Source organism: Bacillus luti, from assembly GCF_001884105.1.
GTDB classification, from domain to species: Bacteria; Bacillota; Bacilli; order Bacillales; family Bacillaceae_G; genus Bacillus_A; species Bacillus_A luti.
In genome coordinates this window covers 1-51,223 of sequence record NZ_MACI01000085.1, presented here as the reverse complement: position 1 = coordinate 51,223, position 51,223 = coordinate 1, and the positions used below count along the sequence as shown (strand labels likewise).

Genomic DNA, 51,223 nt, shown 5'->3' with positions numbered 1-51,223 from the left:
CTCTCTCGCTCGAAGCAAAAAGCGCTTCAAGGTCGAGAGCTCCAATGTCCTGCGATTCTGAACGAGCCGCTTCCGCTTTTAATTATTAAACAGCCTTTTGTTTTTCTTCTACATCTTGTCCATCCCAGCACTCTGTATTCTGTAAGCCAGGGATAGAACTTGCAACGAAAACAGGGTCTTTACCTTGTTTCCTTTGTTTCAAATAGTCTACTAAAGCTGAGTAGGCGAATTTGCTAAGGAATGAGATAGCAATTAAGTTTGTGAATACCATTAATCCCATGAATAAATCAGCTAGGCTCCAAACAGTTTGAAGGGCAGCGATAGATCCGAAGAATACCATTCCGACAACTGCAACGCGATAGATCATTAACCATGTCTTACTTTCTTTAATGAATGCGATATTTGTTTCGCCATAATAGTAGTTTCCTAGTAAGGAACTGAAAGCGAATAGGAAAATAATAATCGCTAAGAAAGTGCTTGCCCACGATCCGATTTGTGAACTTAGTGCTTGTTGTGTTAATTCAATTCCTTGTAAGTTTGATCCTTTGTAAAGTCCAGAACACAATACGATAAATGCTGTTGATGTACATACTAAGAATGTATCTACGAAAACACCTAATGCTTGAACAAGTCCTTGTTTTACAGGGTGAGATACATCTGATGTTGCAGCTGCGTTAGGAGAGCTACCCATACCTGCTTCTGTTGCGAATAAACCGCGCTGAATTCCGAACTTGATTGCTGCACCAATACCACCAGCGATTGCTTGGTCTAAACCGAATGCGCCATTAAATATTTCCATGAAAATGCTTGGTAACATATTGAAGTTTTTAATAACGACAAAAACAGCCACACCAATATAAACAATTGCCATTGGAGGAACAATCATTTCTGTAATACGTGAAATGCTTTTAATACCTCCAAAAATAATAACTGCAACTAATACAGCTAATAGAGCTCCTACGATCGTTCGCTCTAGTCCAAATGCGTTTTCAAACGCTATTGTTACTGTATTTGCTTGCACTGAATTGAAAATTAATCCGTACGTAACTGTAATAAGGAGGGAGAACCAAACACCCATCCAGCGTTTGTTTAATCCTTTTTCCATGTAATATGCTGGACCGCCACGGAACCTGTTTCCATCTTTTACTTTATAAATTTGCGCAAGTGTACATTCTACGAAACTAGTAGCTGCGCCAATAATTGCGATAAACCACATCCAAAATATTGCGCCAGGTCCACCCATTGAAATTGCTAAAGCGACACCAGCTAAGTTCCCGATACCGATACGTGCTGCTGCACTTAAGCAAAATGCTTGGAACGGGGAGATGCTATCTTTTTTCTTTTCTTTTCGATTAAACCCTTTACTAATTAAACTGACCATCTCACCGAAATGAGTAATTTGGACAAATTTTAATTTGAAAGAGAAATAAAGACCGAAGCCGATTAGCATTGCAATAAGAATATATGACCATAAAATATTATTCGTTACCTCAAGGAATCTGCTAAAGATATCAACCATATAATACACTTCCTTTTTTTCGTAATAAGAAAATTATATGCAAAAAATATACTGGAATCAATTTTTCTAAAAAATTATGTTACTTAAATGTATTTTGTGTTATGATTATGTTACATCGTAATATTTTTAGAATTATTTACATTTTAAAAAACTAAATTTAAAGCGAGAAAGAGGGGATAATTTGAAAGAAGAAACTTTATTGAAAGTAAGCCTTAAAAGTTTGAAGATGAGAAGTAATATATTTTTTATCATTACATCTTTAAGTATCTTTTTAGGAGCCACTTATTATTACAATAAAAGATTTCCAAATCACAGGTATCCTGAATGGTTAGAGTTTCTAAAGTTGATTGGATGAACAAAAGACAGACAAACAGAAAATTCAAATAAAAATAGTTGTGGAGGAGCCAAATATGAATATTAGAGAAAGTGAACTTCCGGGTATTGGTTATAAATTTCAAGTTGTTACGAAAGGTAATGAAAAAATGGTGATTGTGATTCATGATGATGGGCGTAGAGAAATGTATCATTTTGATTCAGACCATGAAGAAAGTATTTCTAGTATTTCACTGCGTGATTCAGAGGCAAGACAAATTGCAGCGATATTAGGTGGAATGGTATATAAGCCTAGAGCGTTAGAAAATGTTGAGATGGTCTTTGAAGGTTTAGCGATTGAGTGGTTCAAAGTGGAGAATGCAGCTCCAGCAATTGGAAAAACAATTGGTAATCTTGAAATAAGAAAGACATATAGCGTAACGATAATAGCTGTTATGAAAAAGAATATGAAAAAGCTATTTAACCCAGGTCCAGAAACGGTAATTGAAGAAGGCGATATGCTCGTAGTTTCTGGTGAAAGAGAAGAAATTAAAAAAATTATTAATGAGTTACTTTCGAATAGGGGGACTGACTAGATGGATACGTTAATTTTTGAAGTTGGTACAGCTTTAGTTTTAGTAGCAATTGCAGCGGTGATTGCTGGAAAATTTAAATTCTCAGTAATTCCTTTTCTCATTGTTCTTGGCATGTTAGTAGGACCGCATGCACCGACAATAGGTGTTATCGATCTCAAATTTATTGAAAGTGCAAGTGTGATATCCTTCCTTGGACGGATTGGGGTTTTATTCCTTCTATTCTATCTAGGATTAGAATTTTCGATGAAAAAACTAATTAAATCTGGACGTTCTATTGCGATTGGCGGAACGATATATATTTTGATTAACTTTTCACTTGGATTATTATACGGATTTATAATGGGCTTCCCGTTACTTGAAATCTTAATTATTGCGGGTATTATTACGATTTCTTCTAGCGCTATTGTTGCTAAAGTATTAGTGGATTTAAGAAGAACTGGTAATAATGAAACCGAATTAATTTTAGGAATTATTATGTTTGAAGATATATTCCTTGCTGTGTATTTATCAGTAGTTTCGGGCCTAGTACTTGGGGATCATGCTTCGTTCTTAGGTGCCCTTACTTCAATTGGAATCGCTTTAGGATACATGCTTCTATTCTTTATTGTGGCTAGAAAAGCTACTCCATTATTAAATAAATTACTCAACATTAGTTCAGATGAAATCTTTATTATTGTAGTATTTGCTTCATTATTCTTTATTGCAGGTTTCTCAGAAACGATTCACGTTGCAGAAGCAATCGGAGCACTTCTTTTAGGATTAGTTTTCTCTGAGACAGAGCATAGTGATCGAATTGAGCATCTTGTTGTTCCATTTAGAGATTTCTTCGGAGCTATTTTCTTCTTCAGTTTCGGATTAAGTATTGATCCGTTCTCATTAGGTGGGGCAATATGGCTAACATTAGGTGCTGTCCTTCTTACGATAATCGGTAACTTTGTAGCGGGGATGATTGCAGGAAGGCAAGCTGGATTATCTCATAAAGCTTCAACAAATATTGGATTAACAATCGTTTCAAGAGGAGAGTTCTCTATTATTATGGCCAATATTGGAATAGCGGGTGGTTTAATGTCAGTACTAAAACCATTCTCAGCGCTATACGTGCTTATACTATCCATCTTAGGTCCACTTCTGACGAAAGAGTCAAAGAATGTATATAAATTCTTAAATAAAATATTTAAGTGGGATACGAAGACTAACTAAATTAAAAAAATAAAAGTACAAGATATTTCCTGCTTGTACTTTTATTTTTGCAATGAAAACAGTAAAGAGAGGTATATGATGTTAGGAGAGTTGATTCATTCCGTTTTAGTTTTTCTAGAAGGACTTGGTTATTGGGGAATTATGCTTGGATTAATGCTAGAGGTTATCCCGAGTGAAATCGTATTGTCTTATGCAGGTTATTTAGTATCAACAGGAAGCATTACGTTTTGGGGCGCTGTCGCGTTCGGTACAATTGGTGGTGTAATCGCACAATTATTCATTTATTGGATCGGTCGATACGGAGGAAGACCTGTTCTTGAGCGATATGGAAAATATATTTTGATCCAGAAGAAACATATTGATTATGCTGAAGATTGGTTTAATCGTTACGGAACTGGCGTTATCTTTACCGCACGTTTTATTCCAGTTGTGCGTCATGCCATTTCCATACCAGCAGGTATTGCGAAAATGTCACATGCAAAGTTTATTACGTTAACCACACTAGCTGTTATTCCTTGGTCAATTGTGTTTGTATATTTAGGATTTAAGTTAGGATCAGAGTGGGAAAGTATTAATAAAGTAGCTGGTCCTTATGTTAAATATTTTGCAATTGCTGCTATTGTTTGCGCAATCGGTTATTTTGTACTAAAAAAAATGATGAAAAAAAAGTAATTATGGAAAAGAACCTATACTGATATAGGTTCTTTTTATTGGCGTTTCTCAAAGTATGACAGAGTATGTTTAATATTCACCATATTGTGGCATATATATAGAAAAAGAAGGCTTGGAAAGGGGAATAAAGAGAAATGGAACTCCAGTTTCAAAATGTATATCAACAGGCGGAGAATTGGTATGTGTTGGATTCGGAGCTTCCTTGGGATGTCAAAAAGCTAAGAGAGGATTTGTTTTCTCTTATTGAAACATGTAAAACGCCAGTTATTTTTTGTGATACGTGTGAGGCAAATGATGTACTTCTATCATTAGGAGAAGAGGAAGAAGAGTTTCTATTCCCGGTAGGTGGTTTTTATCATAAAGAAAAACAATTAATTTTCGTTTGTATGTGGGAAGGATATGAGCAAGTGCTTAAGACACTACTGCATGAATTTCGCCATGCGATGCAGCATAAGAGAGAAGTATTGTATGTGGGAAGTGAATCGTACGAAGAGAGATGGATCGAGAAAGATGCGAGGGCATTCGCGGAGAGGAAATTAGATGAGTATAAAAATAGAAAAATGATGTAAAGCATAGTGGAGAATTAGCGCTGTGCTTTCTTTAGTGCTTACTAAAAATAAGTATTTGACTTTTATGAAGTTTAGTCCTAAACTAATATTACGAAACGAGCGAGGTGATGGAATGAAAACAGAAGATAGACTAGGGCTACTATTATGGTTTCGTTTATCACGCTTTTATAATAAGAGCATTCGTGAGACGAATCAGCACTTGAAAGAATGGGATGTATCTGCCGCTCAGTTTGATGTGCTAGCTCAAGTTGGAGGACATGATCGTTTAACACAGCAAGAGCTGGGAAATAAGCTGTTTGTTACGAAAGGAAATGTCACGCAACTTTTAAATAAGATGGAGCAGCTGGAGTGGATTCATCGTGAACAAGAAGGTACTACGAAATATATTTCGCTAACAGAAAAGGGACGAGCTTTATATGGGGAAATCGTACCCCCTCAAGAAACGTTCCAAGCGGGGCAATTTCAAAATTTGAATATAGAAGAACAACATCAATTACTACAATTACTAAAAAAATTACAGTGATAAAAATTTTGAAATAAGTCTCGATTTCGAGATAATATGGGGTGAAGGATATGTTTAGAAAAGTTGATCATAAAAATATGGGAAGAGCAAATCACGGTTGGTTAAATACACATTTTCATTTTTCCTTTGCTAATTACTATAATCCGGATAACATGAATTTTGGAGCGTTACGTGTAATTAATGATGATTTAGTAGCAACGCAAACTGGTTTTGATATGCATCCGCACCGCGATATGGAGATTATTTCTTATGTTGTAGATGGTGCTTTAACACATGAAGATAGCATGGGGAACCGCGGAACAATTGAGCGTGGACATGTTCAATATATGAGTGCTGGTACAGGTGTATTTCATAGTGAGCATAATTTAGGAAATGACACACTACGTTTATTACAAATTTGGATTCTACCAGACCGTGCGGATCATAAACCAAACTATGGTGAGTTTAAATTTGATTGGAGCAAGCGTGAAAACGAATGGTTTCACATGGTATCGCCATTAGAAGGAGATGCACCAATTCGAATTCACCAAGATGCGAATTTGTACTCTTTATCATTAGAGGCAGGAAAAGAAATTCATTTTCCTGTGAAAGAAGGTCGTCAATTGTACCTTGTACAAATTGAAGGAAGTAGTGTTATAAATGGTGAGATACTTGTTATGCGTGATGCGGCAGAAGCAGTAGAAGAAGATATTCATATTCAAGCGAAAGAGCAATCGCACTACTTAGCAATTGAATTGAAAAAGTAATAAAACGTTTATAGAAAAGAGGACATCCGATAGATGTCCTCTTTTTTTGAGTGGAATTGTCAGAAAAAACTTTCTCAATTTTTCGAAAGAGGTATCAACTTGAAAAACAAGAATTGTATAAAAGTGTCAAAAATCTTTATGGGAATGGGGAATGTTATAGTGAAAAAGCAAGTCATTTCATCAGCATTAGCGTTAACTGTTATAGCCGGGGGATTTGGAACATTTGGAGCAACGACAACGAAAGCGGAAGAACAAAAAATTCAATATCATCAAGAGTTTAAAACACCTGCATACATAGGTGAAGAATGGAAAGCACCGGAAGGACTAGATAAAAAAGAGACGGTCTTTCAATATTTAGAGAGTAAGAAAGATATGTTTAAATTAGCAGGAAACATTGATAAACACTTCAATGTTGTTGGGGAAGAAAAAGATGCTGAATCTGGTACAACACATGTGAAGTTAGTTGAGAAACATAATAACATTCCTGTGTATGGTTCAGATCAAACTGTTACGCTAGATAAAGAGAATAATGTAAAAGCATTCTTCGGACAAGTTATTCCGAATTTAGAGGATAAAAATATTCCTGCATTTGCAAAGATTAGTGCAGAACAAGCAGAAACAATTGCAAAGGCAGATATTGAAAAAGAAGTTGGTAAAGTAAAGAATTATGATGGTGTGAAAAAAGATTTATTTGTGTATGAAAAAGATGGAAATTATTATCTTGCATATTTAGTGAAAGCGTCGATTTCAAAGCCAGCTCCAGGATATTGGCATTATTTTGTTGATGCGACAAATGGAAATGTGATTGAGAAATATAATGCTGTAGATAACATTACAGGATTTGGTTACGGAGTATTAGGAAATAGACAATCATTTGAAGTTGCTCAAAATGAGAAAACAGGTGCATTCCATTTATTCGATGGGAAGCGTGGACAAGGTGTTCATACATTTGATGCAGAAAATATGGATGAAAACTGGTTTAATATATTCTCACAATGGTTCGGATATACAGGTGTCGAAGTAGAAAGTAAAAATAAGTTCTTTGATGACAAAGCAGCGGTTGATGCACATGTAAATGCAGGGAAAGTATACGATTATTATAAAAAGACGTTTAATCGTAACTCTTTCGATGATAAAGGTGCGAAACTTATTTCCTCTGTTCACGTAGGTGAAAACTGGAATAACGCAGCTTGGAACGGTATTCAGATGATGTATGGTGATGGAGATGGTACAACATTTATTCCATTATCTGCTGGCCTAGATGTTATTGGTCACGAATTAACGCATGCTGTAACTGAGCATACAGCAAATCTTGTTTATCAAAATGAGTCAGGTGCGTTAAATGAATCGTTATCTGATATTATGGGTGTCATGGTTGAGAAGAAGAGCTGGGATTTAGGTGCTGACATTTATACACCTGGAAAACCTGGTGATGCACTTCGTTCTCTGAAAGATCCAGCATCTATTCCAAATCCATTAAAACCAGGTGAAGGTTACCCAGATCACTACAATAAGCGCTACACTGGAACAGCTGATAATGGCGGCGTTCATATTAACAGTAGTATTAACAATAAAGCTGCATATTTAGTATCTGATGGCGGAGAGCATTACGGCGTGAAAGTAACTGGAGTAGGCCGTGAAGCGACAGAAAAAATTTATTACCGTGCTCTTACGAAATATTTAACTGCAAACTCTGACTTTAAGATGATGCGTCAAGCGGCACTTCAGTCAGCTGAAGATTTATATGGTAAAAACTCTAAAGCTGTACAAGCTGTAACGAAAGCTTATGACGCTGTAGGCGTAAAATAATAAGAGAAAAAGACCTGACTAGGTTGTCAGGTCTTTTCTTTATCCCGTTATTTGCCGGTTAGCTCTTACCTTATTTAGTCACGAATACCTAATGCGATTTTTGCCATACGTGACATGCGTTCTTTAGACCATGGCGGATTCCAAACGACATTTACTTCTATTTCATTTACTTCAGGTACATTTGTTGATAATACTTTTTTAACGTCAGATACGATTTGACCAGCCATTGGACAACCGATGGAAGTCATTGTCATTGTAATGACAGCATTATTATTTTCATCCGCAGTAACATCATAAACTAATCCAAGGTTGACAATATCAACACCGAGCTCAGGGTCAATAACAGCCTCTAAGTTTGCAAATAATTTATTTTCAAATGCTTCTTGTGACATAAGGAGCACCTCCTACATATTAATGATATCGATTCTCATTATAACGGAATTGTGTATAATGTGCAGGAAATGAGCTCAAAAAAATATCCCTTCTGGAAGAGGGATATTTTGTGACAAACTATTTGGTTTTAAAATGAGATACGAGTTGATCTAATTCTTCAACTGTTTGTTTCATTTGCCCAGCAGTTACTGTCATCTCATTCATAACAATAACTTTCTGTTCAGCAGATTGTGCTGTTGCGGCAGTTTCACTGGATACTTCATTCGAAATAGAAGCAATGTTATTAAGTGAAGCATTCATTTCTTCAGCACTTGCAGCCATCTCTTCAGCAGTTGCTGATATATCCTGCATTTGAGTAGATACTGTATTTACTTGTTCAACGATTGCTGTGAAAGAAGTACCAGCTTCACGAATGACATGAATGCCTTCAAATGCTTCAGAGCGACCTTGAGCCATCATAGAGCTAGCAGTTTCTGTATCATTTTGAATTTGATGGAGTAATTTGTTAATATCTGTTGCAGCTGTTTTAGATTGTTCAGCAAGTTTTCGAACTTCATCAGCTACGACAGCAAATCCCTTTCCTTGTTCGCCAGCACGGGCTGCTTCAATAGAAGCATTCAAAGCAAGTAAGTTCGTTTGCTCAGCGATATTAGAAATTGATTGTACAGCTGTATCAATATATTTCGTGTGGGTGATTAGACGTTCGACTACTTCTGACGTAGCATTTACAGCTTCATGAATCGTTGTCATTTGTGAAACTGATTTTTGGATAACCGTGTTTCCATCGTTAGCATGTTCAGATGTAGCGACAGCAAGTTCAGCTACAGATGAAGCAGATTCAGCAATACGCTGAACGTTTACTGCCATATCGTCCATTGCAGTTGAGCTTTCTTCCATACTAGAAGTTTGAGATTGAATACTTGCATTTAAATTGGACATTGAGCTTTGAATTTGTATTGTTGCTTCACGTGATGTATTCGTATTTTCTAACATATTTTCAGAAGCGGTTTGTACTTCCAATGATGTTTTTTGAACACGATAAATGATATGTTGTAGGTTTTCTAACATTTTATTAAAGGATGTTGCAATAGCGCCGATTTCATCATTGCTAGTTACTTGAAGGCGTGCCGTTAAGTCACCTTCTTGAGAGGCTAATTCTTTTAGCTTAATGTCAATTTGCTGAATTGGTTTTACAAGTTTACCAGAGAACCACCATGCAAGAATAATTGCAACGACAATACAAATAACAAGTGATAGGAAGACTGCATATTCAATTCGGAGTGCAGATTGATCAATTTGTTCAATTGATTGTTCACGTAACTTAGCTTGCTCATTACTATAATTTGTGAAATCGCCAATTACTTTATAGACTGTACCATTTTCTGTAGAAGCTACTTGTAAAGCTTCTTCCCACTTCTGCTCTTTTGCTAGAGTGAAAACTTTCTCTTCAATAAATTTTCTCCAAGTAGATCCTAATTCCATTGTATTTTTCACAGATGGAGAAAGATTTGGATTAGAAAGAATTTTATCTTTTGAATCCTCAAGATTTTTACTCATTTCATTAAACTTGTCTAATTCGACTTGATCATGTTGTAGTAAATAACCTCTTAAAGCAGAGAGTTGTACTTGATAAGCGTCCCCGCGCTCTTTTAATTCAGTGGCAAGAGGTGAAATGTCTTCTTGTAGTGCGTCAGCTTTATGTGACTGATCGATAGCGAAATATAAAATGAAAGCTAAGGCGATGCCAAATAAAGCGCAAATTGTTCCCATCATGAACATAAGTTTTTTTCTAATGCTGACAAAATTCATATGATAAAAAAAGCCTCCTTTGTAAAATCTTAGTATTATAATTAATTGATTTAAAATTGAAAGCAAGCTTTACTCCAGTTGGAATAAAGCTTGCTTCTTTCCTTTAGGAATTATAGCAGACAGAATGAGAGAGAGAAAGAGATATTTTAAAGTAAAAAGAGAGATTGATGGTAGTAAATGTCCTTAAAATGTATACATTTGTATATCCGAAAATTAATAAATAAATATTAAAAATGCTATTGTAATTTGAAATAACATCATGTATACTTCTAATTAGTTGATAACGATTATCAATATCAACTAAAGACATTACTCTTCGTTATGTTGGTCATACCCCTTTTTGACGACGTAAGTCAGAGACAAAATGTTGAAATATCTTGTGTCCTATTCTACAGAATTATGGTAATCTCCAACCTCAACTTATATGCGTGAGCATGCAAAAAGGATCCTATCCGTGAAGGGATCCTTTTTTGCATGTTGTCGCAATTATTGTATATAGACCTGGCACGCGTTCCTCAATTCCTTCTGGTGCAGTAGAAGGGAAGACCCATCGTTGATGAGATCCGTGTTCTTCAACTAGCTCTTCGACTTTAAAATTTTCCGCGGCGAGTGTTGTAATAATTTCACCTAACGTCCAGCGGCGTATGTTTGTTTTCGGTACAGATTCTTTCTGCGCTTCTGTAAGAAGAATGCTGTAAGCAACATCATCTTCAATTAATTCTTCATCGAAATAATTTCCACTTGCTTGAAATGATGGATGGTCGACTCCTAATAGTTTTGTATACATGGGATGATAATCGCGAAGGATAAATGTTCCGTCCGTTTTTAATAATTGAGAGATTTTTGTAAAGAGCGGTTTTAAATCTAAAAAGTAATGGAGTACACCAAGTTCTAGTAATACGATATCAAATGATTCAAGGAGGGTTACATCTAGTACATCAGAGACGATGTACTGAATAGAAACTCCGGCAGATTCTGCGAGTTCATTTGCGTATTTTGCATTACTTGCTGAAATATCAACAACCGTTACGTCAGCTCCTAAAAGAGCGAGAGCAACGGCTTTATTACCTTTTGAACCGAGTAAGTTAATAATACGCTTTTCTTTTGGAGATTGTATGTAAGGTAAATAATGAGCTACCTCACGTAAGGGATCTTCCATGATCTTTTTGGCATAATCAGCTGGCGCCCCGTGGCGATTCGTCCATGCTTCATAAGCAGCTGCATTCCAGCTCTTTTCATTCATAGCGCTTAGTTGTTTTTGATTCAATGTTATCGCTCCTTTTGTGAACGTATAGGTATTCGGCGGGAGGGTGAGATTTCCTGTTCTTTTTAAATTTAAATTTGATTTTTCTGTTATTAAGTCGTACAATACGTGTTATATAAAAGCGTTGAAAAGGAAAAGTAGGATGAAAACATTCTTTCCAGAGAGCTTCGGTAGCTGAGAAGAAGCAAGAATATTCATTTGAACAATGGCCTTTGAGCTGCGTCCTGAACTTATCACATGATAATAGTAGGCGGCGACGAGAGTTGGTACTCGTTATCAAAACCACAGTATAAGAGCGTATAGCTCCGTACTTGTTAAGGCTAATTATGTGAGTAATTGGCGAAATAAGGTGGTACCGCGACTGTTTATACAGCCCCGCCCTTATCTTTTTTAAGATAGGGGTGGGGCTTTTTATATTTTAAAGGAGGAATGTAAGATGAGTACTTTTATTGGAGGCGCTTGGCCATATGCAAATGGTTCGTTACATCTTGGACATATTGCGAGTTTATTACCTGGAGATATTTTAGCACGTTATTACCGGGCAAAAGGTGAGAATGTGTTGTATGTTTCAGGAAGTGATTGTAATGGAACACCAATTGCAATTAGAGCAAAACAAGAAGGTGTGACGGCGAAGGAAATTGCTGATAAGTATCATGAAGAGTTTGAGCGATGTTTTCGGAGCCTTGGTTTTACTTATGATTGCTATACACGTACAGATAGCGAGCATCATCATGAAACAGTTCAAAAAGTTTTTTTACGTTTATTAGAGGAAGGCTATATTTATAAAAAAACAGTGGAACAAGCATATTGCGAAACATGTACACAGTTTTTACCAGATCGTTACGTAGAAGGAATTTGTCCTCATTGCCATGAAGCAGCAAGAGGAGATCAATGTGATGCTTGTTCAGCCATTTTAGATCCACTCGATTTGTTAGAAAAGAAATGTAAGTTATGTGGTAGTACGCCATCTGTACAGGAAACAGAGCATTTCTATTTCACATTGCATACATTTCAGGAGCAAATTAAAGGAGCCGTAGAAATCGCAAAACAAAAAGGAACATGGCGTGACAATGCCATCCAGCTAACAGAAAGATATGTAAAGGAAGGGTTACAAGATAGGGCAGTATCGCGTGATTTACCAATCGGGGTTCCAATTCCAGTAACAGGATACGAAGATAAGAAAATTTACGTATGGATTGAAGCAGTGACAGGATATTATTCGGCGAGTAAACATTGGGCTGAAGAAACAGGAAAAGATGATCAAGAGTTTTGGAATAAAGAAGCGAAAACATATTATGTGCACGGAAAGGATAATATTCCGTTTCATTCTATCATCTGGCCAGCGGTATTACTCGGAATAGGAGAGGACGCAATCCCGCATCATATCGTTTCGAATGAATATTTGACGGTAGAAAAAAGGAAGTTATCGACAAGTAAAAACTGGGCAGTATGGGTGCCTGACATATTAGAACGCTACAATCCAGATTCTATTCGTTACTTTTTAACAGTAAACGCACCAGAAAACCGTGATACTGATTTTTCATGGCGTGAATTCATTTACAGTCATAATAGTGAATTGTTAGGGGCATATGGAAACTTTGTGAACCGGACATTAAAGTTTATTGAAAAATATTATGGTGGTATCCTGCCGAAGGGAAGTATTGATGTAGAGCTGAAAGGTAAAGTAGAAGGATTATATAAAAATGTAGGAGAGGCGATTGAGCAAACTAAATTTAAGGTGGCGCTAGAAACAATATTTGATGCAGTACGTTTTGCAAATAAATACTTTGATGAGAGGCAGCCTTGGAAACAAAGAGAAGATGATCCAGTTTCATGTGAAGAAACGATTTATAACTGTGTGTATCTTATCGCTAATTTTGCAAATCTCCTTGAACCGTTTTTACCATTTTCAAGTGAAAGAGTTAGGACTACACTGTCGATTGTTCAACAAACTTGGGGACCTCAAAATACGTTGCCAAGTAGAATTGATAGCGTGCAGCCATTATTTGAACGAATCGATATAAAGCAAATTGAGCATGAGATAGAAAAGCTATATGGAGCGGTAAAGTAAAAGAGAAAAAAGACCTTTCAAATGAAAGGTCTTTTATTATGCAGTATGCACACTACTATGTTTCTTTCTTTTTCTAGCCGTAAGCAGCTGAGGAGTGAAAATCCCAATTAATATAAAAATAATCCCAATCCACTGCATGAGCGTTACGACTTCATGTACAAGTGTAATAGAAGCGATAATGGCTGTTGGTAATTCAGCTGCTCCTAATATTGTACCAAGCCCTGTTCCAACTTTCGGTACACCGATTGAAAAACAAATGACAGGTACAACAACGCCAAAAAGTCCGAGGAAGAAAGCATATTTCCATAGACCAGCTTGCAGGGCACCATCTGTTAAAAAGGTTGGCGGGAAGAATAGGCATACGATAAGAGTAGCGCTTGTTGTCATGAGAAAGCTTTTCGTATAAGGCGGAACATCTGTAGCAACGCGCCCACTTGCAAAAACATAGAATGAAAAAGAGACAGCAGCTAATAGTCCAAAGATAATCCCTTTCGTAGAAAAACTTTGTCCGAGGCCATCAAAGATTCCACCTGCAAACAATGTGCCAGTAAATAAAATAATGATAGATATTACTTTCTCACGGCTTGGAAATGTTCGATTTGCAATTGCTTCGATTACTACACCAATCCAAGTGAATTGGAAGAGTAGGACGACAGCGATAGATGCTGGTAGTTCTTCTACAGAAATAGCATAGAAAATACCAGTCATACTCATTGTTGTTCCGACTGTTAGTAATGAAAAGAATTGCTTTTTTGTTACTTTATGACGGGAAAAGAAAAGAACGAGCAGTAGTAGTCCAATCCATCCGAAGACATATTGCCCTCCTAATAGTTGCTGTGCCGAAAAGCCATCAATGAATCCGAGTTTGAAAATAGTTGAAAGTACGCCGTAGCTACAAGCGCCGAATAAAACGAGTAATGAATACTTAAATTTTTCCATAAAGATCCTCCTTTTAAATAATAAAAAACGCCCGCTATCCAAAAAGGATAACGGGCGAACGAAACAGAGTAAGACACTCTACAAAATTCCGCCATTCATACGAAGTATGAATTTGGGTTATGAAATTAGAGTTGGTTTTTACATTGCTTTTGGGAATACAATGGAGCATTTTACACCTTGAGATGTGTTTTGTATTCCATAAGGAAACTGATGTTTATCTAATATTTGCTTTACAATATATAACCCAAGACCACTACCTTGTACTAAGCCATGTTTGCTAGGATTTGCGCGATAGAATGGCTCAAATAAATGGGCAAGTTTATCCTCATCGATTTGTGAACCTGTATTTAATACTTCTAATGCGTAACCGTTTGGCTTTTCATAAAGCTTTATATATACATGCTGATGATCAATTGTATAATGAATTGCATTTGAAATAATGTTAAAAATAGCAGTCTGAATAAATTTAGGATCAGCTAGAATTTGTACATCTTGTTTAATGTTAGATTGAACATTTAATTGTTTTACAGATACAAAATAATCTACTTTTTTTATAACATCCTCAATAATAGTAGTTAATGAAATAACTTCTAATTTCGGTTTAAATTGAGGGTTTTGTATTTTGGATAATTCTGACATCTTTTCCGTTAATATGTTAATATCTTGCATCATTTCGTAGGAGCGTTGTAAATACTTATCTCTATCTTTATAAGCTCCGATTCCGTGAATCATGCCATCTAGTTGTCCCATAACGGCTGCGATTGGTGTTTTTAATTCATGGGATACCATAGACATAAATTCTTTACGAGATTGTTCTAATTGTTGTTCCTTTTTGAGCTCATTTCTTAAATCTTGATTACTTTCATGTAAATTCTTCACAATATTTGGTATTTGTGAAGCGGCTACTTGCAAATTAACATCTGTTTGATCTGGATTTTTGTTAATTAGCTTTTTATCTGAGAAATCAAGATTCATAATATCTTTTAATGCATCGCTCATATATTGAAAAGGTTTGGCAATTAATTTTGCATAAATTAAAGATCCGAGTAGAGATAATGCAAGCATTGTCGCGCCAATACGCGGAGCTAATTGTTGCAGAGCATCTGCTAAACTTGGATTATCTTGTGTATCATTTGTTTTACTTGCTGCATTTTGTTTATGTAAGGCATCATTGTTAGCGACTTGCTTTTCCGCTTCTGTAAGTGGAGCAGTTGTGCTATTTTTCCCCGAAATATTTTGTTCATGATCTTTTGCTTTTACAGTTTGGCTAGGCTGCAAAAGGTGATTGATAGCTGTAGAGAGTGTTTTATAGTCTATACTAGAAGGTTGAAAATTAAAAATGTTACCCTCTGACACAGCTTTATTTTGATTCGTTTTATCTTTCTCGTTTTGTTTGTCTGGATTCGCAAGTTCTGTAGTCTGCGTTCCATTTGCAAAACGTTCTTTATCGTAGTTTGAAGCTAGAAAATAAATAATTTGATAAAGACAAAATGATAAAAGAATACAAAATAATAAGGTTTTGATGAAAATATTTTTGGTGATGTTGTCTTTGCTACGATTCGATTTTGTAGCCAATGCCTTTCACCGTTTTAATATAAGGAATCCCTAATTTTTTTCGTAGGTTTTTAATATGTGTATCGATAACTCTTACATCACCATAATGTTCATAGCCCCATACCTTATTCAACAAATCACTTCTTGATAATACTTTTCCTCGATTTTGCAGTAAAGTATATATAATTTCAAACTCTTTTGTAGTCAATTCAATTTGATTACCATGAACGTAAGCGGCGTATGCTGTAGAATTTAACATCAATTCATGGAAGTGTAGTATTGTTGCAGTCTCTGCTTCCTTCGTTGCTGCCCTTCTTAATACAGCTTCTACACGCTTAATAAATACAGTGTAATGGAACGGTTTCGTAATATAGTCATCAATACCTAATTCAAATCCTTTAATTTCACTTTCTTCATTATGTAAACCTGTTAACATAATAATCGGTACATCAGATTGTCCTCGCATAATTTTACAAATACTATAGCCATCTATATCTGGTAACATCACATCAAGGAGGACAAGATCGTATGAATTTTTTTGGAAAAGAAGTATACCTTCTGTTCCAGCGCCAACGACATCCACGGTAAAGTTTTGTGCCATTAGAAATTCACGGATCAGTTCTTGTATATCTGGGTTGTCTTCAATCACCAGTATATGCGTCATAGTAACACCTCCTAAATAACGCTTTTTACTGCAATATTCAAATTCATCATTTTTCGAATGACTCAGATTGTTTATACATATAATAAGCCCCCGCTATAAAATGATCATAAAGGTAGCAAGGGGGGGTTGTTTATCGTAACTGAATATCTTGGAATTACAGTAGTTCTATTATAGTATGTATTGTAAAATTTATAAAATATTATAACTGTATAATTTTAATATCTATGTTTATCAATGTTTGGATGTTATTTGACACAATCTATTCCCATTATATATGCAAGTATAGTCGTTTCGCTACTGTAAATGAAGAAATAAAATAAGCCAAGATATAAAATTCTTGGCTACACGTAAATCTTGTTCTTAGGTTATTTTACAGTGACAGTAGCTTGCTCTGGAATACGCTCAAATAACCAGCGTACATCATTGTTATACATACGTATACAGCCAAGTGTTGTCGCCTTTCCAATTGCTTGATTGTTATTAGTTCCATGGATTGCATAAGTAGTTCCGTAAGTACCTGCCATATTTAATCCAAGCCAGCGATCACCAAGTGGATTACGTGGATCTCCACCTTTAATCTTTCCAGTATAGTAGGGACGATTTTTAATTTTATTTACAATCTTAAAAGTGCCTTTTGGAGTTGGCGTTGCAGCTTTTCCAGTTGCAACAGTAAAACTTTTTACAAACTTTCCATTTTGATAAAAGTCCATTTTCTTTGTGTTTGTATCTACAATAAGCTGATTGTTCGTTGATGATGCCTCAGCAGAAATGTGTGGTACTGATAAAAAAACTACTGATAATAAAATACTTAATAATAATTTTTTCATTATATTCTCCTTTTACTATTGTAGTAGTGTTACATACAATGAATTTGTAATCCTCGTAATGCTTGATTTACATTCTCATCTAATGTTTCAAAGAAGGTAGTAATCTTTGCATTGTGTTTGTTGTTTTTATCAATTAGTAATCTTTCATTTAGCAAAAGCTCACCATGTAATCCAAAACTTTGAACTTGAATATGTAGTTCATCTTCAGTTTCAGAAATGATCGGTAAGAAATAGTGAAAAGCTTTCGTTGGAATGATGTAGCTTTTGCCAATCATGCTCTCTTGATTTGAATTAATCCATTTTCTCGTGACAATCTTAATATTCTTTTTTGAAACGATAAAAGACAGCGTTGTAGATTTTGTTAAACTTACGTCAAACTCATTTGTTTCACATATGTGTAAATTAAAAACGGTTTCATTTTGATGAGATTCAACATTTGTGTTAATAAAATCGTGCATTTTATAAGCTTCCATTTCTTATTCACCCTTTTTTCAATTTCGAAAAGCGACTTATATTTATTCAATTTCCTGTTTACTCATATATTAGTTAAATTTTTCAACAAATTCCGATATAATCTTACAATACGTATATGAAGCTAATATGAAGTTAGTATGAGTTTGTAGTGGTTTTTTATTGAGAACAAAACAAAGGGAATTAGAGTGTTAAAAAATGGATAAAAAATGTATATTTTTAGGCGGATTGACTGTTATTTCTCCTTGAAAAAATAATTTATCCCGCATTAACGGGCAGTAAGACCCCCACCTCAAAATTCAGCGAAAGCGAAGAAGTTAGGTGAGGGATCAACTGCCCGTAAAAGCCCGATTGGTGAGGGCTAATAATCAGTGGGGGATGGACAAAACCCCCACTGATTAAAGTTTCACTTTATATCATTCAAGAAAGGAGAATTGTAGTTTGAGTCTTACAAAAATGTAATAAAAATGTAAGCTATTGTGATAGTTATTTCGACAATTTTTTTATACAATAAAAGTAAGAAGTTGCACGTGATTGGAAGGAGAGATGACATGGAATGGATTCATGAATTATTTCAGCAGTACGGGTACTATGTTGTACTTGTAGGCTTGCTGTTAGAATATATTGCACTTCCGTTTCCGGGAGAGCCAACCTTAGCATATGCGGGGTTTTTAGCACAGAAGGGTGATTTAAGTTTACCGATTTTAATTATCCTATCCTTTATTGGGACAAGTGTAGGAATGACGATTCAATACTTTTTAGGAAATAAATTAGGTATGCCCTTTATTCAAAAGTATGGGAAATACGTATTTTTAACACAAAGAAAAATCGACTTAACAAGAATGTGGTTTGATAAGTATGGATACTTCTTGATTTTTATCGGTTTCTTTATTCCTGGTGTACGTCACTTTACAGGATACTTTGCAGGCATTATTAACTTACCATTCCGCCGCTTTGCAATTACAATTTACTCAGGTGCTCTATTTTGGGTATCATTCTTCTTAATCGGTGGTTACTGGTTAGGTGGCAACTTACATGATATTTTTGGAGTGCTAGAAAGTCACATCGGTAAAATCATTTTTGGAGTGATTGTGATTGTAGCAATTACGTTAGGAGTTCGTTTCCGCAAACAGCTAAAACGAGTATTATTACAAAACGCAAGTTAATATGGAATCCATTCTATGTCAGAATTTAGGGAGGCAGTGCAAAAGCACTGCCTCTTTTATTTTATCCCGCTTTAATGGGCAGTAAGACCCCCACTTCAAAACTCAGCGAAAGCAAAGAAGTTAGGTGAGGGATCAACTGCCCATAAAAGTCCGATTGGTGAGGGCTAATAATCAGTGGGGGATGAAGAAAACCCCCTCTGATTAAAGTTTCACTTTATGTTCCAATCTATTTTCAACTTTCCTTTTAATTGATTTCCGCTAACTATAATGTAATAAGTTCCTGTCTTAATTGCCGCGAAATGGTACGTATTAGGGCCAGTTGAATCTAAATAATTTTCTTCCTCTTGAAATTCACTAGCCATTTTTACGGCTCCCATGTAGCCATCCGGATTTTCATCTCGTGATTCAATGGTGAATTCTAATATGTCACCTCGTTTTAGTTCAATTGGGACTTTATGTTCACCACTAAAATGTTGGAAAGATGCTTCGAAAGAGTTATTTGTTTTTGTTTCGACCCATTGTTCTTTTGATGTTCCAAGCCTTCCTAAATCTACTAAGTTAATTGTGATAAATATAATAAGCATAATGCTTGGTACGAAATATTGTATCCACTTAAATTTTGTTGCTATGACTGTACATAAATAGAAAGAAAGAGAACATACCGCTCCAATTGATCCGAGAAACAAGAACTGTATGAAATCAGCTTCTTTAAATATTAGGAAGGGAAGAAAAAATAAATAGCCGCAAAAAATATAAAGTAATAATGTCTTCAGTTTTGTATATGTTTTTAATTTCAATTTATCGATGCAAATAGAACAAAAAATTGCATATACCGCAAGAATAGGAACGAAGGGAACATATAGTAGTTCTCTTAATCCAGCTAAAAAACTATATAAGGTTGGTTGATTAGTTGCTAAGATAAGCGTGCTAATAAGCAATAATAACAAGAAAGTCGCTGTAAGCTTAGTAAGAATATAGGAAAAAGTATATGTTTTATTCATATGTCACTTCCTTTGTTTAATATTTCACATTCATTATATAGGTTATTTCCATCATAATACATCTTTATTTTTGTCAATTATTAACGTCAAAATGACAATTATAATTGACAAAAATAAGGATATTATTTACAATTTTATTTAAATAAATGAAAAAGAGGTAAGGTATGAAGCTGCAAAATCGTGTGAGAGAATTGCGAGCAAAGCATCGTATATCACAAGGGGATTTAGGGAAAGCGATTGGATCATCGCGGCAAACGATTAGTTTAATTGAGCGCGGGGATTATGCACCGTCTATTGTATTGTCATTAAAAATCGCACAAATTTTCAATGTACCGGTGGAGGAAATATTTATGTTAGTGGAGGGGGAAGATGATGGTGAAGAGTAAACAGTCAGCGATAGTAAAGCTGTTAATAGGAGCAGTTTTGGGTGGAGTTATAGGGTATGTAGTAGGAGATATTGCAACGACTAGCACGAGCAAAGTACCATCTGTTGTGAGCATTGTTATGATGATTGTACTTGGAGTAGGAGCGATATATTATATTTGGAAGCGCACAAAGACACTTTTACAGATGAAGGATGAAGAAGAAAGTGGTAGCGGACGAAGACTTGGAATCGTGCTTATTTATTTAAGGGTAATGGAAATTGTCGTTATGTCGTGGTTTGTTTGCTCTGTTATTTCTGTCTATAAAGCGTATGTGGATGCGGAGAATTTATTTTGGGTGATTGCCAGTTTAACGATGTCTACAATGGGTTTTATGATTACGACTTGGTTAGGAAGTATAACGAGGAAAAAATATAACGCTCTATATCCAGAACAAAGTGTAACGTATTCACAGTCAATGGAAATGTGGGCGAAAAATGCAGATGAAGGGCAAAAACAGATTGTACATGAAGCGGGATATAAAGCATATCGATATACAAATATGACGCTTGTTTGTGCATGGTTTGCAGCGATTTTGTATGCACTATTAGATGGAACAGACTTCTTTATGGTTATTATGATTTCATTTGTTTGGGTTTTACATGTTGGAACATATATGTACGAAATGCATAGGAAAATGATTTATTAAGGAGAGAGAAAAGTGGATATTTTAAAAAGGCCAGCTGGTTCAATGACGGCGGCGCTAGTTCTGTCCATTTTATACGGAGTAATCCGAACCGAGAAATTAGAAACTATGTTGAACATATGGGCAGTAGTGGGAATTTCTTTGTTAGTAATAGCCATTCATGAGCTAGGACATGTCATATTCGGTTTGATAGGCGGTTTGAAATTTAAATTTACGACAGTAGGGCCTATTACTGTTCAAAAAGAGAAAGGGACTGTGCGCATTCGAGAAAATAAATTATGGGCGTACTTTGGAGGCGTGGCAATGTTAGTACCGCCTTCTATAGAGACACCGAATCTTTCGAAAAAATGGGCATGGATGACTTTAGGTGGACCGATTACGAGTTTACTATTCGGTATTACTTCAGGTTACATATACATGGTAAGTTATTATCAATATCTTTTATATTTCACCGTGTTACATTTTACGATTTTTGCAGTTACAATCGTGCCGATAAAAGGAACGTTCCTGAGCGATGGTATGCAATTTCTCATTTTAATTAAAGATGATGAAAAGGCTAGAGATCATTTATATACGATTCAAGTATCGAGTGAGTTATTTAGTTATAAAAGGCCGAAAGATTGGGATGAGAAATTAGTAGAACTGAGTGAGGAAAAATTAAAAGAGAATAGAAGTATAAGAGACATAATGAGCGGACTTATGCTAGTCTTTTTTACTCGATCTGATCAAAAGGGAATGGAAAGAGCGATACCGTATGTAGAGCAAATTGTTCAACTACCTGTGACGAAAGAAAATAAATTTTTCGTTAGTAGTTTTCATAGTTGGTATCTTTTATATAAAGCCCTATATCAGATGGATAGTCTCTCTCTGCAAGAAGCAAAAGAACTTGCAAAGGCAATTACAAAAATGGACTTGCATGGATATTACCGCACACAAGGAATTGTAAAATATTTAGAAGGCGATATGGAAGCATCACGCACTTATATGAAGAAAGCCGATAAGGAATTAAAGAGTGCTGAGAAGAGTGAAATGGGATATTTACAATTAGAGAGAGAATGGTTTGAGCGGCTGAAGGAGAGGGTATCTTACGATGGATGAGGTATCCTCTTTTTTCTATGTCATCTTATGCCGTTTCATAAAAAGTCTGGGGCGAGTAAAATAAGATAAGAAGAGCAAAGCTTGGAGGAATTCTAGATGGAAATTTTAACGATTATTTTAATAGTCTTGCTCATTTATGCTGTTTTTAAAGTAGCATACGTAGCGTTAAAGATACTCGCGATCCTATTAGTTATCTTTTTAATCGTAGAGTTCGGCAGTAAATTGCTTGGGGGATAGGTATGCTGTGCATTTGAGATGCCGAAAAATGTCGGTAAGTCGATAAGTTGTGTCGAATCGTCGATATAATGAAAAAATCGCCGATATAAGTGGAGAAACGGTCGATATATTTGAAAAATCGTTGATATATTTAAGTGAATACGAAGTGGGGTATATGGAAAAGAAGTTGCCGTGGGGTAGCTTCTTTTTATTGTGGTGACGGAGTATGCAAAACAACATAAAAAAGCTGGAAGAATATCTTCCAGCTTACGAGTTACTTTCAATTTGGCGACCGCTATCTTCTTCAGTAGTTTGTAATAGATTGAATACGTCTGCTAGGCAGAATGCAATGAACCAAGTCCATAGACCGTGGAAGAAAGCTAAGCTTAATTGAAGTGGTAATGTATAGTTAGTCATTGAGTAGGAAATACATCCGCCAACGATTCCGATCATTGTTAATAACATTGTTTTTTGTGCATTTTCTTCTGGGTTGAAGAGGAAGTAAATGTATCCGCCTAAAATTGAAGCGCTTACAAGTGTTTCGATTCCATTAAAAATGATATTCTCTCCAAGCTGAGTGTTTGTCCAGAAGCAGATTGTACCGCCGATAATAGCAAACAGAACAGCTATTGTATATCGTATATATTGATTCATATGTTCATCTCCCTATGTAATAAGATGATTTGGAAGTCAAAAAGGTAGGTATAGTATATTGAAGTGAATTTTAGTTGTACGTATCTTTTTATAAAAAGATCAGTGAAGAATAACTAAGATGATCGGTTTTTTAAACCGTTACGTGTATGGTGTCTGAAATATACCCGACTGCTCGTTTCTTTTTGCTTGTAAAATAAGAGAAACTTCCAAGTCTATATACTCTTTTTTGTGAGTCTGCTTTCATTATAACACATTTAGGGCCACAATAATAGAATTATCTGATTTTGTAATAAGTGTAAAAAATAAAAATCGCAAGGAAATACCATTAACAATGCAGTTTAGCGGAAGAAGGATTTTAATTTATTATGATGAAATAGAAGAAGGGGACTTAAATACTATAAAAAATGTTTTGTAGCATGAATGTAAGGGAGGAGAGCTAACTTGGAGATCACGACAGAAAGATTAATAATTAGACCCTTTAAGGGTAATGATTTACAGGATGTATTTGCTATTTATAATAATGATGATACATGTAAGTTTCTATTACATAATAAGTGGACTCATGAAGACATGCAGGAGAGATTTAATAAGAAGCTAGCAAACAATGTACTTACTAAAGAATCAATATTAAGTTTGGCAGTTATATACAAGACTAAAGTAGTTGGTGATTTATCCGTATGGTACACAAATATGAAAGATACTGTAGAGATTGGTTATAGTTTTTCAAATGAAGTAGCTGGGAGAGGTTTGGCAACAGAAGCAGTAAATAGTTTGGTGTTGAAATTATTTAATGAATTTAATGTACATCGTATACAAGCTAATCTTGATGCACGTAATACAGCTTCAAAAAAATTGTGTGAAAGAATAGGGATGAGAAAGGAAGCACATTTCATACAAGATTTTTGGAATAAAAATGAATGGACAGATAGTATTGTATATGGAATGCTATCCTCCGATTTGTAGTAATAAACTTCGTGATTATTATGCTAAGGGGTGCGTTAGTTGAACAACAAAGGGCATAACATATTATATATGACTAATATGTTATGCCCTTTAATGTACTAACCTTTTTATATGCGTTTGAAACGGCCGACAATTTCAACTGTTTCAGTAATGTTCATAAATGCTTTGTTATCCACTTGACGGATAATACGTTTCATTTCGCCTAACTCATAGCGAGTTACGACAGTGTAAATCATTTTTTTCTTATGGTTTGTATAGCCGCCGACAGCATCTACCATTGTCACGCCACGTATGCCGTGATGTAGTAGTGCGCTTTTTATTTCCTCGCCTTTTTCTGTAACTGTCATTATCGTTAATTTAATATGTTTTGTATGCACGGCATCAATCACTTTGCTGACTACAAACCGACTAATTAACGTATAAAGCGTAATATCCCATCCGAAAATAAATCCTGCTACAACAAGTAAGATTAAGTTGAATCCAAAGATGATTGCTCCAATCGAAATATCTCGATGTTTTGCTACAATCAATCCAACGACATCAAAACCACCTGTTGACGAAGCAAATCGGAATATGATTCCTGAGGCAGCACCGCAGATGACACCACCGAATACAGATGAAAGTAAAATATCATCTGAAACTTGGTGTACGGGAAGAATATTCATCGCTAAAGATGATACTGCTACAAAGTATGCTGTTAAAAAGGTTGTCTTCTTTCCTAAGTAAAAGTGACTTAAAATAAGAAGCGGGATGTTTAGTAAAAAGATAAGTGCTCCGATATTGTAGTGCATTAAATAACCGATAATCATCCCTACACCAGCGAATCCACCGCTAATCATATTATGCGGGATAAAAAACATATTCATAGAAATTGCATACAAAATAGAAGCTATAAAAATAACAATTAACTGTATGATAAATTCTAGATGAAATGTTTTAGCTGCTGGGAAGGATAAAAAGGCGGTGTCGGGAACGTAATCGGCGTCTCCTAGTTGACCCATAGTATGTTTCATCTCCATATTCATTTTTGATTACAAGAAGAGAATAAAGCTTTTTTCAAAAACTGGCAATAGTTTTATTATAATGCAAAAATTTTATAAATTTCTAACAAATCAAACCTATTCATTGATGTGCGTGAATATACTAAAGAAAGCGAATACAATGTTTCTTAATTATTGTTTTCTTGAGAAAATATGCAAAATACTTTTTTTGACGATAAAAGGAAATAGAGAATGTTTATCGAATGTGCTAAAATGACTTTATTAAGGATGTGAAGCGATGGAGTTTTTATTGCAGGATGCAATTCTATATATATCGTTTGTAACGACAGCGCTTTGTTTATTAGAAGTCTTTTTTCTTGCTAATGTCTCGCGCTTTGTACGTCAGCAAGCATCGAGCGGTAGACAAAGAGCTTTTAAACTAGTTGATACGTGTGAAGAGGGTACCGGAAATGTACCGCTTTTCTCCATTTTTTATAAATATGGAATGATTCGTTCTGTACGTAGACAAGAATCGAGTGATGAGAATGACGAGGTCGGTCCGTATACACCAATGTTTCGCTAATTAATTACGAAACATTGGAGGAATGAACATGTTAAAATCATACCGATTTAGGCTCATTAGTTTATCATTATTACTTGTTTTTGTTTTATCTGGCTGCAGTAATGCAGGTACAATAGATTCACATAGTACGGGAATTTGGAACCATTATTTCGTATATCCAATCTCGTATATGATTCAATTTGTTGCTCATCATATACCTGGAGCTAGCTTCGGGATTGCTATCATTGTCATTACGCTCGTTGTTCGTTCAGCGATGATTCCATTAGCTGTTTCGCAATATCGTAGTCAAATGAAAATGAAAAAAATGCAACCTGAACTGCAGAAACTAAAGAACAAATACGGTGATGTAAGCAAAGATCTTGAAAAACAAAAGCAGTATCAAAAAGAAATGTCAGAACTAATGAGATCAGGCGGTTGGAATCCACTTGCTGGTTGCTGGCCAATTTTTATACAAATGCCGATTTTCTCTGCTTTGTATTATGCAATTAGCCGAACAGAAGAGATTCGCACATCTTCATTTTTATGGGTGAACTTAGGACATGCAGATCCATATCATATATTACCGATTATTGCAGCGTTAACGACATTTATTCAAATGAAGGTATTTCAATCAAATATGGCGTCTGGAGAGCAAAGTCAAATGCTGAAAGTGCAGCAAATTATGATGCCAGCAATGATTTTGTTTATGGGATTTGCAGCACCGTCAGGACTTGTGTTGTACTGGATTACAGGTAACCTATTTACAATGACGCAAACAATTGTATTAAGAAAAATAATGGAACGTGAAGAAGTACAATTACAAAATGCATAGAGAAACACCGCTCATTACGAGCGGTGTTTTTTATTTAAATCGTTAAGGAAATTTTAAGAAATCAATCTTACTATAGGCATTGTATACGAAAGTGTACATGCTTTAGAAATATGAAGGAGGAAATTTCCTATGAAGAAGAAAACAGTTGGGTATTTAGCAATTGCAGGTGCTTTATCATTTGGAATTATAGGAGGAGTGGGTGTACCAGCATTTGCGGCAACGAATACTCCAGCAGCAGATCAGCCTACAAAAACGACGAAAAAAGATTTAGATGACGCTACAAAACAAAAAGTAAAAACAATTATGGACGATACAAAGAAACAGTTAGAAGAACTAGGTGTAAAGCTTCCAGAGAAAGAGAAACGTAAAGATATGTTTGCAGGATTAGATGATCAGGCGAAAGAAAAAGCAAAGTCAATTTTAGAACAAGAGAAGTCTGGAAAATTAACACGTGAACAAGCGCAAGAGGAATTAACGAAACTAGGTGTGAAATTACCGGAGAAGGGGAAGCGTGGTGACAAGTTCGCAGGGTTAGATGATCAGGCGAAAGAAAAAGCGAAGTCAATTTTAGAACAAGAGAAATCCGGAAAATTAACACGTGAACAAGCGCAAGAGGAATTAACGAAACTAGGTGTGAAATTCCCGGAGAAAGGTAAGCATAAAGACATGTTTGCAGGATTAGATGAGGCTACAAAGGAAAAGGTTAAGTTGATTCTAGAGCAAAAGAAATCTGGGAAATTAACGCATGAGCAAGCAAAAGAGGAATTAACAAAACTAGGCGTGAAACTTCCAGAGAAAGAGAAGCATGAAGATATATTTGCGGGATTAGATGATCAGACGAAAGAAAAAGCGAAATCGATTTTAGACAATGAAAAGAAACAATTAGAGGCATTGAATGTGGACCTTCCGCATCATAAGTTTTTTATGAAAAAAGATGATAAATAATTGAGTTCTGTATCTTTCGTAAGGGCAACCGAAAGATACATATGTGAGGGGGCTGTCTTTGAAACAGCCTCCTTTTATTATTGTCGTTTTTGGTTAATGAATTGGTGTATTTCGGAAATCGTTTATATGATTTTTTTACAACTATATTGCTCCGAAAATATAAGGGAATTAGAGAAGTGTTGTATCTTCTGTTATAATATAAGAAGAGAAATATTTCTTATGTTATATAAAAAAATATATTGATTTTTTCTAACAATTCAATATAATGAACAATAACTACAAAATTCGACATCAAGAAGTGATGATGAGGACAGGATCAATTTTTTACGATTCTCAGAGAGGGAGGCCTTTGGCTGTGAGCTTCCTAATACGGAAAAATGGATTACCACCTCTGAACTGCGGCAGTGAACGGATACCTAGTAATTGCTTGCCGGCAAAAACCGTTATTTAGACTTGAGAAATTGGTGAAGTGTGTCACTTTACGAATTGAAACAAGGGTGGAACCACGAATACGACACTCGTCCCTTTTTTAGGGAGGAGTGTTTTTTTATTTCATTTTTGCATCACACTAGAATTGGAAGGAGGATACGCAGCATGCATCATGATGAGAAAAACAAAATTGGTTTAACAGTAGCACTTTCTATCGTAGTAGGAACGATTATTGGATCTGGTGTGTTTATGAAGCCAGGGAGCGTATTAGATTACTCAGGAAGTTCTAATATGGCTATTCTTGCTTGGGTAATTGGTGGTCTGTTGACGCTAGCAAGTGGTTTAACAGTAGCTGAAATTGGAGCGCAAATCCCGAAAAATGGTGGGTTGTATACGTATTTAGAGGAGATTTACGGAAGTTTTTGGGGGTATTTATCAGGCTGGATGCAGACAATTGTTTATGGACCAGCTATTATCGGAACGTTAGGTTTGTATTTTAGTTCTTTAATGATTAATTTTTTCTATTTAGATAAAGTATGGAATTTACCAATCGCAATTGGAACAGTTGTGTTCCTTGGCGTTGTAAATAGTATGGGAACAAAATATGGAGGTATCGTCCAAACCGTTACAACAATCGGGAAAATGATTCCGATCGTATTAATTGTTGTGTTAGGTTTTTGGAAAGGGAATAGCGATATCTTTAATGTAGTTGTGCCGATATCAGAAAATCAAAGTATCGGGATGGCAATTTTAGCAACGTTATTTGCTTATGATGGCTGGATTTTACTAGCTTCTATTGGCGGAGAGATGAAGAATCCGACAAAATTATTACCGAAAGCGATGACTGTTGGGATTTTAATTGTAACGGCTGCTTACGTATTAATTAACTTAGCATTATTAAATGTATTACCAGCAACGAAGATTGTAGACCTTGGAGAAAATGCAACAGCGACAGCTGCGGGCATGTTACTTGGAGAATATGGCGGGAAAATTATTAGTATCGGTATTATCATTTCTATTTTCGGTTGTTTAAATGGAAAGATTTTAACGTTCCCACGTATCCCGATGTCGATGGCAGAGCGTGGACAACTTCCATTTTCTAAGTTCATCGCAAAGGAAAGCCCAAGATTTAAAACACCAGCAAATGCGATTACTGTTGAAATCATCTTAGGAATTATTTTAATGCTTATTAGTGATCCAAATAAGCTATCTGAGATTTCCGTATTCATTATTTATATTTTCTATGTAATGACGTTCATCGGTGTCTTTATTTTAAGAAAACGTAACAAGAATAAAGAGCGTGCGTATAGTGTACCGTTATTCCCAATCGTACCAATTGTCGCGATTTTAGGTTCGTTCTTTGTAATTGGTAGTGCAATTATCAATGATCCGGTAAGTTGCTTCTTATCAATTGGAATTGTGTTTACTGGACTGCCGGTGTATTGGTACTTAAATAAGAAAAATAAAACTGAAGTGTCATGATTGAAAGGTAGGCGTATAATACGTCTACCTTTTTTATTGTAAAAAAATTGTACTTGCTTCCACTTTCTATTTTGGTTACTATAGTCGTAGTAACCAAAATAGAAAGTGTGGGGAAAGACTTGAATTTTCGTGTGTACATTTTAGCTATTGCGGCTTTCGTAGTCGGAACGGTTGAGCTAATTATAGGAGGAACGCTTGATTTAGTTGCCAATGATTTAGGTGTATCAATTAGTGCAGCTGGTCAGCTTATCACAATATTTTCGGTAGTATTTGCTTTGTCAGGTCCAGTTTTATTAGCATTAACAGGGAAAATAGAAAGAAAAACATTATATATTGGGGCATTATCAATTTTCTTAATCGGAAATATCATTTCAGCATTTAGTGTGAATTACGGAATGTTAATGTTCTCAAGGGTTATTTGTGCAGCGAGTGGTTCATTAATTATTGCACTATCTGTAACACTTGCATCTAGTGTAGTAGAACCGCATTTTCGTGCGCGTGCAATTGGAATCATTTTTATGGGGATTAGTGGATCGCTCGTACTTGGAGTACCACTTGGTCTTGTACTCGGCAATGCATATGGATGGCGTGCACCATTTGTATTAATTTCGGTATTAACGGTTATGGCGATCGCTTGTATTTCATTGTTCTTAACGAAAGTACCAGCGACATCGGTATTATCAATAAGAGAACAAATTGCTACGTTAAAAGATAAAAAAATTGTCAGTGCGCAGTTAACGTCATTCTTATTTTTAACAGGTCATTTAACACTATATGCATATTTAACGCCTTTCTTAAAAGATGTTATGCATGTTGAAGCGAATTGGATTAGTGTATTTTACTTCATTTTCGGAATTGCAGCGGTACTTGGAGGCGGCCTTGGGGGCTTTCTTGCTGATAAATGGGGATCGAAGAAAAGTATTATTTCCATCATTATCGTATTTGTGTGTGTAATCTTTATGTTGCCAATGATGACATTCTCATTCCCGCTCTTCATCATTATGATGGGACTTTGGAGTATGCTGAGCTGGGCTATTTCACCAGCACAGCAAAACTATTTAATTGAAATTGCACCGGAATCAGCTGGTATTCAGCAAAGTTTGAATAACTCTGCCCTTCATTTAGGAATTGCCCTCGGTTCAACAGTAGGCGGAGTTGTTATTGAAAAATCATCTGTTATATATAATGCTTGGGTAGGAGGCGGCTTTATTATATTAGCGCTGCTTTGTGCGATTTTCTCGATTACGAGAGGACGCTCTACTCAGTTTGCGAAAGAAGAATCTATCGTTTGATAGGTTCTTTTTGTTTTGTAAAAAATTGCAGGGGTTAGGAGAGAAATGGAGAAAGAGGTATATAGCGAGGTGATAGTATATGGATTATTCAATTATTGGTTTTATATTTACGGTTATACCATTCTTCCTTGTAATTTTTCTCTTTAGATGGATTCGTTTCATCTATCAAAATTCAGAGAAACAAGTGGAACAAAATGAGAAAATTATTGAGCTGTTGATGGAGATAAAGGAACAAAATAAAAAGGAGTCTAGGTGAAAAACTAGACTCCTTTTTTGGTTTTCAATTAATACCTCAACTTCATTAACAAACTCTTAATTTCTTCATCCTCCATAAAGAGGTCATGGTGTTTCTGGGTGATTTTCGCAAGTGCAACGTCGTGATAGAAGAATTCTGTAAAGAACTTCACGAAAGGTTGTGACATTGTTTTCATCGCTTGCCATGATTCTTGCTCTACACCAGCGAATAAAATTTCGCGGTCGTCAACGATAAGTAGTAAGTAACGCTCTAATGCGTTAGGTTCTTCAGCTGGAATTAGAAAATGCATATTTTCTAACTCTGTTTCTACGTTTCCGACTATGAGAGATTCAATGAGGGCACCTTGCTTTGCTTTTTGTTCTAGTAATGGAAGATATTCTAAAAGCGTATCATTCCAAGCTGAAATACGAATTGATTCTGTTGCACTTTCTATGAGTTCTTTACTTTGAACTCGAATAGAAGATTGCATCTTTAAGCTCCATACACGGTCATCTGTAAATGATTTTTTCGATATATTCGTTTCCAATTCTTGAATGTTTGATTGGAATTCTGTCGTTAATTTTTCAATTGCTAGCTTGAGTGGCAATGCTGTATACAACTTTTTCTTTTCTGAAACAGAATCCATTACCATGCCTTTATCGATCAGGCGTGCTAGCACTTCATATATTTTTGCTTTTGGAACACCAGAGTGCTTCACAATTGTCGTAGCATCTAGCGGTTCATTGCTTGATACGACAATTTCATAAGCTTGGCTTTCATATTGTGAGAAACCGAATTTTTGTAACATAGTTCCCTCCGAACGAATGAGATTATCCCACATTAACGGGCAGTAAAACTCCCACCTCAAAATTCGGCTGGAGCAAAGAAGTTAGGTGGGAGATTAACTGCCTGTAAATGTCCGATTGGTGAAGGCTAATAATCAGTGGGGATGAACAAAACCCCACTGATTAAAGTTTCACTTTATATAGCTTAAGAATAATGAACTATTTGTTTTTGCACAAGTGGTAGTAGGTGTTCTGTTCAAATTGAGATGAGAATTAATTTCAATTTTTTATATCTATCCATTATACTTAATATAATGATTAATATGATTACATTACAACGAGAAGGGGATGCATGGGGGAAGATGTTGAGAAGTTTACGGTTAAAAATTGCAGTAGTATTTTCGGTACTGATTTCTATGATGTTTGTCATACTAGGTACAACAATGTATCAATTACAGAAAGAGAAGGAAGTGCGCTCCTTAGACCAGTATTCTCAAAATACGATGGATCTTGTGACAGAGCAACTTACGGGATTTGTTCAAAGAATTGATGAAGATATGGGATATTATGCGAACAGTGAAATGGTTCGCAATATGATTCAAGACGGGGTAACTCCGGAAGAGGAAGCATTTTTAACGAAAGAGTTTTTGGAATATAAAAAGAATCATCCTGGTATTTTAGATTTATATATAGGTACGAAAGATAAAAAGACATTGAGTGCTAGTATTGCTGACGGTGGGCAAGTGCCAGAAGGATACGATCCAACGACAAGACCATGGTATAAAGATTCAGAGGCTGATGTGAAAAAAGTTCATTGGGGCCAACCCTTATACGAAATTACAACAGGTAAGCTAAGTGTAGGAGTTTCTAAAGCAATTACAGCGCAAGATGGATCTGTATTAGGTGTTGTTGCGATGGATGTATCACTTGGGACGATTCAGAAGTTGCTTCATAATATTCAATACAGTAACAACGGCGAAATGTTTATTGTAAATGATAAAAATATGGCTCTTGTGTATCCGGAAAAAGTGGGGAAAGATATTTCTAAAGAACCGCTTATGAAGAGTTTAAATAAAGATGTAACAAAATTTGCTGAAACGACAGTAAAGGGTGAAGATGTAGTCGTTTATAGCCAATCATTTGATGCGATGAAATGGAAAATCGGTATTTTTTATCCGAAGCAAACAATTGATGAGTTATTAAACAGTACGAGAAATACAGTCATTATAATGGCATGTATTAGCTTATTAGTTGGAATTATAGCTTCATATTTATTCTCAAGAAGATTAGCAAGACCACTGCAACTATTAACGGATCACGTTCAAAAAGTAGCGGAAGGAGATTTAACGCTGCAAATGAAAGTGACGAGTAAAGATGAGGTTGGGGAGCTAACGAACCATTTTAATCGTATGGTTGAGCAAATGAATGAAATGGTAAGTAAAATTAAAAACAGCGTATCGACGGTACAACAATCAACGAATAATCTACATTATTTAACGAATGAAACTGTAGCGGCTAGTAGAGAAGTTTCTGGTGCAATGGATGATGTAAGCGGGGGAGCATCTACTCTTGCGAATAGTGTAGATGAAGTTTCAGCACAACTTGAGAACATGGCGCAGTCAGTGGAGCAAATGAATAGCTCCGTTGGTGAAATAAAAGGAGTGGCTAGCAAAGCAGAATCGGCATCTAAACAAGGATTACACACGATGAAGAATTTAGTTCGTACAAGGGGAGAATCTTCTTCAATTGTTGTTCATACAGAAGAAGCATCTGGCAGGTTAGAGCAAAGAGTCGGATCGATTCAAAATGTTGTAGAACTTATAAAAGGTATTTCTGATCAAACGAATTTGTTAGCTTTAAATGCGTCAATTGAAGCAGCGCGTGCGGGTGAGCAAGGTAAGGGCTTTGCGGTTGTTGCTGAAGAAGTTCGAAAATTAGCGGAGCAATCAAAAGTGGCAACAGGAGAAATTGCAACGATGATCGGGGATGTACAATTAGAAGTAAAACGAGTTGTAGAAGTTGTAAGTAAGTTGAAAGATATTGCAGATACACAAAATAAAGTGACGACAGAGGCAGAAACGGAATTCCGCACAATTATGTCAGTAGTAAATACGATTAGTACTTCAGTTGAGAACATTGTAGAAGAAGTACATAATATAGGTCATGAGCAAGGAGAAATTACAGAGGTAATGCAAACAATTGCTGGTACGAGTCAAGAAAGTGCAGCTGTTTCTGAAGAGGTAAATGCAGCGACTGAGTCACAGGTTAACCATCTAGAAAAGGTAGCTCACACGATGGAAAGTTTGACAGAGCATATGCGCGATTTAGAAAGACTGGTTGAGCAATTTAAAGTAGAGGAATAACTTATTATTAAAATGATAAAGATTTTGGTAAAATAGACAATGGATATATAAGAAGCGAATATAGGAGGCAAGTTACTATGGCAATTGTTGACGTATCGATTATTCCAGTAGGAACAGGTAATCCAAGTGTTAGTGAGTATGTAGCAGAAGTACAAAAGGTGCTAGAGAAAAATGCAGATCGCGTGAAGTATCAATTAACACCGATGAATACAATTATTGAAGGAGATCTTCCTGTCATTCTAGAAGTTATTCAACAAATGCATGAAGTGCCATATACGAAAGGCGCACAGCGTGTTGCGACAACAATTCGTATCGATGATCGCCGTGATAAAGTAAGCACAATGGAGAAGAAATTAAACTCTGTTCGATCAAAATTATAAGAAAAAGCAGCGATATTCGCTGCTTTTTTCATATAGGAGGTAAATAAAGATGAGTGAAAAGTTTAACGAGCAATTTGATGGGTTGTTAGAGAAATACACGGAATTATTACTTGGAGAGAGCAATGAAGAGAGAAAAGAACAGGTGCAGAAGTGGGCGCTTTATTCTTACATTGCGAAGACGATGCCAGCTTTAGTGAAACATTGGAATGAGACGTATCCTGATGCAAAAGAAGAGATGGTACAGCTAATTACGAATATTAAAAAGTTGAATGAAGAGAAGCGAAATGAGCAGTGAGAAAACCTAGAGGTGAATGTTACCTCAAGTTTTTTTAATTAATATCCTTGTATAATTTACATGGAATATAAAGGGTTTTATAGGCATGTCGAATATTTTCGGCATGCCTATTTTGGTCCTAGTAAACCCGTTTTTTCTAAATGTCGAAAAATATTTCCTTCATATTTACAAGCGAGAATATAGGTTTTTAAATGTTTTTATAGTATTTTATAAATTATCTAAATAATTATTTGTATCAAATAATTTTAAAGAATGATATAATTTTGAAGAGGGGTAAAAAACAGATAAAGTACAGTCATAGGGGTGAATTACATGGAACAATTAATGCGAAATTCGTTTCTTTTCTTATCTAAAAATAAAGCGCTAACAAAACTGGCTAAAAAGTACGGTTTGCGCTTTGGTGCAGGTCGCTTCGTCGCAGGGGAGACGATTGAATTAGCGACAGCTGCTATTCAACAATTAAATAAGCAAGGTCTTTGTGTAACAATCGATTATTTAGGGGAATTCGTTGATAATGAAGCAGAAGCAAATGAAATGGCTAACCAATCGATTGAAGCGATCCGTGCAATTGGAAGAGAAGGTCTTGATTCGCAGCTTTCTTTAAAAATGACTTCTATGGGATTAGATATCTCTGATGAAATCGTAATGAACAATATGCGCCGTATTTTAGAAGCTGCAAAAGAAAATGGTGTGTTTGTTACCATTGATATGGAAGACTATACACGCTGCGGGAAAACAATTGATATCTTTAAACAATTAAAATCTGAATACGATAATATTGGTACTGTTATTCAAGCTTACCTATACCGTACAGAAAAAGATATTGAGGACTTGAACGCTTATAACCCTAATTTACGTCTTGTAAAAGGGGCTTATAAAGAACCTGAAGAAGTGGCGTTCCCGGACAAGAAAGATGTAGATGACAATTACAAAAAAATTATTAAAATGCACTTATTAAATGGAAATTATACTGCAATTGCTTCACATGACGAAGCGATTATTGAATATACAAAAAAACTTGCCGAAGAACACAATATTTCAAGGGATCAATTTGAATTCCAAATGTTATTTGGTATTCGTACAGAGCGTCAACTTGAGCTAGTAAAAGAAGGCTATAAAATGCGTGTGTACGTGCCTTATGGAAACGACTGGTATGGCTATTTCATGCGTCGTCTAGCAGAGCGTCCAGCAAATGTTGCGTTCGTATTAAAAGGTATGATCAAAAAATAACCAAGGAGACTATACTCCTTGGTTATTTTAATTGCTGAAATGCGTAATGTGCCATTTTCTTCGTATCAGGATATAGTTGCGTGCGAGTAGAAGATAATACGACGTTAATGACGCGTTTTCCATCTTTTTCATCCACGGTTACGACCGTATATTTTCCGAGTGCCGATAGACCGCTTTTACTTCCAATCGCATATGGATCGTCATAGAGTTCTTCTCGTCCATAGTTTGCGATGTTTGGAGAGCGTTCTGAAGTATGTAGAGTTGTACGTGTCGAATTCATATATTCTAAAACAACTGGGTACTTTAATGCTTCTTTCGTAATAATAGCAATATCATATGGTGATACTTTATTTCCAAGTGCATCAGCACCACTTGCGTTTTTGAAAGTCGCATGTTTTGTACCAAGTTCCTTCGCTCTTTCATTCATCATTTTCACAAATTCATTTTTTGATCCTGCGATATGTTCTGCAATTGACTCAGCTATCGGATCTGCACTAATGATAAGCATAAGTTTTAATGCCTCATCACGCTTTAATTTCTCACCAGCACGTAGTTTAATCTTCTTACTTTGACTTTCTGTTTTAATCGCATTTTCTGTAATTGTAATTTCTTCATCTTCTTTTACATTCTCTAGTAAGAGAAGCGTTGTCATCATTTTGGCTATACTAGCCGGATAAGAGCGTTCGTCTTCGCGTTTCCCATACAAAATTTCACCTGTGTCTGCATCGATTGTAATTCCGTATTGCCCAGTAATACTAGGTTGATCAGCTCTTACAGCTTGTTGTCTGTGTGCATAAGAGAAGAAAATCATTCCTGTAAATAGTGTAGCAATCATTACAATCATAACTATTGTTCGCTTCATTATAATTCCCTCATTTGTTACAAATAAATTGGGCAGAAAAAGCAGCCATTACCCATTATGCCACGTTCTCTGCCCAAAAATATAGCGTTATTTTTCGCCCATATTATGTTTCTTATATTGTTGATTATTACCTTGACGGCCTTTTTCTACACCGTGATTATGCGGACCTGCATTTCCAGTTACGCTTGCTGCGCTAATTCCAGCCTTTGAAGGGTTCTTCTTAAGTTTTGCCATATATATTCCTCCAGTTTCGTCAGATTATAAAAAGGAAAAGTGCATTTGAATGAAGAAAATACACATGTATAGCATAGCCAAATGAAAGAAAAGTATTTATTTCAGAAAATTTTATAAATAAATATATTGCGAAAATTCAAACGTTATCATATATTTATTAGTAGAGGCTCACTCATTGATTGCGACTTATGTCGAAAAATTGAATGAGCATTCATTCAAGAATAGGGGGAGAATTGGATGTTCCAAATTAAAAAGGCTGCTGTTCTAGGGTCAGGCGTAATGGGTTCAGGAATTGCGGCACACTTAGCTAATATTGGTATTCCGACATTATTGCTTGATATTGTACCACCTGCGCTTACGAAAGAAGAGGAAGCGAAGGGACTTACATTAGAACATAAAAGTGTGAGAAATCGTTTTAGTAATACGGCTGTGCAGAAACTAGTAAAGCAAAAACCAGCTCCTCTGACAGTGAAAGGGAATTTAACACTGATTGAAGCAGGTAACTTAGAAGATGATCTTGAGCGTCTTGCTGATGTAGATTGGATTATTGAAGTAGTAGTTGAAAACTTAGATATTAAAAAGAAACTATTTGAAAAAGTAGATGCTGTTCGTAAACCGGGTTCTATCGTAAGCTCGAATACGTCAGGCATTTCAGTTGAAAAAATGGCAGAAGGTCGTTCAGACGACTTCCAGAAACACTTCTTAGGCACACACTTTTTTAACCCACCACGATATTTAAAACTTCTAGAGGTAATACCGACGAAAGAAACAGATCCACAAGTATTAAGTTTCATGAAACTATTTGGCGAAGACGTTCTTGGAAAAGGCGTTGTTATCGCAAAAGATACACCAAACTTTATTGGAAACCGCATCGGTACGTACGGTTTACTTGTAACTCTTCAAGAGATGATAAAACGCGGCTACAGCATTGGGGAAGTTGATTCTGTAACAGGTCCATTAATTGGTCGTCCGAAGAGTGCAACGTTCCGTACATTAGATGTTGTCGGTTTAGATACATTCGTACATGTTGCAAATAACGTATATGAAAACGTACAAGAAGAAGAGCGTGATGTATTTAAAGTACCTGCTTTTATGCATGACATGCTTGATAAAAAATGGCTTGGAAGTAAAACAGGTCAAGGTTTCTTCTTAAAGCAAGGAAAAGAAATTTTAGAATTAAATCCAGAAACGATGGAGTACGAAGCTCGTAAAAAATTGAAAGCTGCATCGATCGAGTTAAGCAAACAAGAAAAAGGTTTATCGAATAAATTGAAAGCGCTTGTATACGCGAAAGACCGCGCAGGAGAGTTGTTATGGAACATCATTACACCAACTCTTTTATACTCTGCAAAACTTCATAAAGAAATTGCTGACGATATCGTTGCAATTGACCAAGCGATGAAGTGGGGCTTCGGCTGGGAGCAAGGACCGTTTGAAGTTTGGGATGCAATTGGTGTTGAAAAATCCGTTCAAAAGATGGAAGAAAACGGCGCAGTTGTTCCGACTTGGGTGACAGAAATGTTAGAGAAAGGTTTCACTACTTTCTACAAACATGATAACGGCGATAGCTACTATTACGATAATGGCGAATATAAGTTAATCGAACGTAATAAAAAGGCAATTTCTCTTAAACAATTAAAAGCGAAAAATGGCGTATTAAAGAAAAATAGCGGAGCGAGCTTAATTGATTTAGGCGACGGCATCCTTTGCTTGGAATTCCATTCGAAGAGCAATGCAATCGGTATGGATATTACGCAAATGATTAACTACGCTGTTGATGAAGTAGAAAAGAATTATAAGGGTCTTGTTATCGGTAACCAATCGAAGAACTTCTGCGTTGGTGCGAACCTAGCAATGATCTTAATGGAAGCACAAGATGATAACTACTTTGAAATTGAGTGGGTTGTGAAAAACTTCCAAGATGCAATGACGAAAATTAAGTACTCTTCTAAGCCAGTTGTAGCAGCACCATATGGTATGACACTTGGCGGAGGTACAGAAGTATGTTTACCAGCAGCAAGCATTCAAGCTTCTAGTGAAACGTATATGGGCTTAGTAGAAGTTGGTGTTGGCTTAATCCCTGGCGGAGGCGGTAATAAAGAGCTATACATTAAACACTTAAATAAAATGCCAAACGGTGTAGAGTTTGATCTGCAAAAAATTGCGAATAAAGTATTCGAATCTGTAGCGATGGCGAAAGTTTCTACATCAGCACAAGAAGCTGTATCGAACAACTTCTTAGGCGATAAAGATGGTATTAGTGTGAATGGTGATCACTTACTATATGATGCGAAGCAGAAAGCACTTTCTTTATATGAAGCGGGTTATAAAGCGCCGATTCGCAAAAAGATACCAGTTGTTGGTGAAACAGGCTATGCAACGCTTGTACTTGGTGCAGAAGCAATGCATTTATCAGGTTACATTTCTGAACATGATCTTCACATTGCGAAGAAACTTGCATATGTCATTGCAGGCGGAAAAGTGCCGTACGGAACAGAAGTTGATGAGCAGTATTTATTAGATGTAGAACGTGAAGCATTTATTAGCTTAGTAAGTGAGATGAAATCACAAGCAAGAATGCAGCACATGCTTGTAAAAGGAAAGCCATTACGTAACTAATAACGAGGGGAGATATCGTTCATGAGAGAAGCTGTCATTGTTGCGGGAGCAAGAACACCAATTGGAAAAGCAAAGAGGGGTTCATTAAAAACAGTTCGTCCTGACGATCTAGGGGCGTTAGTAGTAAAGGAAACGTTAAAGCGTGCGAATTATGAAGGACCAATCGATGATTTAATCTTCGGTTGTGCGATGCCAGAAGCAGAGCAAGGTTTAAATATGGCTCGTAATATCGGCGGATTAGCAGGACTTTCTTACGATGTTCCAGCTATTACAATTAACCGTTACTGTTCTTCAGGTTTACAAAGTATCGCTTACGGAGCAGAGCGCATTATGCTTGGTCACTCGGAAGCTGTATTATCAGGCGGAGCGGAATCAATGAGTTTAGTTCCGATGATGGGGCACGTTGTTCGTCCGAATAGTCGCCTTGTAGAAGCGGCTCCAGAATATTATATGGGTATGGGACATACAGCAGAGCAAGTTGCTGTGAAATATGGAATTTCTCGTGAAGAGCAAGATGCATTTGCAGTAAGAAGTCATCAACGCGCTGCAAAAGCATTAGCTGCAGGGAACTTTGCTGATGAAACAGTGTCTGTAGATGTAACGTTACGTACTGTTGGATCAAATAACAAACTGCAGGAAGAAACAATCATTTTCGCACAAGACGAAGGTGTAAGAGCAGAAACGACGCTAGACATTTTAGGTAAATTACGTCCAGCATTTAACGTTCGCGGTTCTGTAACAGCTGGTAACTCTTCACAAATGAGTGACGGTGCAGCATCTGTACTATTAATGGATCGTGAAAAAGCAGTGAGTGATGGCATGAAACCACTTGCGAAATTCCGTTCATTTGCAGTAGCTGGCGTACCACCAGAAGTAATGGGAATCGGACCAATCGCTGCAATTCCGAAAGCGTTAAAATTAGCTGGTTTAGAGCTATCTGATATTGGCCTATTCGAACTAAATGAAGCATTCGCTTCACAATCAATTCAAGTTATTCGTGAACTTGGATTAGATGAAGAAAAAGTAAACGTAAACGGCGGTGCAATCGCACTTGGACATCCACTTGGTTGTACAGGAGCAAAACTAACACTATCTCTTATTCACGAAATGAAACGCCGCAACGAACAATTCGGTATCGTAACAATGTGTATCGGCGGCGGAATGGGAGCAGCGGGAGTGTTTGAATTACTATAAAAAAAGTGCAGGTGGCTCGCTCAGAACAGGAAGGGATGAAACGACCGACTGTTCTAGCCGCTGGAACTGGATTAGATAAAAAGTGCAGGTGGCTTGCTCAACGAGGAGACGCCAATGCAAAGAATGGAAGCAACAAAGGTTTATAAAAACAAAAGGGAGAGCTAGCTTCTTTCAAAAAGAGAGAAGCTGCTCATGAAAATATGAAGGAGGAAATTTTCATGGAAAAAACAGTAGGAAGTGCGGTTAAAGGCGGTAGCTTTTTAGTTGATGAGATTACGATTGATCAAGTGTTTACGCCAGAAGATTTTTCATCTGAGCATAAAATGATTGCAAAAACGACAGAGGACTTTATCGTAAATGAAGTTCTTCCAGAGCTTGAATATTTAGAGCAACATGAATTTGATCGTTCAGTTCGTCTTTTAAAAGAGGCTGGTGAACTTGGTTTATTAGGCGCTGACGTACCAGAAGAGTACGGCGGAATTGGCCTTGATAAAGTAAGCTCAGCGTTAATCGCAGAGAAATTCTCTCGCGCTGGTGGCTTTGCAATTACTCACGGTGCTCACGTAGGTATCGGATCGTTACCAATCGTATTATTCGGTAACGAAGAGCAAAAGAAAAAGTATTTACCATTACTTGCAACTGGTGAAAAATTAGCTGCATACGCATTAACAGAGCCAGGTTCAGGATCTGATGCATTAGGTGCAAAAACAACTGCACGTTTAAATGCAGAAGGTACACATTACGTATTAAACGGTGAAAAACAATGGATTACAAACTCTGCATTCGCTGACGTATTTATCGTGTACGCAAAAATTGATGGAGAGCACTTCTCAGCATTTATCGTAGAGAAAGAATACGCTGGTGTATCTACAAGCCCAGAAGAGAAGAAGATGGGTATTAAATGTTCTTCAACTCGTACGTTAATTTTAGAAGATGCATTAGTGCCGAAAGAAAACTTACTTGGTGAAATCGGTAAAGGTCATATTATCGCATTCAACATTTTAAATATCGGCCGTTACAAATTAGGTGTTGGTACAGTTGGATCTGCGAAACGTGCAGTAGAAATTTCAGCACAATATGCAAACCAACGTCAACAGTTCAAACAACCGATCGCTCGCTTCCCATTAATTCAAGAGAAGCTTGCGAATATGGCAGCAAAAACATATGCAGCTGAAAGCTCTGTATACCGTACAGTAGGTTTATTCGAAAGCCGCATGAGCACATTATCTGAAGAAGAAGTAAAAGATGGTAAAGCAGTAGCAGCTTCTATCGCTGAATATGCAATCGAGTGCTCTTTAAATAAAGTATTCGGTTCTGAAGTACTAGATTATACAGTAGATGAAGGTGTTCAAATTCACGGTGGTTACGGATTTATGGCAGAGTACGAGATTGAAAGAATGTACCGCGATTCTCGTATTAACCGTATTTTCGAAGGAACGAACGAAATTAACCGCCTAATCGTACCAGGTACGTTCTTACGTAAAGCGATGAAAGGTGAATTACCACTTCTTCAAAAAGCACAAAAATTACAAGAAGAGTTAATGATGATGATGCCAGAAGAAGTAGGCGATGAGCCATTAGCACTTCAAAAATATTTAGTAACTAACGCGAAGAAAATCGGCTTAATGGTAGCTGGATTAGCTGCTCAAAAATACGGTAAAGCATTAGATAAAGAGCAAGAAATTCTTGTGAATATCGCTGACATCGTAAGTAACCTATACGCAATGGAGTCAGCTGTTCTTCGTACAGAAAAAGCAATTAAAACGACTGGTCTTGAAAAGAATAAACAAAAAGTGTTATACACTGAAGTATTCTGCCAAGAAGCATTCAACGAAATTGAAGCAGATGCGAAAGAAACACTTATCGCAGTTGAAAATGGCGACATGCTGCGCATGATGTTATCATCATTACGTAAATTAACACGCCACACACCACTTAACGTAATTCCGAAGAAACGTGAAATCGCTGCGAAAATTTTAGAAGATGAGCGTTACACAGTTTAATAGATGAAAGAGAACCAGTAGCCTTGTGGCTGCTGGTTTTTTATCTTTATCGATGTTAAAAATAGTTTACATGATGTTAAAAATAAATTACAATCAAAATATAGAAAATAATGTAAAAAAGGAGAGGTTATGAAACAGAGCGGAACGTTACAAAATAATCTCGTTGTACTAAGGGCAGAAAAACGCTGGTCACAAACTGATTTAGCGAACCAAGCTGGGGTAAGTAGACAAACAATAGCTTCAATTGAAGCGAATCGTTACAATCCATCTTTAATTTTAGCTTTTGAAATTGCACGTATTTTAGGTAAGGAGTTTCATGAAGTTTTTCAATATAAGATAGAGGGGGAAACGGAATGAGTATTGTAGTGGGGATAATAATCTCAGTAGCAGGACTAATAGGTGTTTTATATTCAACACGTTTTCAAAAGAGTGAGGGGGAAGACGAAAGAGGCGAGCATATTACAGGGAATGCAGCTAAAATTTCGTTATTTGTATTTTTATTTCTATATTTAATCATCTTTTTAATTGGGAATCTATATTCGTTGACAGGCGAACAGTATAAATTAGCAAATGCGTTTTTATTAGCAGGGGTACTTTGTTCTTACGCTTTAACTATCGTAGTTTTGAAAAGAAAATATTAAATGGAAAAGGGCTGTATTACATATGTATGTGTAAACAGCTTTTTTTATGGAGGTAAAGAGGATGCAGTTAATAAGAGTAGGAACAGTTCATCAAATCGCGTTTTTCCCGCATCTATTTCCGATTAACTGTTATTTCATTGAAGAAGAAAGAGGATTAACTTTAATAGATGCGGCTTTGCCATTTTGTGCAAAGAAGATTTTAGAATTAGCTCGAAAAATAGGAAAGCCGATTACGAATATCGTTATTACACATGCGCATGATGATCATATAGGAGCGCTCGATGCTATAAAACAAGTGCTGCCGGATGTTCCGGTCTATATTTCTAAAAGAGATGCTTGTTTACTTGAAGGAGATAAGGCACTGCAAGAGGGAGAACGAAACACACCAATAAAAGTGGGAGTGTCAAAACAGATAAATACAATCCCAGATATTCTTCTTCAAGAGGGAGATAAAATTGGTTCTCTTGTAGCGATTGCAGCTCCAGGTCATACGCCGGGATCAATGGCATTTTTAGATACGAGAAATGATGCACTCATTGTAGGAGACGCATTTCAAACGAGAGGAGGAGTAGCGGTTGCAGGACAAATAAAGTGGCTGTTTCCGTTTCCTGTGTTTGGCACTTGGGATGCAGAAGTTGCGTTAACAAGCGCCAAAAAGTTGCTGAAATATGAGCCGACTATATTGGCGACAGGGCATGGGAAAATGATGAAAGATCCATTCGTGCAAATGCAACGGGCGATTGAAGAAGCAAAGCAGAATTTAAGTAGAAAGAGCCTCTAAATCAGTAGAGGCTCTTTTTTGTTAGATGATATTACTTTGTGGGTTTTAAGTATGTGTATATCGCTAATAGGAAACTGAAAAACATAAATATAAAAGGATCTTGGCTTTGGTTAGGGTTATAAGTTTCTTGGGTTTTTGTAAGAAATTCGTGGGTTTTCATGTTCAGTGCTCCTTTGTTATGTAGAGTTTATAAAAGGGTATTTTTAATTAAACTGATACTTACTAATAGAGTTGCACTAATAAATATTAAGAAAAACATAGTGTTGCGATTTTTATAATTGTTAAGTGCTATAAATAGAAAACAAATGAGAAATAATATGTGTAAAGGTATAGAAGTGAATAGTGGTTTTACAGTTAATACATCAATTACAAGTTTTACATATAAGATTGCATACACAATAAAGAAGATACCTTTAAATTTTTGCATAAGCACACCTTCTTACTATGATTTGTTTGTTAAGTATGTAGGATCATAAGGGGATATTTTAAAGAAATGTATTTTTATGTAATTGTAACATTTTTATGTTTTTATAAATAGATGCGATTGGTTTTAGTATGAAGGAAATGTAAGAAAGTTTTTTTTATGAATACGATTGAAAAAGAATCAAATAATAAATGGTGAATGAAAGAAGAAAGGTAGGAGTATTCTATGCAAAATTTAACAGAGCTTGAAGTAGAGAACTTACGTCATTTAATTGGTGGACACGCAACAGTTATTAACAAGTTAGAGCAGTATGCACAGGCTTGTACAGATCCACAGTTGAAACAAATGCTACAAAAGGATGCACAAGATGCAAGAAATACGAAACAACAATTAATGACTTTCTTAGGATAGGAGGAAGCGAAAGATGAATGAAAAAGATATGGTAAATGATTATTTAGCAGGATTAAATGCAAGTTTAACAAGTTATGCAAATTATATTTCTCAGTCTGATAATGAACAATTACATCAAACATTAATTCAAATTCGTAATCAAGATGAGATGCGCCAACGTAATATGTATGAGTACGCGAAGCAAAAGAGTTATTATAAGCCAGCAGCACCTGCGAATCCGATGATTGTGCAGCAATTGAAAAGTCAATTAAGTGCGGAATAATGGAGATGAAAAAAACGAGCGAATATGGATTCGCTCGTTTTATTTTTTTGCATGTCAATAAATATATAATAAATATTTTTCCAGTTGTAACAAATATGACGAAAATGGAATATAACAATTCACAAAAAGGACAAATGCTTTGTTCAATATTTCACAAAGTATCCATGGTTTCTATCGTCGTAATCTCTATAATTAAGAGTGTAAAGAAGAAAAGAAATAGATTATATGATCAATTAGGAGAGATTGCTATGAAAAGAAATACAAGAAAAATTGCAATTATCGGTACTGGATTAGTTGGATCAAGTTGTGCGTATTCCATTGTAAATCAAGGGATTTGCGAAGAGCTATTATTAATTGATATAAATCATGAACGTGCAGTTGGGGAAGCGATGGATTTATCACATTGCATTAACTTTACAAATACAAGAACAAAAGTATATGCAGGAAACTATGAAGACTGCAAAGATATGGACATTGTTATTATTACAGCAGGACCAGCACCAAAGCCTGGACAAAGTCGTTTAGATACTTTAGGAGCAAGTGCAAAGATTATGGAAAGCATTGTTGGCGGTGTCATGGAAAGTGGATTTGACGGTATTTTCTTAATCGCATCGAACCCAGTTGATATTATTACATATCAAGTGTGGAAATTATCAGGATTACCTAGAAATCGTGTAATTGGTACAGGTACATCACTAGATTCTTCTCGCTTAAGAACAATTTTATCTGAAATGTTACATGTAGATCCTCGTAGCATTCATGGGTATTCACTAGGAGAGCATGGGGATTCTCAAATGGTTGCTTGGTCACATGTAACTGTTGGAGGAAAGCCAGTTCTGCAAATTTTAGAAGAGAAAAAAGAACGTTTCGGTGAAATAGATTTAGATGAGATTGTTGAGAAGACTGCAAAAGCTGGATGGGAAATTTATAAACGAAAAGGTACTACTTATTACGGAATCGGAAATTCTCTAGCATATATTGCAAGCTCAATCTTTAATGATGATTACCGTGTAATTGCTGTATCAGCTATTTTAGATGGTGAGTACGGTGAATATGACATTTGTACAGGGGTGCCAGCTATTATTACTAGAGATGGTATGAAAGAAGTTGTACAACTAAATTTAACAGAGGATGAAGAATCTCGATTCGCAAAATCAAACGATATTTTACGTGAGTATATGAAAACAATTGGTTACTAACTTATAGGAGAAGGTGAAACAAATGAAGGAATATATAATGTCTCGTGTATTTAAAGCATCTGCTGGAATTGCGCAAGGTATTTTCGTATCCCTCGGAATTGGTTTACTGATCGAAAATATAGGAAGAATTGTTGATATCCCATTACTGATTACAATCGGAGTTGTTGCAAAATCACTTATGGCACCAGCCATTGGAGCCGGGATTGCTTTTATGCTCGGTGCAAACGGTCTTGTTATCTTCTCAGCGATGGTAGCTGGAGCGATTGGTGCCGGATCTATTTCAATTACTGAAGCTGGTTTAATCATTAAAACAGGTGAGCCAATTGGAGCGTTATTAACAGCAACTTTAGCTGTATATATTGGTAAACGTTTAAGCGGAAAAACTGCTTTAGATATGATGCTCGTTCCATTTGCAGCAATATTAGGTTCTGGTTTAGTCGGTATTTGGTTAGCACAAAATATTAGCCCGGTTTTAAATGCAGTTGGAGCATTTATTAAAGATAGTTCAGCTGGTAGCCCATTCATTGCTTCTATCGTCATTGCAGTAGTTTGGGGACTGTTACTTATCTCTCCAGCTTCATCAGCTGCATTAGCGATAGCGCTTAGCTTAGATGGCGTTGCAGGTGGTGCTGCTCTTGCAGGATGTGTTGCTCAGTTTATCGGATTCTCTGTCATCTCAGCAAAAGAAAATAATTTAGGCGGCATATTAGCTCAGGCCCTTTGTACTCCGAAAGTACAGTTGCCAAACATTACTAAAAATCCAATGATTCTCGTCCCAACTGTCGTCGCCAGCGCCATAGTTGGCCCAGTATCCGCATTAATTTTCCAGCTAGAAGCAGGGAAAGAAATTGCAGGTCTTGGATTAAGTTCTCTTATCGCACCAATTAATTTAATTTCCAGCCAAGGATGGGAAGTTGTCCCAGCGATGGTAATCACTTATATCATCATTCCAGTAGCTGTTTCTTATATACTTTACATTGCTCTTAAAAAAGCAGGTCGTATTCATTCTGGTGATATGACTGTACCGCAATCTTAAATTGAAAATCTCCTTAATAATAGATAAAAGCAGACTGAAGAAGCCACAGTCTGCTTTTTTGTTACGTTACATTTTATGATTTTGTTTTATTGGAACCCTTATTGGTTCTTTTGCTAACAATAGCTGAACACCGAAGTAAAGTACGCTTGCCAGCGTCATTCCAGAAAGAGCATCTATAAATGCATGTTGCTTCGTAAATAACGTTGATAAAATGATCAGTGTACCGAAGAAAGTAAGAATATAATATTCAAAAGCATGCTGTTCTCTACGTTTAAAGGCAGCTAGCATAATTACAAATGTAGTAAGGACGTGAATGCTAGGGAAACAGTTGACCGGTTGGTCGATACTATAAATATAGCGAACTAGTTCGGAAAACACGTCTGTTCCAACAACTGTTGGACGCGGTACTGTTGTTTGCCAAAAATAATAAACAGAAAAACAAGCAAGTTTGCCAAGAATGATACTACTTAAAGTCACGTAATATTGCTTTCGATCAGCAAAACAATAATAAATAAGTGCACCGTATAAGTATGGGAACCAAAGTAAATAAGGAATAATAAATGCTTTTACAAATGGAATCCAATCATCTACTACTGTTGTGACGTCTACTGCGTGAACAGTTGATTTATTTAATACATCGTAAAGGGGACTTACGAGTACGAGTAGAAGTATATAACTTAACGGAAGAAAAGATGAAAGTTTAAATTTCTTCATGACAATCTCCTATGTTTTTTAGTAATGTAAGTAAATTCAATTGATTATAATATAGAAACGCGAATGGGGCTATCGATTTTACTTACATTTTCTTGAACTAATCTTACGTTTTTGTCACTTGACTTAAAAGAAGGAGAGGGTGCTAAATGAAGCGTTTATCGTATTTCTTAATTTTTATATTGTTATGCCTAGTCGGTGCTGGGTGTGCCAAAGATAATGAAGGAGAGAAATTAGAATATAACGGGAGAGCACTCGTGATTGGAGTTGTTGGCGAAAAGCCGAAAGATACGTTTAGGAATGTAAAGTTTGAGAAAATAAAGCTAGAGGAACTGGAAAAGAAATCTAAGGAAGTGGACGGTTTTCTAATAATGAAAGATCACTTTCAAGAAGCCTCAACAGAGCAGTATAAAAATGTGTTTTCATCGCTAAAGAAACCAGTGTTTTTTATTGGTTTACAAGATAAATCATATTCAATTTTTATTACAAAAAATATAGAATATGACAGTGCACAAAAAGATGTAAATGCTATGTATACGCAAGGTTTTGCAAATATCGGAAGTGGTGAAGGGCAACAATGGGCAGTTGGTTTATCAAATGGTGGAAATACAGAAGAAAGTATTCATAATATGTATATTGTAGTATTTCAAACAATTGCAGATTATTTAAGTCGATGATGAAGGAGCCTGTCAAAGGGCCCTTTTTTATTTTTAATCAAACGTTTGTTTAAGGTGTATGTTCGGTAAGAAGGAATCAGTGCATATCAAAGTAAAAGAAGAAAAATAGGGAATTAATCAAACGTTTGTTTAAGATGTATGTTCGGTAGGGAGGCATCAATGCAGCTGAAAGGAAACGAAGAAAAAATAGGGAGTTAATCAAACGTTTGTTTAAGATGTATGTTCGGTAGGGAAGAATCGAGGCAGTTTAAAGTAAAAGAAGAAAAATAGGAAATTAATCAAACGTTTGTTTAAGATATGTGTTCGGTGCAGCTGGCGAGAAGAATATAAAAAAATATATAATTTATTTTTTTCTTACAAATGGCGGAAAAATAAGAAAAATTCGCAGGATTATTAAAATTTATCACGAAATAAGTAAAAGTTTAGCGAATAATCGTTTGAAATAATAAAACGTTTTCTATATGATAAAGGTAAAGGTTAGTAAAAAAGTAGGTGAATTTATGACAGTAACATTTTATTCATATCCAAAGTGTGGCACATGTCAAAAGGCAAAGAAATGGTTTGAGGCAAACGATGTAGCATATGAGATGATTCATATTGTTGAAAATCCACCGTCAAAAGAAGATTTACGTAATTTACATGAAAAAAGTGAGTTACCATTAAAAAAATTCTTTAATACAAGTGGAATGCGTTACCGCGAGCTTGGTCTGAAAGATAAGTTAAAAGATGCAAGTGAAGACGAAATGTACGAACTTTTAGCATCTGATGGCATGTTGATTAAACGTCCAATCGTAACAGATGGAACGAGTGTAACACTTGGTTTTAACGAAGAGCAGTTTGAAAGTGTGTGGAAAAAGTACCAATAAGGTATTTTTACATAATTAATACATTCACTGGAGGTACAGTCATGAGCATTCCAAATAATTTACGTTACTCTGAAGAACACGAATGGGTAAAAACTGAAGGTAATGAAGTTGTTATCGGTATTACTCACTTTGCACAAGGTGAGTTAGGCGATATCGTATTCGTTGAACTTCCTGAAGTAGGTGCAACAATCCAAGCTGACGAGCCATTCGGAAGCGTAGAATCTGTTAAAACAGTTTCTGAGTTATACGCACCTGTAAGCGGTAAAGTTGTAGCAGTAAACGAAGAATTAAGTGACCAACCAGAACTTGTTAACGAATCTCCATACGAGGGTGCATGGATGGTTAAAGTTGAACTTTCTGATGCAAGCCAAGTTGAGAAGTTATTAACTGCAGAAAAATATGCAGAAATGACAAACCAAGACTAATTATAGTCGACTGAAGGACAGCCTTTGTGCTGTCCTTTTTTATTTTGTGTAAAATAATGAACGTAGAATCATATACTAATTATCGTGTAGGAGAACGCTTTTTATTGTCCAGCTTCAGCGGCTGGATTGTTCGGTGGCTTCGCTTCTTCCTGCAAGGCAAAAAGCGCCTTTACGTCAGAAGCTCCATCCCCCTCACAATCTGAACAAGCCGCTTGCGCTTTTCTTTTGCAAAAATAAACAGGAAACAACATGAAAATAACGAATATACTATATACTAAGTTAAAGGTTGTATAGTATATGGTGATCGGGTGATGACATATGATTTATGTAGAAAAAGTCATTATTGTAGAAGGTACATCAGATAGAAGAAAGATTGAATCTATTATTCGTGAACCGGTGGAAATTGTTTGTACAAATGGTACAATTGGTTTGTCGAAAATGGATGAGCTCGTTGATCAGTTTTTTGATAAGGAAGTGTATGTGCTAGTGGATGCTGATGATGCTGGAGAAAAGTTAAGGAAACAATTTCGAAAAGAATTTCCGCAAGCAGAGCATATTTATATCGATCGCTCATACCGAGAAGTGGCAACTGCGCCGTCTTCACACTTAGCAAATGTATTATGGGGAGCTGACATTGACGTCTATACAGAATATTTACGGTAAGGAATGATAGAAGTGATTGACTGGACAGGAGCCGAGGCTACAGCCCTAATAGAGAACGAAGAAAAAACAGTGTTATATGTATATACTCCGATGTGTGGAACATGCCAATTAGCAAAAAAGATGTTAACGGTTGTTGAGATGACAATTGAGGATCTGAAAATTGGAATGTTAGATTTGAATTTTGCTCCGCATTTAGCGAAAGAGTATGGAATCGAAAGTGTACCGTGTTTACTTGTTTTTGAAAATGGGACACTCATGAAGAAGATATATGCATTTCATTCGGTTGAATATTTATATACGG

The 51,223-nt window shown here is 36.0% G+C and carries 58 protein-coding genes and 2 other annotated features; of the genes, 40 read left to right on the top strand and 18 right to left on the bottom strand.

All coding sequences use genetic code 11. The annotated features are described in order from the left end of the window. Positions 1–85: 85 nt before the first annotated feature. Complete coding sequence (locus BAQ48_RS21345) at positions 86–1,519, bottom strand: alanine/glycine:cation symporter family protein (protein ID WP_071712738.1); 1,434 nt, start codon at positions 1,517–1,519, stop codon at positions 86–88. A 410-nt stretch (positions 1,520–1,929) separates the two neighbouring features. On the opposite strand from BAQ48_RS21345, the gene BAQ48_RS21340 reads away from it, so the two are divergent. The 7 genes from BAQ48_RS21340 (at position 1,930) to nprB (ending at position 7,946) form a co-directional block, all read left to right on the top strand. Continuing rightward, entirely contained in the window at positions 1,930–2,427 is a 498-nt protein-coding gene (locus BAQ48_RS21340) for a cation:proton antiporter regulatory subunit (protein ID WP_001026084.1), read from the top strand. After that, positions 2,428–3,627, top strand: a complete 1,200-nt coding sequence (locus BAQ48_RS21335; RefSeq protein WP_000380223.1) for a cation:proton antiporter — start codon at positions 2,428–2,430, stop codon at positions 3,625–3,627. Between the two features lie 78 nt (positions 3,628–3,705). Then, entirely contained in the window at positions 3,706–4,299 is a 594-nt protein-coding gene (gene uptA, locus BAQ48_RS21330) for an undecaprenyl phosphate transporter UptA (protein ID WP_000900209.1), read from the top strand. 134 nt (positions 4,300–4,433) lie between these two features. Then, positions 4,434–4,868: a DUF3920 family protein gene (locus BAQ48_RS21325; protein ID WP_071712737.1), complete on the top strand. Its 435-nt coding sequence runs from the start codon at positions 4,434–4,436 to the stop codon at positions 4,866–4,868. 112 nt (positions 4,869–4,980) lie between these two features. Beyond that, positions 4,981–5,391 (top strand): MarR family winged helix-turn-helix transcriptional regulator, encoded by a 411-nt coding sequence (locus BAQ48_RS21320; protein WP_071712742.1) that lies wholly within the window; start codon positions 4,981–4,983, stop codon positions 5,389–5,391. A gap of 50 nt (positions 5,392–5,441) precedes the next feature. Then, a complete protein-coding gene (locus BAQ48_RS21315; RefSeq protein ID WP_071712736.1) occupies positions 5,442–6,137 on the top strand; it encodes a pirin family protein in 696 nt (231 codons plus the stop codon). A gap of 159 nt (positions 6,138–6,296) precedes the next feature. Continuing rightward, positions 6,297–7,946, top strand: coding sequence for a neutral protease NprB (gene nprB / locus BAQ48_RS21310; protein ID WP_071712741.1), 1,650 nt, complete (start codon positions 6,297–6,299; stop codon positions 7,944–7,946). 74 nt (positions 7,947–8,020) lie between these two features. Here nprB and BAQ48_RS21305 read toward each other — a convergent pair whose 3' ends face one another. The 3 genes from BAQ48_RS21305 to BAQ48_RS21295 all read right to left on the bottom strand — a co-directional run bounded on the left by BAQ48_RS21305 (position 8,021) and on the right by BAQ48_RS21295 (position 11,415). Continuing rightward, positions 8,021–8,338 (bottom strand): metal-sulfur cluster assembly factor, encoded by a 318-nt coding sequence (locus BAQ48_RS21305; protein WP_000076418.1) that lies wholly within the window; start codon positions 8,336–8,338, stop codon positions 8,021–8,023. A 118-nt stretch (positions 8,339–8,456) separates the two neighbouring features. Beyond that, complete coding sequence (locus tag BAQ48_RS21300; RefSeq protein ID WP_071712735.1) at positions 8,457–10,148, bottom strand: methyl-accepting chemotaxis protein; 1,692 nt, start codon at positions 10,146–10,148, stop codon at positions 8,457–8,459. A 448-nt stretch (positions 10,149–10,596) separates the two neighbouring features. Further along, positions 10,597–11,415 carry a class I SAM-dependent methyltransferase gene (locus BAQ48_RS21295; protein ID WP_071712734.1) on the bottom strand — a complete coding sequence of 273 codons (819 nt, stop codon included), beginning with the start codon at positions 11,413–11,415 and terminating at the stop codon, positions 10,597–10,599. 112 nt (positions 11,416–11,527) lie between these two features. Beyond that, positions 11,528–11,798, top strand: a binding site (T-box leader). 50 nt (positions 11,799–11,848) lie between these two features. Between BAQ48_RS21295 and metG the strand changes: the two genes are divergently transcribed. Next, positions 11,849–13,483, top strand: coding sequence for a methionine--tRNA ligase (gene metG / locus BAQ48_RS21290; RefSeq protein ID WP_071712733.1), 1,635 nt, complete (start codon positions 11,849–11,851; stop codon positions 13,481–13,483). 36 nt (positions 13,484–13,519) lie between these two features. Here metG and BAQ48_RS21285 read toward each other — a convergent pair whose 3' ends face one another. The 5 genes from BAQ48_RS21285 to BAQ48_RS21265 all read right to left on the bottom strand — a co-directional run bounded on the left by BAQ48_RS21285 (position 13,520) and on the right by BAQ48_RS21265 (position 17,940). Beyond that, positions 13,520–14,422 carry an EamA family transporter gene (locus BAQ48_RS21285; RefSeq protein WP_071712732.1) on the bottom strand — a complete coding sequence of 301 codons (903 nt, stop codon included), beginning with the start codon at positions 14,420–14,422 and terminating at the stop codon, positions 13,520–13,522. 138 nt (positions 14,423–14,560) lie between these two features. After that, complete coding sequence (locus BAQ48_RS21280; protein ID WP_071712731.1) at positions 14,561–15,997, bottom strand: sensor histidine kinase; 1,437 nt, start codon at positions 15,995–15,997, stop codon at positions 14,561–14,563. Then, complete coding sequence (locus BAQ48_RS21275) at positions 15,975–16,640, bottom strand: response regulator transcription factor (protein WP_000148837.1); 666 nt, start codon at positions 16,638–16,640, stop codon at positions 15,975–15,977. The genes BAQ48_RS21280 and BAQ48_RS21275 overlap by 23 nt, the downstream gene beginning before the upstream one ends. Positions 16,641–17,005: 365 nt before the next feature. Then, complete coding sequence (locus tag BAQ48_RS21270; RefSeq protein WP_000735074.1) at positions 17,006–17,467, bottom strand: L,D-transpeptidase; 462 nt, start codon at positions 17,465–17,467, stop codon at positions 17,006–17,008. A 29-nt stretch (positions 17,468–17,496) separates the two neighbouring features. After that, positions 17,497–17,940, bottom strand: coding sequence for a DUF3978 domain-containing protein (locus tag BAQ48_RS21265; protein ID WP_071712730.1), 444 nt, complete (start codon positions 17,938–17,940; stop codon positions 17,497–17,499). 549 nt (positions 17,941–18,489) lie between these two features. Between BAQ48_RS21265 and BAQ48_RS21260 the strand changes: the two genes are divergently transcribed. Beyond that, complete coding sequence (locus tag BAQ48_RS21260) at positions 18,490–19,104, top strand: DedA family protein (RefSeq protein WP_071712729.1); 615 nt, start codon at positions 18,490–18,492, stop codon at positions 19,102–19,104. A 209-nt stretch (positions 19,105–19,313) separates the two neighbouring features. Here the strand turns inward: BAQ48_RS21260 and BAQ48_RS21250 are convergent, their stop codons facing one another. Continuing rightward, positions 19,314–20,105: a hypothetical protein gene (locus tag BAQ48_RS21250; protein WP_071712728.1), complete on the bottom strand. Its 792-nt coding sequence runs from the start codon at positions 20,103–20,105 to the stop codon at positions 19,314–19,316. Positions 20,106–20,269: 164 nt separating this feature from the next. Between BAQ48_RS21250 and BAQ48_RS21245 the strand changes: the two genes are divergently transcribed. From BAQ48_RS21245 to BAQ48_RS21230, 4 genes are all read left to right on the top strand, one after another. Then, on the top strand, positions 20,270–20,491 hold the full coding sequence (locus BAQ48_RS21245; RefSeq protein ID WP_071712727.1) for a helix-turn-helix transcriptional regulator: 222 nt from the start codon (positions 20,270–20,272) through the stop codon (positions 20,489–20,491). Then, positions 20,478–21,176: a DUF3169 family protein gene (locus tag BAQ48_RS21240; RefSeq protein ID WP_242660487.1), complete on the top strand. Its 699-nt coding sequence runs from the start codon at positions 20,478–20,480 to the stop codon at positions 21,174–21,176. Before BAQ48_RS21245 ends, BAQ48_RS21240 begins: the two co-directional genes overlap by 14 nt. Before the next feature lie 42 nt (positions 21,177–21,218). Beyond that, positions 21,219–22,271 carry a site-2 protease family protein gene (locus BAQ48_RS21235; RefSeq protein ID WP_071712740.1) on the top strand — a complete coding sequence of 351 codons (1,053 nt, stop codon included), beginning with the start codon at positions 21,219–21,221 and terminating at the stop codon, positions 22,269–22,271. 96 nt (positions 22,272–22,367) lie between these two features. Then, the gene (locus BAQ48_RS21230; protein WP_000404783.1) at positions 22,368–22,508 is read left to right on the top strand and encodes a DUF3985 family protein; all 141 of its coding nucleotides are present in this window, start codon (positions 22,368–22,370) and stop codon (positions 22,506–22,508) included. 246 nt (positions 22,509–22,754) lie between these two features. Here BAQ48_RS21230 and BAQ48_RS21220 read toward each other — a convergent pair whose 3' ends face one another. Then, positions 22,755–23,141: a DUF3938 domain-containing protein gene (locus BAQ48_RS21220; RefSeq protein ID WP_071712724.1), complete on the bottom strand. Its 387-nt coding sequence runs from the start codon at positions 23,139–23,141 to the stop codon at positions 22,755–22,757. Positions 23,142–23,582: 441 nt separating this feature from the next. On the opposite strand from BAQ48_RS21220, the gene BAQ48_RS21215 reads away from it, so the two are divergent. Next, the gene (locus BAQ48_RS21215; protein ID WP_071712723.1) at positions 23,583–24,104 is read left to right on the top strand and encodes a GNAT family N-acetyltransferase; all 522 of its coding nucleotides are present in this window, start codon (positions 23,583–23,585) and stop codon (positions 24,102–24,104) included. Positions 24,105–24,211: 107 nt separating this feature from the next. Here BAQ48_RS21215 and BAQ48_RS21210 read toward each other — a convergent pair whose 3' ends face one another. Then, positions 24,212–25,105, bottom strand: coding sequence for a YitT family protein (locus BAQ48_RS21210; protein WP_071712722.1), 894 nt, complete (start codon positions 25,103–25,105; stop codon positions 24,212–24,214). A 277-nt stretch (positions 25,106–25,382) separates the two neighbouring features. Between BAQ48_RS21210 and BAQ48_RS21205 the strand changes: the two genes are divergently transcribed. The 6 genes from BAQ48_RS21205 to BAQ48_RS28035 all read left to right on the top strand — a co-directional run bounded on the left by BAQ48_RS21205 (position 25,383) and on the right by BAQ48_RS28035 (position 30,882). Then, positions 25,383–25,667 (top strand): hypothetical protein, encoded by a 285-nt coding sequence (locus BAQ48_RS21205; RefSeq protein ID WP_071712721.1) that lies wholly within the window; start codon positions 25,383–25,385, stop codon positions 25,665–25,667. A gap of 28 nt (positions 25,668–25,695) precedes the next feature. Next, entirely contained in the window at positions 25,696–26,478 is a 783-nt protein-coding gene (locus BAQ48_RS21200; RefSeq protein WP_071712720.1) for a membrane protein insertase YidC, read from the top strand. Positions 26,479–26,607: 129 nt separating this feature from the next. Continuing rightward, positions 26,608–27,423 (top strand): hypothetical protein, encoded by an 816-nt coding sequence (locus BAQ48_RS21195; RefSeq protein WP_071712719.1) that lies wholly within the window; start codon positions 26,608–26,610, stop codon positions 27,421–27,423. Between the two features lie 292 nt (positions 27,424–27,715). Further along, positions 27,716–27,952 (top strand) — a binding site (T-box leader). A gap of 65 nt (positions 27,953–28,017) precedes the next feature. Further along, positions 28,018–29,334, top strand: coding sequence for an APC family permease (locus BAQ48_RS21190; protein ID WP_000546332.1), 1,317 nt, complete (start codon positions 28,018–28,020; stop codon positions 29,332–29,334). A gap of 47 nt (positions 29,335–29,381) precedes the next feature. Then, positions 29,382–30,626: an MFS transporter gene (locus BAQ48_RS21185; protein WP_116758543.1), complete on the top strand. Its 1,245-nt coding sequence runs from the start codon at positions 29,382–29,384 to the stop codon at positions 30,624–30,626. A 79-nt stretch (positions 30,627–30,705) separates the two neighbouring features. After that, complete coding sequence (locus BAQ48_RS28035) at positions 30,706–30,882, top strand: hypothetical protein (RefSeq protein WP_071712717.1); 177 nt, start codon at positions 30,706–30,708, stop codon at positions 30,880–30,882. A 28-nt stretch (positions 30,883–30,910) separates the two neighbouring features. Here the strand turns inward: BAQ48_RS28035 and BAQ48_RS21175 are convergent, their stop codons facing one another. After that, on the bottom strand, positions 30,911–31,669 hold the full coding sequence (locus BAQ48_RS21175) for a TrmB family transcriptional regulator (protein WP_071712716.1): 759 nt from the start codon (positions 31,667–31,669) through the stop codon (positions 30,911–30,913). Between the two features lie 339 nt (positions 31,670–32,008). Here BAQ48_RS21175 and BAQ48_RS21170 point away from each other — a divergent pair, with 339 nt between their 5' ends. The 4 genes from BAQ48_RS21170 (at position 32,009) to BAQ48_RS21155 (ending at position 35,914) form a co-directional block, all read left to right on the top strand. Next, positions 32,009–34,009, top strand: a complete 2,001-nt coding sequence (locus BAQ48_RS21170) for a methyl-accepting chemotaxis protein (RefSeq protein ID WP_071712715.1) — start codon at positions 32,009–32,011, stop codon at positions 34,007–34,009. Between the two features lie 77 nt (positions 34,010–34,086). Then, a complete protein-coding gene (locus BAQ48_RS21165; RefSeq protein WP_001018860.1) occupies positions 34,087–34,389 on the top strand; it encodes an MTH1187 family thiamine-binding protein in 303 nt (100 codons plus the stop codon). Positions 34,390–34,438: 49 nt separating this feature from the next. After that, complete coding sequence (locus tag BAQ48_RS21160; RefSeq protein WP_001290597.1) at positions 34,439–34,684, top strand: YusU family protein; 246 nt, start codon at positions 34,439–34,441, stop codon at positions 34,682–34,684. 312 nt (positions 34,685–34,996) lie between these two features. Continuing rightward, a complete protein-coding gene (locus BAQ48_RS21155; RefSeq protein ID WP_071712714.1) occupies positions 34,997–35,914 on the top strand; it encodes a proline dehydrogenase family protein in 918 nt (305 codons plus the stop codon). A 22-nt stretch (positions 35,915–35,936) separates the two neighbouring features. On the opposite strand, the gene BAQ48_RS21150 is transcribed toward BAQ48_RS21155, so the two are convergent. Together BAQ48_RS21150 and BAQ48_RS21145 are read right to left on the bottom strand one after the other, a co-directional pair. Further along, the gene (locus tag BAQ48_RS21150) at positions 35,937–36,776 is read right to left on the bottom strand and encodes a D-alanyl-D-alanine carboxypeptidase family protein (RefSeq protein ID WP_071712713.1); all 840 of its coding nucleotides are present in this window, start codon (positions 36,774–36,776) and stop codon (positions 35,937–35,939) included. 87 nt (positions 36,777–36,863) lie between these two features. Continuing rightward, positions 36,864–37,010, bottom strand: a complete 147-nt coding sequence (locus tag BAQ48_RS21145; RefSeq protein WP_001096344.1) for a YuzL family protein — start codon at positions 37,008–37,010, stop codon at positions 36,864–36,866. A gap of 237 nt (positions 37,011–37,247) precedes the next feature. Between BAQ48_RS21145 and BAQ48_RS21140 the strand changes: the two genes are divergently transcribed. The 7 genes from BAQ48_RS21140 (at position 37,248) to BAQ48_RS21115 (ending at position 44,248) form a co-directional block, all read left to right on the top strand. Then, a complete protein-coding gene (locus BAQ48_RS21140) occupies positions 37,248–39,629 on the top strand; it encodes a 3-hydroxyacyl-CoA dehydrogenase/enoyl-CoA hydratase family protein (RefSeq protein WP_071712712.1) in 2,382 nt (793 codons plus the stop codon). 21 nt (positions 39,630–39,650) lie between these two features. After that, positions 39,651–40,823 carry an acetyl-CoA C-acetyltransferase gene (locus BAQ48_RS21135; protein ID WP_001206342.1) on the top strand — a complete coding sequence of 391 codons (1,173 nt, stop codon included), beginning with the start codon at positions 39,651–39,653 and terminating at the stop codon, positions 40,821–40,823. 11 nt (positions 40,824–40,834) lie between these two features. Beyond that, positions 40,835–40,969 carry a hypothetical protein gene (locus BAQ48_RS28430; RefSeq protein ID WP_278248847.1) on the top strand — a complete coding sequence of 45 codons (135 nt, stop codon included), beginning with the start codon at positions 40,835–40,837 and terminating at the stop codon, positions 40,967–40,969. Positions 40,970–41,041: 72 nt separating this feature from the next. Then, complete coding sequence (locus tag BAQ48_RS21130; protein WP_000416298.1) at positions 41,042–42,826, top strand: acyl-CoA dehydrogenase family protein; 1,785 nt, start codon at positions 41,042–41,044, stop codon at positions 42,824–42,826. Positions 42,827–42,955: 129 nt separating this feature from the next. Continuing rightward, positions 42,956–43,183: a helix-turn-helix transcriptional regulator gene (locus tag BAQ48_RS21125; RefSeq protein WP_000813846.1), complete on the top strand. Its 228-nt coding sequence runs from the start codon at positions 42,956–42,958 to the stop codon at positions 43,181–43,183. Then, positions 43,180–43,467 carry a DUF2178 domain-containing protein gene (locus BAQ48_RS21120; RefSeq protein ID WP_071712711.1) on the top strand — a complete coding sequence of 96 codons (288 nt, stop codon included), beginning with the start codon at positions 43,180–43,182 and terminating at the stop codon, positions 43,465–43,467. Before BAQ48_RS21125 ends, BAQ48_RS21120 begins: the two co-directional genes overlap by 4 nt. Positions 43,468–43,528: 61 nt before the next feature. Further along, positions 43,529–44,248, top strand: a complete 720-nt coding sequence (locus BAQ48_RS21115) for an MBL fold metallo-hydrolase (protein ID WP_071712710.1) — start codon at positions 43,529–43,531, stop codon at positions 44,246–44,248. A gap of 187 nt (positions 44,249–44,435) precedes the next feature. On the opposite strand, the gene BAQ48_RS21110 is transcribed toward BAQ48_RS21115, so the two are convergent. Continuing rightward, positions 44,436–44,675: a hypothetical protein gene (locus BAQ48_RS21110; RefSeq protein WP_071712709.1), complete on the bottom strand. Its 240-nt coding sequence runs from the start codon at positions 44,673–44,675 to the stop codon at positions 44,436–44,438. Positions 44,676–44,897: 222 nt separating this feature from the next. Here BAQ48_RS21110 and BAQ48_RS21105 point away from each other — a divergent pair, with 222 nt between their 5' ends. The 4 genes from BAQ48_RS21105 (at position 44,898) to BAQ48_RS21090 (ending at position 47,580) form a co-directional block, all read left to right on the top strand. Then, positions 44,898–45,083: a hypothetical protein gene (locus BAQ48_RS21105; RefSeq protein ID WP_071712708.1), complete on the top strand. Its 186-nt coding sequence runs from the start codon at positions 44,898–44,900 to the stop codon at positions 45,081–45,083. 13 nt (positions 45,084–45,096) lie between these two features. After that, positions 45,097–45,345, top strand: a complete 249-nt coding sequence (locus tag BAQ48_RS21100) for a spore coat protein (protein ID WP_001002992.1) — start codon at positions 45,097–45,099, stop codon at positions 45,343–45,345. 248 nt (positions 45,346–45,593) lie between these two features. Next, positions 45,594–46,544, top strand: a complete 951-nt coding sequence (locus tag BAQ48_RS21095) for an L-lactate dehydrogenase (protein ID WP_071712739.1) — start codon at positions 45,594–45,596, stop codon at positions 46,542–46,544. Between the two features lie 22 nt (positions 46,545–46,566). Further along, complete coding sequence (locus tag BAQ48_RS21090) at positions 46,567–47,580, top strand: PTS sugar transporter subunit IIC (RefSeq protein WP_000666163.1); 1,014 nt, start codon at positions 46,567–46,569, stop codon at positions 47,578–47,580. Between the two features lie 66 nt (positions 47,581–47,646). Here the strand turns inward: BAQ48_RS21090 and BAQ48_RS21085 are convergent, their stop codons facing one another. Continuing rightward, a complete protein-coding gene (locus BAQ48_RS21085) occupies positions 47,647–48,294 on the bottom strand; it encodes a phosphatase PAP2 family protein (RefSeq protein WP_071712707.1) in 648 nt (215 codons plus the stop codon). 146 nt (positions 48,295–48,440) lie between these two features. Between BAQ48_RS21085 and BAQ48_RS21080 the strand changes: the two genes are divergently transcribed. The 3 genes from BAQ48_RS21080 to gcvH all read left to right on the top strand — a co-directional run bounded on the left by BAQ48_RS21080 (position 48,441) and on the right by gcvH (position 50,259). Continuing rightward, complete coding sequence (locus tag BAQ48_RS21080) at positions 48,441–48,968, top strand: hypothetical protein (protein WP_071712706.1); 528 nt, start codon at positions 48,441–48,443, stop codon at positions 48,966–48,968. Positions 48,969–49,468: 500 nt separating this feature from the next. After that, positions 49,469–49,834 (top strand): arsenate reductase family protein, encoded by a 366-nt coding sequence (locus tag BAQ48_RS21075; protein ID WP_002129756.1) that lies wholly within the window; start codon positions 49,469–49,471, stop codon positions 49,832–49,834. 41 nt (positions 49,835–49,875) lie between these two features. Next, on the top strand, positions 49,876–50,259 hold the full coding sequence (gcvH, locus tag BAQ48_RS21070) for a glycine cleavage system protein GcvH (RefSeq protein ID WP_000026898.1): 384 nt from the start codon (positions 49,876–49,878) through the stop codon (positions 50,257–50,259). Positions 50,260–50,360: 101 nt separating this feature from the next. On the opposite strand, the gene BAQ48_RS28030 is transcribed toward gcvH, so the two are convergent. Continuing rightward, the gene (locus BAQ48_RS28030; RefSeq protein ID WP_165613807.1) at positions 50,361–50,510 is read right to left on the bottom strand and encodes a hypothetical protein; all 150 of its coding nucleotides are present in this window, start codon (positions 50,508–50,510) and stop codon (positions 50,361–50,363) included. A 67-nt stretch (positions 50,511–50,577) separates the two neighbouring features. On the opposite strand from BAQ48_RS28030, the gene BAQ48_RS21065 reads away from it, so the two are divergent. Next, positions 50,578–50,922, top strand: coding sequence for a toprim domain-containing protein (locus tag BAQ48_RS21065; protein ID WP_000640869.1), 345 nt, complete (start codon positions 50,578–50,580; stop codon positions 50,920–50,922). A gap of 3 nt (positions 50,923–50,925) precedes the next feature. After that, positions 50,926–51,223 (top strand): thioredoxin family protein (locus BAQ48_RS21060; protein WP_084064973.1); only part of this gene is annotated, 298 nt, incomplete at its 3' end.

Coding starts and splice junctions, on each gene's coding strand:
- BAQ48_RS21345 (WP_071712738.1), bottom strand. CDS start 1,519: ATGGTTGATATCTTTAGCAGATTCCTTGAGGTAACGAATAATATTTTA.
- BAQ48_RS21340 (WP_001026084.1), top strand. CDS start 1,930: ATGAATATTAGAGAAAGTGAACTTCCGGGTATTGGTTATAAATTTCAA.
- BAQ48_RS21335 (WP_000380223.1), top strand. CDS start 2,428: ATGGATACGTTAATTTTTGAAGTTGGTACAGCTTTAGTTTTAGTAGCA.
- uptA (WP_000900209.1), top strand. CDS start 3,706: ATGTTAGGAGAGTTGATTCATTCCGTTTTAGTTTTTCTAGAAGGACTT.
- BAQ48_RS21325 (WP_071712737.1), top strand. CDS start 4,434: ATGGAACTCCAGTTTCAAAATGTATATCAACAGGCGGAGAATTGGTAT.
- BAQ48_RS21320 (WP_071712742.1), top strand. CDS start 4,981: ATGAAAACAGAAGATAGACTAGGGCTACTATTATGGTTTCGTTTATCA.
- BAQ48_RS21315 (WP_071712736.1), top strand. CDS start 5,442: ATGTTTAGAAAAGTTGATCATAAAAATATGGGAAGAGCAAATCACGGT.
- BAQ48_RS21305 (WP_000076418.1), bottom strand. CDS start 8,338: ATGTCACAAGAAGCATTTGAAAATAAATTATTTGCAAACTTAGAGGCT.
- BAQ48_RS21300 (WP_071712735.1), bottom strand. CDS start 10,148: ATGAATTTTGTCAGCATTAGAAAAAAACTTATGTTCATGATGGGAACA.
- metG (WP_071712733.1), top strand. CDS start 11,849: ATGAGTACTTTTATTGGAGGCGCTTGGCCATATGCAAATGGTTCGTTA.
- BAQ48_RS21285 (WP_071712732.1), bottom strand. CDS start 14,422: ATGGAAAAATTTAAGTATTCATTACTCGTTTTATTCGGCGCTTGTAGC.
- BAQ48_RS21275 (WP_000148837.1), bottom strand. CDS start 16,640: ATGACGCATATACTGGTGATTGAAGACAACCCAGATATACAAGAACTG.
- BAQ48_RS21270 (WP_000735074.1), bottom strand. CDS start 17,467: ATGAAAAAATTATTATTAAGTATTTTATTATCAGTAGTTTTTTTATCA.
- BAQ48_RS21265 (WP_071712730.1), bottom strand. CDS start 17,940: ATGGAAGCTTATAAAATGCACGATTTTATTAACACAAATGTTGAATCT.
- BAQ48_RS21260 (WP_071712729.1), top strand. CDS start 18,490: ATGGAATGGATTCATGAATTATTTCAGCAGTACGGGTACTATGTTGTA.
- BAQ48_RS21250 (WP_071712728.1), bottom strand. CDS start 20,105: ATGAATAAAACATATACTTTTTCCTATATTCTTACTAAGCTTACAGCG.
- BAQ48_RS21245 (WP_071712727.1), top strand. CDS start 20,270: ATGAAGCTGCAAAATCGTGTGAGAGAATTGCGAGCAAAGCATCGTATA.
- BAQ48_RS21240 (WP_242660487.1), top strand. CDS start 20,478: ATGGTGAAGAGTAAACAGTCAGCGATAGTAAAGCTGTTAATAGGAGCA.
- BAQ48_RS21235 (WP_071712740.1), top strand. CDS start 21,219: ATGACGGCGGCGCTAGTTCTGTCCATTTTATACGGAGTAATCCGAACC.
- BAQ48_RS21230 (WP_000404783.1), top strand. CDS start 22,368: ATGGAAATTTTAACGATTATTTTAATAGTCTTGCTCATTTATGCTGTT.
- BAQ48_RS21220 (WP_071712724.1), bottom strand. CDS start 23,141: ATGAATCAATATATACGATATACAATAGCTGTTCTGTTTGCTATTATC.
- BAQ48_RS21210 (WP_071712722.1), bottom strand. CDS start 25,105: ATGGGTCAACTAGGAGACGCCGATTACGTTCCCGACACCGCCTTTTTA.
- BAQ48_RS21205 (WP_071712721.1), top strand. CDS start 25,383: ATGGAGTTTTTATTGCAGGATGCAATTCTATATATATCGTTTGTAACG.
- BAQ48_RS21200 (WP_071712720.1), top strand. CDS start 25,696: ATGTTAAAATCATACCGATTTAGGCTCATTAGTTTATCATTATTACTT.
- BAQ48_RS21195 (WP_071712719.1), top strand. CDS start 26,608: ATGAAGAAGAAAACAGTTGGGTATTTAGCAATTGCAGGTGCTTTATCA.
- BAQ48_RS21190 (WP_000546332.1), top strand. CDS start 28,018: ATGCATCATGATGAGAAAAACAAAATTGGTTTAACAGTAGCACTTTCT.
- BAQ48_RS28035 (WP_071712717.1), top strand. CDS start 30,706: ATGGATTATTCAATTATTGGTTTTATATTTACGGTTATACCATTCTTC.
- BAQ48_RS21175 (WP_071712716.1), bottom strand. CDS start 31,669: ATGTTACAAAAATTCGGTTTCTCACAATATGAAAGCCAAGCTTATGAA.
- BAQ48_RS21170 (WP_071712715.1), top strand. CDS start 32,009: ATGTTGAGAAGTTTACGGTTAAAAATTGCAGTAGTATTTTCGGTACTG.
- BAQ48_RS21165 (WP_001018860.1), top strand. CDS start 34,087: ATGGCAATTGTTGACGTATCGATTATTCCAGTAGGAACAGGTAATCCA.
- BAQ48_RS21160 (WP_001290597.1), top strand. CDS start 34,439: ATGAGTGAAAAGTTTAACGAGCAATTTGATGGGTTGTTAGAGAAATAC.
- BAQ48_RS21155 (WP_071712714.1), top strand. CDS start 34,997: ATGGAACAATTAATGCGAAATTCGTTTCTTTTCTTATCTAAAAATAAA.
- BAQ48_RS21150 (WP_071712713.1), bottom strand. CDS start 36,776: ATGAAGCGAACAATAGTTATGATTGTAATGATTGCTACACTATTTACA.
- BAQ48_RS21145 (WP_001096344.1), bottom strand. CDS start 37,010: ATGGCAAAACTTAAGAAGAACCCTTCAAAGGCTGGAATTAGCGCAGCA.
- BAQ48_RS21140 (WP_071712712.1), top strand. CDS start 37,248: ATGTTCCAAATTAAAAAGGCTGCTGTTCTAGGGTCAGGCGTAATGGGT.
- BAQ48_RS21135 (WP_001206342.1), top strand. CDS start 39,651: ATGAGAGAAGCTGTCATTGTTGCGGGAGCAAGAACACCAATTGGAAAA.
- BAQ48_RS21130 (WP_000416298.1), top strand. CDS start 41,042: ATGGAAAAAACAGTAGGAAGTGCGGTTAAAGGCGGTAGCTTTTTAGTT.
- BAQ48_RS21125 (WP_000813846.1), top strand. CDS start 42,956: ATGAAACAGAGCGGAACGTTACAAAATAATCTCGTTGTACTAAGGGCA.
- BAQ48_RS21120 (WP_071712711.1), top strand. CDS start 43,180: ATGAGTATTGTAGTGGGGATAATAATCTCAGTAGCAGGACTAATAGGT.
- BAQ48_RS21115 (WP_071712710.1), top strand. CDS start 43,529: ATGCAGTTAATAAGAGTAGGAACAGTTCATCAAATCGCGTTTTTCCCG.
- BAQ48_RS21110 (WP_071712709.1), bottom strand. CDS start 44,675: ATGCAAAAATTTAAAGGTATCTTCTTTATTGTGTATGCAATCTTATAT.
- BAQ48_RS21105 (WP_071712708.1), top strand. CDS start 44,898: ATGCAAAATTTAACAGAGCTTGAAGTAGAGAACTTACGTCATTTAATT.
- BAQ48_RS21100 (WP_001002992.1), top strand. CDS start 45,097: ATGAATGAAAAAGATATGGTAAATGATTATTTAGCAGGATTAAATGCA.
- BAQ48_RS21095 (WP_071712739.1), top strand. CDS start 45,594: ATGAAAAGAAATACAAGAAAAATTGCAATTATCGGTACTGGATTAGTT.
- BAQ48_RS21090 (WP_000666163.1), top strand. CDS start 46,567: ATGAAGGAATATATAATGTCTCGTGTATTTAAAGCATCTGCTGGAATT.
- BAQ48_RS21085 (WP_071712707.1), bottom strand. CDS start 48,294: ATGAAGAAATTTAAACTTTCATCTTTTCTTCCGTTAAGTTATATACTT.
- BAQ48_RS21080 (WP_071712706.1), top strand. CDS start 48,441: ATGAAGCGTTTATCGTATTTCTTAATTTTTATATTGTTATGCCTAGTC.
- BAQ48_RS21075 (WP_002129756.1), top strand. CDS start 49,469: ATGACAGTAACATTTTATTCATATCCAAAGTGTGGCACATGTCAAAAG.
- gcvH (WP_000026898.1), top strand. CDS start 49,876: ATGAGCATTCCAAATAATTTACGTTACTCTGAAGAACACGAATGGGTA.
- BAQ48_RS28030 (WP_165613807.1), bottom strand. CDS start 50,510: ATGTTGTTTCCTGTTTATTTTTGCAAAAGAAAAGCGCAAGCGGCTTGT.
- BAQ48_RS21065 (WP_000640869.1), top strand. CDS start 50,578: ATGATTTATGTAGAAAAAGTCATTATTGTAGAAGGTACATCAGATAGA.